The sequence below is a fragment of the Pandoraea bronchicola genome (assembly GCF_902459805.1).
Taxonomy (GTDB): domain Bacteria; phylum Pseudomonadota; class Gammaproteobacteria; order Burkholderiales; family Burkholderiaceae; genus Pandoraea; species Pandoraea bronchicola.
In genome coordinates this window covers 854585-912255 of sequence record NZ_CABPST010000001.1, presented here as the reverse complement: position 1 = coordinate 912255, position 57671 = coordinate 854585, and the positions used below count along the sequence as shown (strand labels likewise).

Below are 57671 nucleotides of genomic sequence, written 5' to 3'. Positions count from 1 at the left end.
TGCTGGCCGCCGTGATGCTCGGCAAGCACGCGGTAGTGCGGGCCGCGCGGTGTGCGCACGGAGTGCACGAGAACATAGCCATCGCAGTGCCAGATCAGCGGGCGCGGATGCGGATCCGAAGGCGCGCGACGCGCATGGCGCAGCAGTGTGACGTGCGGGCGAAACGACTGCGTCACCACGCGAGCCCCCGTCGCACACCATTGCGAGAGCAGCGTGTCGCGAGTGGCGATGAGTCCGTCGGGAACACTGGGCGCCCCAGCCCAGACGATTTTGCGATCGGACCAGTAGCCGAGATGATCGAAGGTCAGCGTGAGCGGCGCGAGCGGCGTGCGCTGCATGAGCGCAAGCAGCACCGGGAGACGGGCGGGATCGACCTCGTCGAGAAAGGCCAGCGTCAGATGAAGCGTCTGGGCGCGCAGCACGCGCCCGCCGCATTCCGCGTGAGCCGAGACGGCCCATGTGTGAAGCTGCTCGCGCACACCCGGCCCGGGCCACAAGGCAAGGAAAAGTCGCATGAGAACACCAGGGATTGGAGCCTGCTGATGATTCTCATAGTAGACGGGCAATCGGGCGAATTCCAGCCGGGCCTGGCGCGCTGACGGGCGGCACCCGCGCGCACGAACGCTACGCGGCGGGTGCCGTGCCGGTCGGGTCAGTTCGTCGAAATTCCGGGGGTGATGCCGCGCCGGCCGCGGCGCGGCGTCTCTGCCGGCTTGTCTTCCGACTTGGCCTGAACCGGCGGACGCATGATGCTGTTCCAGTTGTTCTGGATGGCCGCATCGGTGGTGTCGCGGGAGACCGCGCGCGAGATATCGGCGCTCGGATTGAAGGCGCTGGATCCCGTGGCTCCGGTGGCGCCTGCCGCATTGGCTGCGTTGGCCGAATTTGCCGGTACGGGGGTGTTTTGCGCGTGGGCATGCGGCGCGAGCACGAGCACGGCGGCGATGGCGCCGGGGAGCGTCATCCAGAGGGATTTGCGCAGCGCAGACGCGTAGGGAGCGGAGCGGGCAGTCGAATGGTGGGTCATCAGGTGTCTCGGGCGAAGCGACGCAACTTGGCCGACATTGCCCCCTCGCAGGGGCCATGCCGGCGTCACGTCTTATGTGTGGGCTCAGTAGGTGCCCGGAGGCGGCTTCCAGCCCGGGGGCGGCGGCGGCGGTGGCGCGTAGCGCTGCTGGGGGGCCGGCTGCGGCATCACCATGTCGCCGCGAACGGGGACACGATTGCCATACGCATACATGCACTGAACGTAGGCCTGATCATAGCGGCTTTGCGTCATATATGCAGATGACTGCGCGTTGCCCATGCCCACGGCGCTGCCCGTGAGCAGGCCGGCCCCGGCGCCGATGGCCGCGCCCGAGCCGCCACCGATGGCCGCACCGGCCGCGGCGCCGATGGCTGTGCCGATCACTGCACTGCCCAGCGCACTGGTGTTCGCAGCGGTGGCGGTGTCGAGGCCACCGTTTTGGCCAGAGGCGTATTGGCGGCAGTTGAAATCGTCCTGACGGAATTGGTCGAAGGATTTGTTGCTGCCGGGCAATGCCATGAGGCTTGGACCGGAGGGCACTACGGCGCAACCCGCGAGTGTGGCGGCGGCGATGACGATGGCCACGGGCACAGCGAGACGGCGGGGGGCACGCGAGGCACCGGCCGTGGCCCTCGACGGTTTGCGCGCTTGGGAGACGACGGGCGATTCAGATGACATGGCGCGTCTCCAGATCAGTTTGCCGGCTGCGCAGGGACTTCGCGCCATCCGGCCGGACACGTTTTCACGTAGGGATAGTAGGCGCCCGCCTTGTCGCAGTAGTACCAGGTGTCGCTGCCTGCGCCGGGCTGGCCGCCTTGGGCGCCGGGTTGCGGCTGTTCGATGTACTGCTGAGGCTGACTTGGCACGACCACCACGGGAGGCGCGTAATAATCGGCGGGCGGATAGTACGGGTAGGCGTAGGGATAGGGGTAGTAGCCGGGACCGACCCAGACACGTACGCCACCGCGCCAAGCGAAGGCGCTGCCGCTGACCAGGGCGGCAGCCACGGCAACGAAGCCGAGGACCACAGGAAGACGTTTCACGACACAGACCTCGAAGAACGAACTCCGGGCGCGGTGGATTCCGCCTCGCGTACGCGCGTCGCAACGAGGTGGATATCCCCCAAATGTGCCGCAACGCCGCCCTGGAGCTGACGCTTCCGAGTCTAGGCCCGTCCAACCCTCGGGGCAATTACAGCGCCTGTTAGATGTGTTTCAAAGCATTACGCTTGTTTGAGGGGCGTGCGCTGGCGATGTTCGAGTCAACGCTGGCGCGCATCGCCCGGGAAGCGGGCCTTTGACAATCGTTAACGTTCGATGCGTGTGGCGGAGGCGGATTTTGTGAGGTGCGCTCGCGCGACGCAATTCACCTCGGCGCATCTGGATAACTTGATACTGCTCGGAACGCCGCTTCACTTACCGATACAAAACCGGCTGAAAATCACCCCGAGCAAATCGTCGGAGGTGAACTCGCCGGTGATGGTGCTGAGCTGCGTTTGCGCGAGGCGCAACTCCTCGGCGAAGAGATCGAGTGCGCTCGCGTTCCGGCGCGCATGCGCTTCCGCCATCTCGATATGATCGCGGGCCGCGCGCAGTGCCGATAAATGCCGTTCGCGCGCGAGAAACACGCCTTCGTTGCCTGCCTGCCAACCGGCAATCTTGAGCAGCTCTGTACGCAGCAAATCGATGCCCTGCCCGCCTTTCGCCGACAATCGCACGCCAAGCGGCGAGGTGCCTTCTTCGGGCAGAATCGTCGCCGGTTCGCCCGCCAGATCCGTCTTGTTGTACACACGCACGATAGGCACATGTTTGGGCAACTGCTTCGCGATGTCCTCGTCTTCCGGCGTCATGCCCGAACGCGCGTCGAGCAGATGCAGCACGGCGTCGGCCTTGGCGATCTCGCTCCAGCTGCGCGCAATGCCGATGCGCTCGACTTCGTCTTCCGTTTCTCGCAGACCCGCCGTGTCGATGATGTGCAACGGGATACCGTCGATCTGAATCGTCTGCTGCACTTTGTCGCGCGTGGTCCCGGCGATGGGCGTGACGATCGCCAGCTCGGCGCCGGCCAGCGCGTTGAGCAACGACGATTTGCCCACGTTCGGCTGCCCCGCCAGCACGACATTGATCCCCTCGCGAAGCAAGGCACCCTGTTTCGCCTGTGACAGCACCTGCGCCAATTGCGTGCGAATTCGCGCGAGTTGCCCGAAGGCGTCGGCGGCCTCCAGAAAATCGATTTCCTCTTCGGGGAAGTCGAGCGTCGCTTCCACCAGCATGCGCAGATGAATGACCAGATCCACTAGCGAATGGATTTCGCGCGAGAACGAGCCGTCCAGCGAACGGCTCGCCGAGCGCGCCGCCGCCTCGGTGCTCGCCTCGATCAGATCGGCCACGGCCTCGGCTTGCGCCAGATCGAGCTTGTCGTTCAGAAACGCGCGATGGGTAAATTCGCCCGGTTCCGCCAGACGCACGCCCAGTTCCGCCCCTTCGTCGAGACAACGTTGCAGCAGCAGTTGCAGGACGATAGGCCCGCCGTGGCCCTGCAATTCGAGTACGTCTTCGCCCGTGTAGGAATTCGGCCCCGGGAAGTACAGCGCGATGCCGCGATCCAGTGCCTCACCGGTGGCGTCGAGAAACGGCAGATACGACGCGTGACGCGGCTTGAGCGGCTGCCCGACGAGACGCGCGATCACACGCTGCACGGCGTCGCCGCGATGCTTGCCGAAGGACACGCGCACCACGCCGATCCCGCCGCGTCCGGGGGCGGTGGCAATGGCAGCAATCGGAACAGTCGAGACGGTGGTGCTCATGGAACGATTCGTTGAAAAGCAGAGGCTTATTTTGACATGCACCAAACAAAACCGCCCGCGAGAGACTCGCGGGCGGCTGTGTCAATCAGACGGTCGGACGGAAAAACGTCAGGCCGCCTTCTTTTCCTTTTTGTTACCGAGCATCCGGTTGATCGACCATTGCTGGGCGATCGACAACGTGTTGTTGACCACGTAGTACAGCACCAGGCCTGAGGGCAGGAAGAGGAACATGACCGAGAAAATCAGCGGCATGAACATCATCATCTTGGCTTGCATCGGATCCGGCGGCGTCGGGTTCAGCTTGGTCTGGATGAACATCGACACGGCCATCAGCACCGGCAGGATGTAATACGGATCCTGCGTCGAGAGGTCATGAATCCAGCCCAGCCACGGCGCGCCGCGCATTTCCACCGACGAGAGCAACACCCAGTACAGGGCAATGAACACCGGAATCTGAATCACGATCGGAATACAGCCGCCGAACGGATTGACCTTCTCGGTCTTGTACAGCTCCATGAGTGCCGCGTTCATCTTCTGCGGATCGCTCTTGTAGCGCTCGCGCAGTGCCTGCATCCGCGGCGTGATTTCCTTCATGCGCGCCATCGACTTGTAGCTTGCGGCCGACAGCGGGAAGAACACCAGCTTGATGATCACGGTCACGGCGATGATCGCCCAACCCCAGTTGCCGATCAGCCCGTGCAGCTTCGAGAGCAACCAGAACAGCGGCTTGGCGAGGATCGTGAAGTAACCGTAGTCCTTCGTCAGTTCCAGGCCCGGCGCAATCTGCTCGAGCATGTGCTCTTCCTGCGGACCGGCGAACAGTCGCGCATCGACCGTCTCGCTGCCACCTGCCGGAATGCTCGCGAGCGGCTCTTTCACGCCCACGCGATACAGACCGTTATCCAGCTTGCCGATGTAGTTGTCGCGCGTCGCGCCTTCCTTCGGAATCCAGGCCGTGGCGAAGTAATGCTGCACCATGCCGATCCAGCCGTCGCTGGACTGCTTGATGTACTTCGCCTTGTCCTTGTCGATGTCGCTGAACGTGATCTTCTGGAATTTCTCGTCGCTGCTGTAGACCGTCGGGCCCGTGAACGTGTGCGAGAACTTCGCGCCGCTGATTTCACGGCCGTCACGCACCAGTTCCATGTACAGCGTCGGCTTGATGGCGGCGTCGGTCTTGTTGACGATCGTGTTCGACACGTCGATCACGTAGCTGCCGCGATGGAACGTGTAAGCACGCACCAACTGCAGGCCGCCCTTGACCGGCGATTCGAACTTCACGGTCAGCGTGTCGCCCGTCATCGTGGTCGGGCCCGGCACTTGCGTGAAGATGTCGTTGTGGTTCGGGTAGTCGCCGCCGATCAGACCCGTGCGAGCGAAGTACTGATGGCTCGGGGTGTTGTCGAACAGCACGACATGCTTGTCGGCTTCGTCGGCGTCTGGCCACTTGGTGAGCGCGAGGAACGACAGCGTGCCGCCTTGCGTGCTGATGTCGGCTTCGTAGACATCCGTCGTGATGCGCACCTTCTGCGCAGTGGCAGCGGCGGGCGCATTGCCCGGTGCACTACCCGCAGCGGCAGCGGCGTTGGCCGCTTGCGGCAGATCGTTGGCCGGCGTCTGGTTTCCGCCCGCGGCGGCCGGGGTCGAAACCTCCGGCGACGGGAAGAACAACGACGAATGGCCATTGCCGCGTTGCCAGTTGTCGAAAAGCATCACGACAGACAGCGCGAAAATGACCCAGAGTACGGTGCGTTTGATGTCCATGCGGTAACTCGTGGTGGACGAAACTCAGGAATGGCCCGGCGCGCGGCGCGTAACTGCCGATGCGGCCGCGGGCCCGGACGAGACCGTCTGCTTGACCCGCGACGCGTCGCTTCCGGCGGCCTTTTCGGCGCCATCGGCGATGTGATCGGGAGCGTTACAGACGTGTCGAGCCGGCGGTACGGGATCGAAACCGCCGGGATGAAACGGATGACAGCGACATAGACGCCGGGCCGCGAGATAAGTGCCGTAACCGGCGCCGTGCTCGACGATGGCCTCACGCGCGTAGTCGGAGCAGCTCGGATGAAAGCGGCAACGGTTCCCCAGCCAGGGACTGATCACCAGCTTGTAACCGCGCAGGAGCAACAACAGCACGCTTCGCATCTCGATTCCGCCTGTCAGTCCGGCCGAGGTGGCCGGGTGGGCGGCGCATGCCCGGGGTCGGGCGCTACCGTGTGGGACTCACTACCTTCCGTCTTGCCGTCGGTCGTGCGGCGCTTGCGTGCGGCTTTTTCAGCCGCGTCGAAGAGCTGCGCGAATTCGGCCTGAACCAGCGTGTTCAACACCGGCGCGGCCGCCGCAGTGTACGTCCCCTTGTCGAAGCGCCGGGTCAGTCGCAGTACGAAGTCCCAGCCGGCCAGGGCCGCGCGGCGCTGGCGGAACATCTCACGCGCCTGACGCTTGATCAGGTTGCGAGTGACCGCGCGAGGCGCGTGCTTCTTGCCGACGACAATGCCGATGCGGCCTTCATGAGGCGTGGCATCGACAGGGGTGTCCGGCGCAGTTTCGCGCCGGCGCATGTACAACACGAAGTGCGCGCTGCGCCGCAGGGGGCGCAAACTAAAAACGGATGAAAACTCATCCGTTTTGAGAAGTCGCGCAGCTTTGGGAAACCCCATTGCCGGGACTTCGCGCCTTGCGGATTTGACGCGCAAACCGCGGTACGACCGAGAACCGCGATTAAACGGCCAGGCGCTTACGGCCCTTGGCGCGACGAGCGGCGATGACCTTGCGGCCACCACGGGTCTTCATGCGAACCAGGAAGCCATGGGTGCGCTTGCGGCGCGTCACGGAAGGCTGAAAAGTACGTTTCATGATGCACTCACTGTGTGAAAAAATTCCCGCGCAGCAGCATCGTGAAACGCCACATGGACACCGTGAAAACCTGCAAATTCAAGGACTTTCACGCGCGGCCCAGCCGTCGGGAGTTGGATAAGAATCCGGTTATCTTTCTAACGAACCCGCTATTTAATCGGCTTTTCCGTTGTGTGTCAATAGGTTAGCCGTCGCCTATGATGCGCCCGCGCGCCAATGGCGTCGCCGATGTCCTGGATTCGCCACTCGGCGGCATTCCCGCTGTGGATAATGGCGGAAATTGCCTCTAGCTTCATTTTCTGTCGGTGGATAAATGCCCGTCGAGGAAGATATCCCGGCGCTCGCGGCAAAACGTCGCAATTGCCGGGCATTTGCGCAGCACTTGTGCAAAGTCAGGCGGGTTAACGCGGCGCGCCCGCCCGGAGACGCTGACGCTGTGGGCATTCCTGTGGATAACTCGCTTTGCCGACGCTTTGGCGTTAAAATCCCCCATCAATTTTTTTCCCTGCAGAGTACCGGTGACGCCGCCATGTGGATAGCGCGCCGGGTTTTGTCGTTTGCGCGCGCCGAAGCCGGCTGCACGCGCGAGGCAAAACCCGAACGCAGCGCCGTGGTTCGTGGGCTTCCGGACGTCTGCAATGCGCCGCCGGTCCGACTCGACCTTGGCCGGTGCCTGTCTGAACCCTACTTGGGAACGGGGGTACCCGCTTGGTATGTGACGTTCTGCCCCCATATCTGATGTAACGGATAGTGGACGGCAAGAGCGTCAACCAGAGCCGTCGGATGGGTTTGGCGCCACCTGGACACACGCTGCATGAACGATTTCTGGCAACACTGCGCGACCCGTCTCGAACAAGAGCTGACGCCCCAGCAATTCCGCACCTGGATCAAACCGCTGGCGCCGCTCGACTTTGATGAACAGGCGCGCACGCTCAAGATCGGCGCCCCCAACCGCTTCAAGCTGGATTGGGTGAAGAGCCAGTTCTCCGGGCGAATCCAGAGCATGGCGTCGGACTATTGGAATGCACCGGTCGAGGTGACATTCGTACTCGATCCGAAGGCTGGCACGCGCGTACCGTCATCGACCCCCGCTCCGCCCCCGGCACCTGCGCCGAGCGTCGCGCCTGCCGCGGCGCCCGCCAGTGTGGCGCGTGCGAATCCGGCGGCGGCCGGCGGACACGGCGCCGACGTGGCGTCGCTTGATGGCGAGCGTCCCGATCTGGAAGCCAGCGAAGCCGAAGCAGTGCGCCGCAATTGGCGTGTCACGCCGCAAGAGCCGGCGCACGTGGGGGAAGTCGAGTCGATCTATGAGCGCTCGAAGCTCAACCCCGTGCTGACCTTCGACAATTTCGTGACGGGTAAGTCGAACCAGTTGGCCCGTGCGGCGGCGATTCAGGTGGCGAACAATCCGGGCACGTCATACAACCCGTTGTTCCTGTATGGCGGCGTCGGTCTGGGTAAGACCCACTTGATTCATGCCATCGGTAACCAGTTGCTGGCGGAAAAGCAGAATCCGCGCATTCGCTACATCCACGCCGAGCAGTACGTATCCGACGTGGTCAAGGCATACCAGCGCAAGGCATTCGACGAATTCAAACGGTATTACCACTCGCTCGATCTGCTGTTGATCGACGATATTCAGTTCTTCTCGGGCAAGAGCCGCACGCAGGAAGAATTCTTCTATGCGTTCGAGGCGCTCATCGCGAACCGTGCGCAGGTGATCATCACGAGCGATACGTACCCGAAGGAGATCACCGGGATCGACGATCGTCTGATTTCGCGCTTCGATTCGGGGCTGACGGTGGCCATCGAGCCGCCGGAGCTGGAAATGCGGGTGGCGATTCTGATCAAGAAGGCGCAGGCCGAGGGGGTGGGGCTGTCGGAGGACGTGGCGTTCTTTGTTGGTAAGCATTTGCGCTCGAACGTGCGCGAGCTGGAAGGCGCGCTGCGCAAGATCCTCGCGTATTCGAAGTTCCATGGTCGCGAGATCACCATCGAACTGACGAAGGAAGCGCTGAAAGATCTGCTGACGGTTCAGAATCGTCAGATTTCTGTCGAGAACATCCAAAAGACGGTGGCCGATTTTTACAATATCAAGGTCGCCGACATGTATTCGAAAAAACGGCCTGCGAATATTGCACGGCCGCGGCAGATTGCGATGTATCTGGCAAAGGAGCTGACGCAGAAGAGCTTGCCGGAAATCGGCGAACTGTTCGGCGGACGCGACCATACGACAGTGCTGCACGCGGTACGCAAGATTGCGGAAGAGCGAGGCAAGGACGCGCAGCTCAATCACGAGTTGCATGTGCTGGAGCAGACGCTCAAGGGGTAAAAACCGGCAGATACGCGGGACGGCGGGCGGGGTTGCCTGCGTCCCTGTGGATAAGCTGGGTGCGGTTTGGGGGAAAGTGGCGTTTTCGGGCACAATAGCGGATCGGCGCACAATGCGTCCCCTGTTCGTCCACAGCGTTTTCCGCCCTGTTATCCCTTCCACAAGCGATTGATTGATAAGGGAATCTTCGGGTTTTCAGCATAGGCTGACACTCGTTAACAGTTACTACGAAGGATAAATATGCAATTGGTCAAAACTCAACGAGACAATCTGCTGCGGCCGCTGCAAATTGTGAGTGGCATCGTCGAGCGTCGCCATACGTTGCCGATTCTGGCCAATTTGCTCATTCGCAAGCACGGACAGGACATTTCCTTCCTGTCGACCGACCTTGAGTTGCAGATCACGACCACCGCTGATTGCGGTGCCGGCGCCGATGATGTGGCGACGACCGTGGCGGCGCGCAAGCTGCTCGACATTCTGCGGAACATGCCGGACGCTGAAGTGGCGCTGTCGCTGTCGGACAAGCGTTTGACGGTGCAGGCCGGCAAGAGCCGTTTCCAGTTGCTGACGTTGGCGGCCGAAGATTTCCCGACCGTGGCCGCAGCGAAGGACTATGCGGCGAGTTTCGAGCTGCCGCAGCGAGCGCTTCGTCAATTGCTGGGCATGGTGCATTTCGCGATGGCGCAGCAGGACATCCGTTACTACCTGAACGGCATGCTGCTCGTGGTCGAGGGCGAGAAGATCGAAGCGGTGGCAACGGACGGTCACCGTCTCGCGTACTGCAACACGACGATCACGGGTCAGGATTTTGCGCGTCAGGAAGTCATCATCCCGCGCAAGACGATTCTCGAGCTGCAGCGTCTGCTCGAGGACATCGACGATCCGGTGAAGATTGATGTGGCGCCGAGCCAGGTCAAGTTCTGCTTCGCGAATGTCGAGTTGGTCTCGAAGCTCGTCGAGGGCAAGTTCCCGGACTTCAACCGGGTGATCCCGAAGGGTTACAACAAGAGCTTCGTTATCAGTCGCGAAGAGTTGCATCGCTCGTTGCAGCGTGCGGCCATTGTGACGTCGGACAAGTTCAAGGGGGTGCGTTTCCTCGTGAGCGAGAATCTGTTGAAGATCAGCGCGAGCAACGCAGAAACCGAAGAAGCGCAGGAAGAACTCGAGATCGATTACACGGGCGAGTCGGTGGATATCGGCTTTAACGTGACTTACCTGCTCGACGTGCTGTCGAACCTCAAGGTCGAACAGGTCAAGGTGAGTCTGGGCGACGCGAATTCGAGCGCCCTGATCACCTTGCCGGACAACGACGAATTCAAATACGTCGTCATGCCGATGCGCATTTGAGCGGATATTCCGCCATACGCGCCGTCATATGCGCGAAGGGGCCGAGCGCCCCTTTGGCGTTTCTAGAGAATTATCCTTTTGCGGGATAAGCCTGCCTACGCGGCGCCAAAAGCGCGCGGAGGTGGCGGGTCATGAAGCAGTAATTCGTCAGTTAATGACGCAGTAACCGGAAGATTGTCATGAGCGAACAGCAAAAGCAGGCCGACAGCGGCTATGGTGCAGCCTCCATCCAGATCCTTGAAGGTCTGGAGGCTGTACGCAAGCGTCCCGGCATGTACATTGGCGACACGTCGGACGGCACGGGCCTGCATCACTTGGTATTCGAGGTGCTGGACAACTCGATCGACGAGGCGCTTGCCGGTTACTGCGATGACATCCACGTGATCATTCACGCGGACAATTCCATTTCCGTGACGGACAACGGCCGCGGCATTCCCACGGGCATCAAGTTCGACGACAAGCACGAGCCCAAGCGTAGCGCGGCGGAAATCGTGATGACCGAGCTGCATGCGGGCGGCAAGTTCGACCAGAACAGCTACAAGGTGTCGGGCGGTTTGCACGGCGTGGGCGTGTCGTGCGTGAACGCGCTCTCCACGTATCTGAAGCTCACCGTGCGCCGCGACGGCAAGAAGCACTTCATGGAGTTCCACCGTGGCGTGCCGCAGAACCGCGAGCTGGAAGTGGTTGACGGCGTCGAGACGTCGCCGCTGAAGCTTTTGGGCGACACCGACAAGCGCGGCACCGAGGTGCACTTCCTGGCTGACGAGACGATCTTCGGCAAGGTCGAATTCCACTATGACATTCTCGCCAAGCGCATGCGCGAGCTGTCCTTCCTGAACAACGGCGTTCGGATTCGTCTGACGGATCAACGCACGGGCAAGGAAGACGATTTCGCGTTTGGCGGTGGTGTGAAGGGCTTCGTCGAGTACATCAACAAGTCGAAGTCGGTGCTGCACCCGACGATCTTCCATGTCACGGGCGAGCGCGACGGTATCGGCGTGGAAGTGGCGATGCAGTGGAACGACAGCTACAACGAGACGGTGCTGTGCTTCACGAACAACATTCCGCAGCGTGACGGCGGCTCGCACTTGACGGGGCTGCGCGCGGCGATGACGCGCATTATCAACAAGTACATCGACGAGAACGAACTGGCGAAGAAGGCCAAGGTCGAGACGACCGGCGACGACATGCGCGAAGGTCTGACGTGCGTGTTGTCGGTGAAGGTGCCGGAGCCGAAGTTCTCGTCGCAGACGAAGGACAAGCTGGTGTCGTCGGAAGTGCGTGCGCCGGTGGAAGAGTACGTGGCGAAGGCACTGGAAGAGTTCCTGCAGGAAACGCCGAACGACGCGAAGATCATCTGCTCGAAGATCGTGGAAGCGGCGCGCGCGCGCGACGCGGCGCGCAAGGCGCGTGAAATGACGCGCCGTAAGGGCGTGCTCGATGGCGTGGGCTTGCCGGGCAAGCTGGCGGACTGCCAGGAGAAGGATCCGGCGCTGTGCGAGATCTACGTGGTCGAGGGCGACTCGGCAGGCGGCTCGGCGAAGCAGGGTCGCGACCGCAAGTTCCAGGCGATTCTGCCGCTGCGCGGCAAGGTGCTGAACGTTGAGAAGGCACGTTTCGACAAGCTGATTTCGAGCGAGCAGATCGTGACGCTGATTACCGCGCTGGGTTGCGGTATCGGCAAGGACGACTACAACATCGACAAGCTGCGTTATCACCGCATCATCATCATGACCGATGCTGACGTGGACGGCGCGCACATCCGGACGCTGCTGCTGACGTTCTTGTATCGTCAGGTGCCGGAGCTGATCGAGCGCGGCTATGTGTACATCGCACAGCCGCCGCTGTACAAGATCAAGCACAACAAGGACGAGCGTTACATCAAGGATGAGAGCGAGCTGGGCCAGTACATGCTGAAGCTTGCGCTGAACAATGCCGAGCTGACGCCGACGACGGGCGCTGCGCCGATTTCGGGTGATGCGCTGGGCGAGCTGACGCGCAGCTACCAGTTGTCTGATGGCGTGATCGAGCGTCTGAGCCGCATTTACGAGTCGTCGGTGCTCACGGCAGTGACCGAAGGTGTCGAGATCGATCTCGGTAGCGAAGCGTCGGCACAGGCCTCGGCCAAGGCGCTGGAGGCGGCGTTGAGCAACGATCCGCTTGCGCCGGAGATCACGATCACGGCGGTGATGGAAGACGTTGAGAATGCCGATCCGGTGCCGTCGTTGCGTGTGGAGCGTCGTCATCACGGCAACGTGAAGGTGACGGTGATCGATCAGGACTTCCTGCAGACGGCGGACTTTGCGCAGTTGCAGAAGACGGCCGAGACGTTCAAGGGGCTGATCGGCGAAGGTGCGACGATCAAGCGCGGCGAGCGTTCGCAACCGGTGACGAACTTCAAGTCGGCGATGAAGTGGCTGATGGCGGATGCGGAAAGCAAGGTCTCGAAGCAGCGCTACAAGGGGCTGGGCGAGATGAATGCGGAACAGTTGTGGGAAACCACGATGGATCCGGCGGTGCGCCGCCTGCTGCGCGTGCAGATCGAAGACGCGATTGCTGCGGATGGCATCTTCACCACGCTGATGGGCGATGATGTGGAACCGCGCCGCGCGTTCATCGAGTCGAATGCACTGCGTGCCGGGAATATTGATGTTTGATTGTGTATGTAGCCGTAGAGCGCCAGAGTAAGTGCGACTGGCGCCACAGTTTTGCGACTGTGGGACGGCGTTTGTGCGACTGACCTACGCGTCGAGCACCATGCTTTATGAGAGTGCGGCCGCGGAATGATAATCCGCAGGTCCGGGGTTCGAGTCCCTGATTTGCCACCAAATGCGAAAGCCCTGTAGATCTCTGATTTACAGGGCTTTTTCGCTAAGGGCTCTGCGGCTTTGCTTCGAGCTAATTTCTTTCACCTGCTTGGTTCTGGCGGTAGCTGACGAGAAACTTAACGCCGTGTCCGGAAAAGGTTGACCACTACAACCGGTTGATTTATTTGGGCCTACAGTTGCACAGACTGTGACGCCCTACGGTTTTCAAAGATAGTTAAGAAAAGGCCTTGAATTTCAAGGCCCTTTTCTCATTCCGGGTCGTTAGCCAAACGAACGGTCATAACGTCTTGCCAATGGTGAGCAGCCCGCTGATTTGCTATGCCCATGGCTCACGTTTCGAATCAAATAAGCCGGTGCGATTCAATCGCTGACTTCCACGGACGGTCGAGCAAGGAGACCCCACCGAAGTCGTTTCGGTAACGTCGCGTCAACGACATTCAACTCAACCGATCGAGCACGCGATACCAGTTAACCGCAGCTGAAAAATACAGGCGCTGCAAGCTATGGAAGGGAATCGGCCGGATGGGCGTGACCGGGAAGCGCAATGCCGAGCGCCCGGCCAGGTGTCCTGCCAGTTCACGCCCGAGCGTAGTCGCCATGGCGATACCGCGGCCGTTGTAGCCGAGTGAGATCGTCAGACCAGGGGCTGGCGTGTGAACGTGCGGCATCGCGTCCGGTGTCACCGCCACACGCCCCGCCCAGCGATACTCGATGGGCACGCCCTGCGTCTGCGGAAACAGACGAACCAGTGCGCGCTCGAGATGCTGCCATGCGCTCGGCGAGCTGGGGTCCGAGAACGAGCCGCGGCCGCCGAGCAGCAATCGGCCCGCTGCGTCCTTGCGAAAGTACAGCAACAGGCGCCGCGCATCGGAGGCAACTTCGCCGCCAGGCAGTACAGTGGCCGCAATGTGCTCCGGTAACGGTGCCGTAGCGACAATGAAGCTGTTTGCAGCGATTAAGGTACGGCGTAGCCCGGGCCATAGGTCGCCGGTATAACCGTTGGTCGCGATCAGCACACGCGCCGCGTCGAGCGTATGACCTGACGACGTGCTTACCTGCCAGCGCCCCGCCACCGCTCGCAGACCGGTCACCCGTGTGTTCCCGTGAATCGTCGCACCTTGCCCGGTCGCTGCGCGCACCAGGCCTCGCAGATAACTCAGCGGATGCAGGCTGCCCGCGCGCCGGTCGATCCAGCCACCCTGGTAGATGGGGCTACCGATGCGTGATGTCACGGCATCACGATCAAGCATCTCGACGGGCGCCCCGAGCGTGTGCCATTGCGCGACGCGGATGCGTTGGGCCGCCAGCATCGCGGCAGAATGCGCGGGCTGTATCCAGCCTTCGCGCCGTGCGTCGCAGTCGATGCCGTAGCGCGCAATCAGGTCGAAGACGACGTCGGCCGCCCCGCCAATCATGTCGACGAGCGCGACGCCCTGCTCCCCCGGAAAGCACTTCAAGAGCGCATCCGGATCATGCTTGAGCCCCGGAATCACCTGACCGCCATTTCGCCCCGACGCGCCCCATCCTGGCTCACCGGCGTCGAGCACACAAACGTCGACGCCAGCTTCAGCCAGATGAAGCGCAGCCGAAACCCCTGTGAACCCGCCGCCGATCACCGCCACGTCCACGCGTCGCGACGCGTGGAGCGGGGGCGTCTCCAACGCGGGCGTCGCGGTGGCCGACCAGAGTGACGGGAACGCGCCGGTCGGACCTGCGTCGCTACGCCGCGCGCCATTGTCGGCGGCATCGCTGCGCAGGCCGGTGTTGGCAGTCACCGCGTCATGGGCGGCCAGACGTGCATGCTCGCGTGCCGTCATGCGCTTTCTCCTGATTGCGAGGTGGGGGTGCCTGCCGCGAGACGCAGCGCTTCATGATTCGGATTCGGCGGCACTCGCGTGCGCACGCGCTGCCAGAGTGCGGCAACACTACCGACAACGCCGTCGCGCAGGAACAGTACCGTGACGATGAACAGCAGTCCGGTAACGATGGTGACGGATTCCCCCAGACGAGCGAATGCGTCGATATGGGTAAGTGATGCGAGCGCATCGCCGATGTCGCCGAGTTTCGTCTCCAGCCCCGTAATGATCACCGCGCCTACAGCGGGACCCCAGCGCGTGGCCATCCCACCGACCAATGTCATCAGGATGACGGCCCCGGACATCGACCAGTGCACGTCAGTCAGCGTCTCGAAGCCGAGCACCAGCACCTTGAGCGCCCCCGCCAGGCCGGCCAGCGCAGCCGACAGCACGAACGCCAGCAACTTGAAACGATCGACGTCGTAGCCGAGCGAGATGGCGCGCGGTTCGTTTTCCTTGATGGCCGTGAGTACGGCTCCGTAAGGCGACGCGACAATACGGCCGATCAGCAGGAACGCCGCCGTCACAATGGCGAGCACGACGTAGTACAGCGTGTGATCGTCATCGAGCGGCAACACCCCGAACAGTCGACCGCGCGGCACTGCCTGCAAGCCGTCTTCGCCGCCAGTGAACGGCGCCTGCAACAACACGAAATAGACGATTTGCGCCAGGGCGAGCGTGACCATCGCGAAATAGATGCCCTTGCGTCGAATCGCCAGCCCGCCCATGACGGCGCCCAGCCCTGCACCGGTCAATGCGCCGAGCAACAGGCCTGCCTCCGGCGATACGCCCCACGTCTTCATCGCATAGCCGGCCACGTAACCGGCGCCGCCGAACAGGGCGGCATGCCCGAACGACAGCAGCCCCGCATGCCCGAGCAGCAGATCGAACGCGCAGGCGAACAGCGCGAAGCAGAGGACTTTCATGACAAACACGGGGTACGCTCCCGTAAACGGCGCGGCCAGCAGGGCCAGGAGTACCAGCCAGGGTAACCATCGTTTTTCCATACCGAACTCCTACGATTCCTTGCCAAACAATCCCGCCGGGCGCACGAGCAGCACCAGCACCATGACCACGAAGACGACCGTCGACGACGCTTCGGGATAGACGACCTTGGTCAGCCCTTCGATCACGCCGAGCCCCAGCCCCGTGGCGACGGCCCCGAGAATCGATCCCATGCCGCCAATCACGACCACGGCGAACACGACGATGATCAGGTTCTGCCCCATGAGCGGCGACACCTGGATAACCGGTGCGGCGAGCACGCCTCCCAGCGCCGCAAGCGCCGCGCCGAAGGCATAGGTCAGCGTGATCATGAGCGGCACGTTGACGCCAAACGACGCGACGATCTTCGGGTTCTCCGTTCCGGCCCGCAAACGTGCGCCGAGCGGCGTCTTCTCTATCAGCAGCCAGGTCCCGAGACAGGTGGAAAGCGACGCCGCGACCACCCACGCGCGGTAGTTCGGCAAGACCATGAAACCGACGTCGGTCGCGCCGGTCAGCCCGTCGGGTGTCGCGTACGGCAATCCTGAAACGCCATACCCTGCGCGCAAAGTGCCTTCGAGCAGGAGCGTGATACCGAGCGTCAGCAGAAGTCCGTAGAGGTGATCGAGCTTGTATATCCAGCGCAGCAGTACAAGCTCCATCACGACACCGAGTCCGGCGACGATGAGCGGCGCGAGCAGCAGCATGGTCCAGTACCCCAGCCCCAGGTACTCCATACCCATCCACGCCAACACGGCGCCCAGCATGAACAGTGCACCGTGCGCAAAGTTGATCACGCCCAGCAATCCGAAGATGACTGCCAGACCCAGACTGAGCATCGCGTAGAACGAGCCGTTGACAAGTCCGAGCAATAGCTGGGACAGCAACGCAGGCAAGGGAATCTCGAACAGATGCATGGAAGACCTCAAACGCCGAGCAATTGGTGGAGGGCCTGCGCGCGCTGCGGCAACTCGCTGGCGACGAAGTGCTCGACGATGCGACCGTGCTCCATCACATAGAACCGGTCGGCCAGTGGCGCGGCGAAGCGGAAGTTTTGTTCGACCATGACGATCGTGTAACCCCTTTGCTTGAGCGCACGGATCATGCGCGCAAGGCTCTGCACGATCACAGGGGCGAGCCCTTCGGAAATCTCGTCGAGCAAAAGGAGATTCGCACCGGTGCGCAGAATTCGCGCCATCGCCAGCATCTGCTGTTCACCGCCCGAGAGTCGGGTGCCCTGGCTGTGACGTCGCTCCCAGAGATTTGGGAACAGTTCATAGATCTCGTCTTCACTCATGCCCGCGAGGGAATCGTTACCCCGTCTGGAGCCGAGTCGCGGTGGGAGTCGCAGATTCTCCTCACATGACAGGCTCGCGAAGATGGCGCGCTCCTCGGGGCAGTAGCCAACGCCGAATCCCGCGATATGGTGTGTCGGCAAACCGATCGTCTCGCTCCCGTCGATGCGGATCGAGCCGCGTCGCGCTCCGATCAGTCCCATGATGGCGCGCAACGTCGTCGTGCGCCCCGCTCCGTTGCGGCCCAGCAGCGTGACCACTTCTCCGCGATCCACGTGCAGATCGACGCCGTGCAGGATGTGCGATTCGCCGTACCACCCGTGTAGGCCTTCGATGTGCAGTGCAGGGGGAAAAAGCGTGGTTGTCATCGTGTTGTCGTTCCCATCAGTTGACGGCTTCCTGATCGGCCGTTCCCATGTACGCTTCCATCACCCGAGCGTCCTGCGAAACCTCGGCGTAGGTGCCCTGCGCGAGAATCGCCCCGCGTTGCAGCACCGTGACCCGATCGGCAATGGACGAAATCACGTTCATGTTGTGTTCGACCATCAGGACCGTGCGTCCAGCGCTGACTCGCAGGATCAATGCCGTGACGCTTGCAACGTCCTCGTGCCCCATGCCCTGCGTTGGCTCGTCGAGCAGCATCAACTCGGGTTCCATAGCGAGCGTGGTGGCGATTTCGAGTGCCCGCTTGCGGCCATACGGCAGATTCAACGTCAGCGTGTTAGCGAAATCGGACAGGCCGACCTGCCCCAGCAAGGCCAGCGCACGCGCATCGAGGGCGTCGAGGGCGCGTGCGCTGCGCCAGAACTGCCAACTCATGCCCGACTGCCGTTGCAACGCGACACGCACGTTCTGGCGCGCGGTGAGATGCGGAAAGACCGCTGAGATCTGGAATGAACGGATGACGCCCCGGCGCGCGATCTGGGCGGGCTTCTCGCGCGTGATATCGATGCCGTTGAAGACGATGCTGCCGGCGCTCGGCGTCAGGAACTTGGTCAGCAGATTGAAGCAGGTCGTCTTGCCGGCGCCGTTCGGGCCGATCAGCGCGTGGATGGAGCCGCGCCGGACTTCGAGGTTGACGTCGGTTACTGCTGAGAATCCCTTGAAGGATTTGGTCAGCGCGTGAGTTCGCAGAATCAGGTCTTCGTGAGGCATACCGCTCGCCGGAAAATGAATTGCGTGACAGTCGGTCGGCAAAACCCGGGCCGAGCGCGGGCCCCTCGCGCCAAACGCGCAAGGTGACCCGCGTCTGGCGCGCGGGGCTTATCCCTGACTGGAATCGATCAGCGCGACGCCGTGCTCTTCTTGAGCGCCCGGCACTGGCTTTGCGATGCCGGCAGGAACACCTGCTCGCCCGGAAGCACCTTTTGCAGGGTGTACAGATCCCACGGCCCTTTCGACTCCTTCGGCGACTTCACCTTGAAGTAGTAGTAGTCGTGGATCATGCGGCCATCGGCACGCAGGGTCGCGTTGCGCACCACGTCATCCTTAATGGGAAGCTCGTGCATTTTGCGCATGACGAGTGCCGGGTCCTTCGAGTCGGCGGCAACGACTGCCTTGAGATAGTGGTAGACGGACGAATACACGCCGGCGTGCGTGAGCGACGGCGGTCCCTTCTTGTACAGCTCCATGAAGCGTTTGCTGAAGCTGCGGGTGCCGTCGTCCAGGTCCCAATAGAAGCTCTCCGGAAACTGAAGACCCTGCGCCTGCGAAAGTCCGATGCCCTTGATTTCGTAGACGGTCGGGAAAAACGCGGCCAGTTGTTTCTTCGCGCCAAGCTGGAACTCGCTGGCGGTTTTGATCGCGTTGGCCGCGTCGGCGCCAGAGTTCGCGAACGCCACGACATCGGCCTTCGACTGCTGGGCTGCGATGATCTGCGAAGACATGTCGCTGGTATTGAGCGGATGCTTGGACTCGCCGACCGTTTGTGCGCCGATTGCGTCGAGCTGTTTGCGTGCCTCCGTCGTGGCGGCCAGGCCGTAGGCGTAATCGACCGTCACGAAGTACCAACCCTGTTTGGGCTTGGCCAGCCCCTTGATCGCTGCGGCAGTTTGCGAGTAGGTATCCCACATCCACTGCACCGCGTACTCGGGCTGACAGTTCTCGTTGGTGATGCTGAGCGGACCGCCGACAAACAGAGCGATCTTCTTCTTTTGCACCGCCAGATTTTCCATGGCCAGCGCAACTGCCGAGTTGACCATGTCGGCGTAGGCGTCCACGTGTTCGACGTCTGCCCACTCACGCGCCTTGGAGAGCGCAATATCGGTCTTGTTCTGGTGATCCGCCGTGAGGAGCTGGATCTTCAGGCCCTTGCATTCCTTGGCGAGGCAGTCGTCGATGGCCATTTGAGCGGCAACGACCGAGCCTTGCCCGGAGAACTGCGAGAAGGCCCCGCTCATGTCGGTGAGCAAGCCGATCTTGACGGTATTGCCCTCGATGCCGGCATGGGCGACGCCCGACGCGATCATAGCCGCCATGGCCGTCACCGTGGCGATGCACAGGCTGCTCAGGCGACGTCTCTCGGTCAAATGCTTTTTCATTGTCATGCCCTCCGTTGTGTGTGGACTCACTGAGTGACCATGCCGTCTTCGATATCGGCTTCGCGCAGCGAGCGCGGACGCTCCGCAGCATCGCCATAGCCGCCGCCACCGCCCATGTAGACCTTGACGCGGTCGCCGCGATTGAGCGTGACCATGGATTTCGACGCAATGCGCTCCGTCACGCCGTTGCGCGTGAGTTCGCAGTAGCCCCGCTCGCCGGCCTCGCCGCCGAATAGTCCCTGCGGTGCGTACCGGTGACGGTCGGCATAGATCGCAAAGACCACGCCGTCCTTGAGCACGCTGTACTCCCGGCTGAACCCCGCGCCGCCCCGATATTTCCCGATACCGAACGAGTCAGGCTCCAACGTGTAGCGCTCCAGGCGGAAGAAGTCGTATTCCATATCCAGCGCTTCGACTGGCGTATTGGCGCAGTTCGAGAGCGGCGAGTCGACCGCATCGCATCCATCGCCGTGTTGCGAGCCGCCGTAGCCGCCGCCGAAAATTTCCAGATACACGCTAAAACTTTCGTCACGCTGTAAGGAGAAACAGGCGGCGGTCAGCGTATCGAAGCCCGTTGCAATCACCTTCTCCGGTGCGACCGGCGCGAGCGCTCGCATGATGGCGTTATAGATCCGGTAGTTGGCCTCCAGCCGCGCACGCACCGGCGAAGGCGGCGCCGGATTCAGAATCGAGCCGTACGGCGCGCTGATTCGAACCGCCCGCAGAATGCCGTCGTTGAAGGGAATATCCGGTGACGTCAGAACCGATTTGACGCATGTGACTGCCGCCGACACCGTGCAGGAGAACGGCGAGTTCAAGTTGCGCCGCACCTGCGGGCTGCTACCGGTGAAGTCGATGTCGATGGCGTCCCCGCGCACTTCGACCTTGACCTTGATGAGCAGCGGCTCGTCGGTCACACCGTCGTCATCGATCACATCTTCCCCGTAGTACACGCCGTCAGGCAATTGCGTGATGGCAGCACGGAAACGTCGTTCCGAGTAGTTCACCATTTCGGCCATCACTTCGGTCACGGTGTCTGCGCCGTATTTGTCGCACAGCTGGGCGACGCGCGCGGCAGCGATCGCGTTAGCGGCGAACATGGCATTCATGTCGCCGATGGTCAGATCCGGCACGCGGATATTGGCCCGCACCAGTTGTTCCAGCGGTCCGCCGTTCCAATCGCGGCTTTGCGACCACTTGGTCGGCGGCAGGCGCAAGCCTTCCTGATAAATATCCGTGGCCCCGGGGTCGAGGCCGGGCGCACCGCCGCCGAAGTCGATCTGATGCGCGACGCTTGCCGAAAATCCAATCAGGCGCTCACCGTAGAAAATCGGGCAGAAGATGTAGACATCCGGAAGATGTTGGCCGCCAGAGTACGGATCGTTGGTGATCATGAAATCGTCCGGCGTAATCGTCTCCACGGGAAAACGCGCCAGACACTGTTTCAACGTGATGCCGATCGGGCCGAGCTGGATCGGAATCAATTCGGCTTGTGCAACGATATCGCCTTGCAGGTTGCTGATGGCGGCCGAGCCGTCGCTCGCTTCGCGCAGAATGGTCGAGTAAGCGGAACGGATCAGCTTCACGCCCATCTCACGGGCGGCGGCCAGCACGCTCTGACTGATGATGGCGTTGTCGAACGGATTGACAGGCATCGTCAAACCTCCTTGGAGAGAATCAGGTTGGATTGCGTGTCCACGCTGGCCTGCCAGCCCGCCGGCACGAGTACGGTGGTGGTGTAGTCCTCCAGCACCGCCGGGCCGGCCAACGCCGCGCCGTCTGCACCCAGCGCTGCGACCGTGCGACGGCGGCATGGCGTCCAGTTTCGGCCGTCGTAAAGTGCGGGTTCACCCGGTGCGGCGTCCAGACTGCCCGTGACACTTGCGGTTGCGCTGACGTGAGGCGTGACCAGCGTGGCGCCGACACGCAGCGCCACGACCTCGATCGGACGCCCCGTCTTGTCCGCATGGAAGTAGATTCGCTCGTGTGCTTCGGTGAAGTGCTCGCTCAGCGACTTACGCTCAAGTGCGGCGAGCGCCGCGGCGTCGAGTTCGAGCGGCACTTCGAAGGCCTGCCCGACGTAGCGCATTTCAAGCGTGAAGCTGAATTCCAGTGGCTGGTCGAACGCCATCTGCACGAATTGCGCTTGAAGATCCGCTTTCATCCTGGCGAAGCGCTCGCGCAACTGGTCGCAGGTGTCATCTGCAACCTGCACACGGTACGTCTGCGTTTCGTACTTGATGAAATCGGACGCCAGCAGGCCGTGGGCCGACGTCACCCCGGGGTTCGGCGGCGCCACTACCGTGCCGATGCCGAGATCTTCGGCAATCTGAGCGGCCTGCATCGGGCCCGCACCGCCGAACGGCACGAGCACGTAGTCACGCGGGTCGCGGCCTCGTTCGGTCGACACGAGCTGGATGGCGCGAACGATGTTGGCGTTGGCCAGGCGAACGGCATTGTGGGCAACTGCCTCGACCGACAGACCAAAGTGCGCTGCTAACTGATCGAAGGCGCGATGCGCGGCGGCCACATCGAGGGCCATCTGGCCGCCGAGAAATGCTTCTGCCCGCACCGTGCCAAGCACCACGTGAGCGTCCGTAATGGTCGGTTCGGTGCCGCCGCGGCCGTAACAGGCTGGTCCCGGCTGAGCGCCGGCGCTCTTCGGACCGACACGCAACATGCCGCCGTCGTCGATCCAGATCAAGCTGCCACCACCGGCGCCGACCGTGACGATGTCGAGGACAGGCGTACGCACCGGCAGGCCGTCGATCTCGGTTTCGGAAGCGAGCGTAGGCTTGCTGTCTTGCACGAGACATACATCCGAGCTGGTGCCGCCCATGTCGAAGGTGATGACGTTGCGATAACCGGAACGCACGACCTGGCGCACGGCGCCGACCACGCCAGCGGCCGGCCCCGAGAATAGTGCGCTGATGGCGTTTTCTCGCATGGCGTCGGCAGGCAAACGGCCGCCGTTCGACTGCATGACGGAGAAGCGGCCGCGAAAACCCTCGCGCTCCAGCGCCTGAGTCAGGCGACCCAGATAGCCGGCAATGACCGGCTGTACGAAAGCGGAGAGCGTGGCCGTGCTGGCACGCTCGTATTCGCGGAACTCGCAAGCCACCTGATGCGAGCAGGTCACCGTCACATTCGGCAACGCGGCGCGAATCAGTTCGGCCAGACGCAGCTCGTGGGCCGGATTGCGGTACGCGTTGAGCAGGCAGATGGCGACGGCGTCGTAGGCGCCCTGCTCCAGTTGCGGAAGCACTTCGCTGCGAAAGCGCGCTTCGTCGAGTGCCGTGTCGACGCTTCCGTCGGTCAGGATTCGCTCTTTGGCTTCAAAGCAGGCGCGACGCTGCACCGGCGGCGACGGCTTCTTGTAGAAAAGGTCGTAGATATGCTTTCGATCGTGACGTTGCAGGAACAGGATGTCGCGGAACCCCTGCGTCGCGACGAAGGCGACCTTGCCGCCCTTGCGCTCGAGCACGGCATTAGTGGCAACGGTCGAACCGTGCGCGAAGTCCTCGATCGTGGCGAAATCGATGCCCGCCATACGAAGGGCGTCGAGCACCCCGATATCCGGCGAGGCCGGGGTGCTGGGCACCTTGATGACGCGAATCCGGCCACCGTCATGTGCGACCAGATCCGTGAACGTCCCCCCCACTTCAACTCCGACTTTCATTGGCGTTCCCTTCGTCCCAACTTCGGGACGGCTTTCGATGGTGAACAACGTCCCCGTCAATCGATACGGGAAGACGCCGACTCGATGACCGCTGATGCGCGCATTGATAATCGATATGCGATACAATCAATCCATAAAGCGGTTGATTTCAGTGTATTCACACATCAAGATTCGGTAAACGCCTATCAATAATCGATAGGCGATTTATTTGTAACGAAAGGAGCCGCGCAATGGGCAAGGATTCACCGATGTTCAACCAGTCTGTAGACAAGGGATTGGCGATTCTGGCGGCGTTTGGCGCGCGCAATCGTCAGATGAGCCTCGCGCAAATCGCAGAGGCGGTGGGCATCACACGCAGCTCGGCACAGCGCATCGTGTTCACACTCGACACGCTGGGGTACGTGACCAAGGACCCGTACACGCGACGGTACGAACTGGCCAACAAGGTGATGGAGATCGGCTGCAATTACGTTGCTGCGAATCCGCTGATCGAGAGTGCCAATCCGTTTCTTTCCGCGATGAACAGCACGTGCGACGAAACCGTGGCGCTCACGGAGCCGTGCGGTACGAACATGGTCTACGTCGCGTCGTTTACGAGTCGCAAGCCCATCGTCGCGCACATGGCGATCGGCAGTCGCATGCCGATGTATTGCACCTCGGCAGGTCGGGCCTATCTCGCCGGTTTGCCCGATGAGGAAGCTCGCACATTGTTGCGCGAATCGGAAATCAAGCCGCTCACCCCGGCGACGCTGCTCGACCCGGAGACGATCTTCGCGCAGATTGTCGAAAGCCGTGCGCGCGGCTTCTCGATGAACTTCGAGGAGTACATGCTGGGGCATATGAACGTTGGCGCGCCTGTGTACAACAAGCACGGCCGAGCCATCGCCGCAGTACACATCGTGGCGCCCAGCAGTCGCTGGACGCGTGAGGAAGTGACAGGCAAGTTGGGGGCAATGGTGCGCGAATGTGCGGGCGCCATTACGAACGCCGTACGTGCGCATTGACCTGCGTGCGCGACTGCATGACCGAGCGCAACGACTCTGGCGCTGCTATCGGTCAGTCGCAAGAACTGTGGCGCCGTCGAATCCGCCTATTGGCGAGCAGGACGGCAACTCGTTGATCTGTCCGGGCCGACAGTTGCGTGAACTGCGACGCCCTACGAAGAGATAGTGAGGAAATTTTCACTGAAGTGAAAAATCGATTTCAGCGTAGATGACGATTTCCGATAAGCTGTAGTCAGACCGGTTGGTAGTGCGGGAAAGTAGAAATGGGCCTTGATTTTCAGGGCCCTTTTTTATTTTGAGTCTCACTGAAATGTCGTAAAACCTCGCCCATAGTGAGTACTGCTCCGATTCGCTATGCCCGTGCCCAGATTACGAATGGTAATGCCCCCGGAAATCCGGCGTCGGGAGACGTAGCATTTTCTCGTTAAGAGGGCGTTCTGCAGATGAAGAAGTCGAGATTCACTGACAGCCAGATCATGTAAGCGCTCGAGCGTGCGGAAGCCGGCGTGGCGGTGCCGGAGGCATCGAGTCAGGCAAGCCGCAGCAAAACGCGCATATCGAACGCTTCAACCGGACCGCGCACCGTGAATGGCTGTCGAAGTATCTGTGGGAAGACCTGGAGCAGGTTCGCGAAGCGGCGGCCGACTGGATGCGGACTTACAATCACGAGCGCCCGAATATGGCATTGGGCGGCTTTACCCCGAAACAGTGGCTGGCCATGGCCGCTTAGTTTCTACTTTTGCCGACCGTGGAAAACGGGGGCATTACCGCAGAACTCCGCCAACCCAAACGAATCAAGCCCGCGGCATCGTCACTTGCGCCACGAGTCCGCCTCCGGGCGAGTTGCGCAGCACGAGCCGTCCTCCGTGCCGACGCGCCACGTCGCTCGCGATCGTCAAACCCAAGCCCACCCCCCCCGTCCCCTTGCTGCGGGAATCCTCCAGCCGGAAAAACGGCTCCAGCACACGTGTGAGCTGTGCGTCCGGAATCCCAGGCCCTTCGTCCGTTACTTCAATCTTCAACTGCTCCGGACTGTCCGTCAGATGAATATGCGCCGTCTCACCATACCGAATCGCATTTGCGACAAGATTCGTCAAACAACGCTTTAACGCCAGCGGCTGCGCCATGATCGGCATTGTCGAGCCCGTCACCGTCACGCGTTCGTTGCGCTCCGCAGCGTCCTGTGCAATCGCATCCGCCAACGCATCGATATCCACCGGACAAAACCGCTCAACCACCTCTTCATTGCGCAAGAACGCCAACGTCGCATCCAGCAACTGCGTCATCTCGCGAATGTCGTCCGCCAACTGCTCGCGCAATTCCGGGTCCCGCGCCGCACGCAGGCGCAGCGTCATCCGCGTCAACGGCGTGCGCAAGTCATGCGACACTGCCGCCAGAAACCGACTCCGCTCGCTCACCTGACGACGAATCGCATCCTGCATCCGATTGAACACCCGCGCGGCCTGTCTCGCCTCCCTGGGGCCCGTCTCGGGAATCGGCGCCGCGTCAATGCTGCGCGATAAATCCTCCGCACCCGACGCAATCGAGCGGAACGGACGCGTCAGCATCTTCGCCCCCAACCATGACGAAATCAACGCCGGCCCAAACTGAATCAACAGCGCATACGCCCACATCGCGCCGTAACTCATCCCTTTCATGGGCACGAACGTATCAACCCCGTAAGCCTGACGGATCATGAACACGGCAATACTCTGCGTGCCGGCCACCAGCGCCACCATGACAAAAAACAGGCGATAAAACGCCGTATCGAGAATGCGTGCAGACATGATTTGAAGTGGCGCGAGGCCTTAGCGGTGATTGACGTCGAGCATGTAACCTTCGCCCCGAATCGTACGAATCAGCTTCGAGTCCTTGATGTCCTCTCGCAGCTTCTGACGCAACCGCGAAATCTGCACGTCGATGCTGCGATCGAAGGCGTTAATCGACTTGCCGCGTGCTGCATCCATCAAATACTCTCGACTCAGCACGCGCCCCGGTGCGGCGAGAAACGCGTTGAGCAGACGAAACTCGGCATTCGACAACGGAATCACGGTGTTGTCCGAAGCAATCAGATGTCGCCCCGTCTGATGCAACCGCCATCCCGCGAAACGACATTCGTCCGAGGCCCTCGGACGTCCGTTTGTCTGCGCACGCACTCGTCGCAAGATCGTCTGAATCCGCGCAACCAGCTCGCGAGGTTCGAACGGCTTGACGACGTAATCGTCCGCGCCAAGCTCCAGTCCGACGATCCGGTCCGTCATCTCGCCACGCGCCGTCAGGATGATGATCGGAAGCTCCGACGTCGCACGAATCTCGCGACAAAGATTCAGACCGTCGTTATCCGGCAGCATTAAATCCAGTACCACCAGATCGAAACCGCCCTCCGCCAACGCACGATGCATCTCGGCGCCACTGGCAGCCTGCGCCGTCGTCAGTCCGAAGTCGCCCAGACAGTCACACAGCAAGGTTCTGATCTGCACGTCGTCGTCGACAACGAGGATGCGGATGATCTTGTTCACGGCAACGCTTCTCCGATATTGCGGCGGCGAAGTGTCGCCCTCGCGCCTATTATCGCTCCCGAATATAAAGGGTTTTTGCACGAATTGTTGCAAGCTTGAAATAATCCGAAAGCGCCCCGCCACATATGGCTCGCAGCGATTCGCTTCCCATGAAATGCATCGAAATCTCGTGGAAAACCCGCGTCGGATTTCCCCGAAGTGACGACCCCGACCGTTACCCCAACCTCCCCGTCCCGACTTGCTCTCCCCGCTTGAAACGCCTCGAGTCGAATCAAAAATCGATTGTTTCACCGCCGATACAAAGACGAGATGAAACAGAAATGCGCGGGTTTTAACGTGACTCCCAACAAGTCCTATGAAGGCAGGAGACACGTGGCATATGAACTACGCCCATCCCAAACCGCCCGCTCGCCGAATGGCGGGCATCGCATTCGTCGTGGCACTGCACGCCGCGATCGTCTATGCGCTGCTCACCGGTCTGGCGACGAAAGTCGTAGAGGTCATCCAGGCGCCGATCGAAGCACGCATCATCGAAACGGTCAAACCGCCTGCGCCACCACCGCCACCGAAGGAGATCGCGCCGCCACCGCCCAAACGTCTGGCGCCTCCCCCGCCGTTCGTGCCGCCGCCCGAGGTGCATATCGCCACGCCGCCGTCGCAAAACGCCATTGCCGCGCAATCGACCGTGCCGACACCCTCGGCCCCCGTTGCACCGCCCGCGCCACCGGCCCCCGCAGCACCGGTCGCGGCGAACGTCGGTGTCGTCTGTCCTAACTCGACGCAAGTGCGCGCCGGCATCCGCTATCCGCGTGAAGCCCAACGCGACAACGTCACCGGCGATGTCGTCGTCGCGTTCACCGTCGGCATCGACGGCAACGTGAAAGATCTTCGCGTGACGACATCCGCCGCCCCTGTGCTCGACCGCGCCGCAGAAAACGCCGTGAAACAGTTCCACTGCGTCGCGCAAGGCCACGACGTGCGCGTGCAGGTGCCTTTCTCTTTCAAGCTCGATTGACGCTGTAACCGACAGCCAACGCCATTTCTTTGCCCACGTATTTCAGGAGACGTTCATGTCCATCCGCATCCGCTCGGCCGCCGTCACGGCTGCCCTGACCCTCGCGGCCACCGCCGCACACGCCGCCACCGATACGGTGACGAATCCCTATGGCCTCGAAGCACTCTGGAAAGGCGGAGATTTCATCGCGCGCGGCACGTTGCTCATCCTGATCATCATGTCGATGGGGAGCTGGTACATCATCGTTGCCAAGCTGCTCGAACAAGCCCGCGTGCTGCGTCGCGCGAAAGCCGCAGAAAACAGCTTCTGGAAAGCCGCCACGCTCACCGAAGGCGCTCGCCAACTCGACGAGGGCAGCCCGTTCCGTTTCATCGCGCAAAGCGGTTTGTCCGCGCGTGAGCATCACGACGGCGCACTGCTCGAACAGGTCGATCTCAACACCTGGGTCGCCGTCGCCGTCGAACGCGCCACGAACGCCATCTCCAATCGCTTGCAAGACGGCCTTGCCTTCCTCGGCACGGTCGGCTCGACCGCACCGTTCATCGGGCTGTTCGGCACGGTGTGGGGCATCTATCACGCACTGACCGCCATCGGCATCGCAGGGCAAGCGTCGATCGACAAGGTCGCGGGCCCGGTCGGCGAAGCGCTGATCATGACCGCCATTGGTCTGGCCGTCGCCGTGCCGGCAGTGCTTGGTTACAACTGGCTGGTGCGCCGCAACAAGGCCGTGATGGAGCGCGTGCGCAGCTTTTCGGCGGAACTGCACACGGTCATCCTCACAGGCAGGACCACCGCCGCCGCTGTGGTCTCGACGAAGTCCGCGTCCGTCGCTCGCGTGGGGTAAGTCATGGCCATGAACGTGGGAACCGGCGACAGCGGGGATCACGATGAGGTGATGTCGTCGATCAACACGACTCCCCTCGTCGATGTGATGCTCGTGCTGCTGATCATCTTTCTGATCACGATCCCGGTGGTGTCGCACACCGTGCCCGTCTCGCTGCCCAAAGAAGCCGTGCAGCCCCTGCAAACCACACCACAGAACGTGATCCTCGCCGTCACGAAAGACGGCGACGTGTTCTGGGATGAACGGCGCGTGCCCGACATCGACACGCTCGTGGAAAAGCTCAAGACGGTGGCGGTGCAGTCGCCGCAACCCGAGGTGCATATCCGTGGCGATCTCGACGCGCGCTACGCCGCCATCGGACGCGTCGTGCTTGCTTGCCAACGCGCCGGTATCACGAAGGTCGACTTCATTACGGAAGCACCGCCGCGTCAATAAGCCGTTCGACTCATCCGACTCATCCGATCAATTGAAAGAGACAAGGAGACCCGTCATGGCGATGACGATGCCCGGCGGCGCCGGGGACGAAGCCGAAGTGATGGTTGAGATCAACACGACACCGTTGATCGACGTGATGCTCGTGCTGCTCATCATGCTGATCCTCACCATCCCCATCCAGACGCACGCGGTCAAGCTCGATATGCCTACCGGCGCGCCACCCACGCAACTGGAAACGCCGCGCATCGTGCAGATCGACGTCGCCGCCGACGGCACTGTCGCCTGGAACGGCGAAGCGATGACCTCGCGCGCGCAGCTTGAGACGCGTCTGTCAGACGTGGCCGCTGATCCGGCACCAGCGGAGCTGCATCTGCGCCCCGACAAGGCGGCACCGTACCGCGTTGTCGCCATGGTCATGGCAAGCGCACAACGACTCGGCGCCACCCGTATCGGGCTCGTGGGTAACGAGCAATTCATGCCCTGAACGCAGCTAAACACCGAACCCGATATCCCACACGTATAACGACAGGCAAATCAGGAGGAGAGATGTTGACTTCGTACCCGCAGGCCAAACCGCCGTATCGCTTCAACCGGCTGTATGCACTGCTGTTCGTCGGACCCGCGATGCTGCTTGCCGCAACGCACGCGCATGCACAAGCGGCAGCACCGGTCGTCGCAAACCCATCGACGGATGCCCTACCCGCTGCCGCTCCCGCCGACGGCGCTCCGAACATCGCGCACGGCGCGACGCAAGGCGCACCGGAAACCGCGAAACAAAGCGCGGAAGGCGCAACGCTCAACACGGTGGTTGTCACGGCCACGCGTCGCCGCGAACCGGCCCGCGAAGTGCCGATGCAGGTCAACGTTCTCTCCACCGACGAACTCCAGAAAAGCGGCGCCAAGTCGATGGCCGATTACGTCGCCTCGCAACCAGGCGTCGATCTGAACAGCCGTGGCGGCGCAGGTTCGGGCCAGGTCAGTATCCGGGGTGTCACGACCGGCGTGCAAACCGGGCCCACCGTCGGCATGTATGTCGACGACGTCGCGTTCGGTTCATCCACGGCCTACGGGCAAGGGTCCGCCTTCGCGCTCGACATGAGCCTGCTCGACCTGAACCACATCGAAATCCTGCGCGGCCCGCAAGGCACGCTCTATGGCGCAGGGGCTATGGGGGGCCTCATCAAATATGTGACGAACGAGCCCGACCCGAGCGGCTTCTCGGGACAAGCCACCCTTGGCGGCAGTTTCACCAAAAACGGCGGGTTCAACAACACGCAAAGCGCGGTCCTGAACATTCCGCTCAAGACGGACATGGCCGCCGTGCGCGTGTCCGTCTTCAATCAGTACGATGCGGGCCACGTCGATGCCGTCGGTGCGCAAGCGGGCCAGCGCATCGATCGCGGCAACACCACGGGTGCGCGTGCCTCGTTCTTGCTCACGCCCACGGACAAGCTCACCTTCCGTCTTACAGCGACCACGCAAAACAGCAACCGCAACGGCGCGAACTACATCGACTACGGCCCCAACGGCCAGCCGCTATACGGCGACCTGACCCGCCGTCTCGACGCCCCCGAACCGTTCCATCAGAACATCCAGATGTACTCGGGGTCCGTTGAATATGATTTCGGATGGGCCCGTGCGAATTCGATTACGTCGTATCAACAGATCAATTCGAGTCTCCCGCAAGATTTGACGTCGATCTACGCTCCGATTTTCAGCAGGATGGGGTTCAACTTCGCGACGTACGTGGCGCCCAGCCAAGCCGCGACCAACAAGTTCACTCAGGAATTCCGTCTGACGTCCCCCGGCAATCGGTCGCTGGAATGGCTGGCGGGGTTGTTCTACACGCGCGAGAGCAGCACGCTGACTCAAGGCATCAATACCACCCTGACCGGCGGCGCGCCCGGGCCCGCACTGGAATCGTTGGTCGGTCCGAGCACGTACAAGGAATATGCAGCCTACGGCGACCTGACGTATCACTTCACGCCGCGCTTCTCGCTCACCGGCGGACTGCGTGTCGCGCACAACAACCAGACCTACGATCAATCGCTGTCCGGACCGATCGTCGGGCCGGCGCAGAACACGACGGCCAATTCGTCAGACACGAGCAAGACGTACATGCTCACCGCGCGCTATGGCCTCACGGCCAACAGCAACATTTATGCGCGCGCGGCCAGCGGGTATCGTCCCGGCGGCCCGAACGTGCGCCTGATCGACCCGATCACCGGCCAACCCGTCAACGGCAGTTCGGTGTTTCAGCCGGACACGCTGTGGACGTACGAAGCCGGCTACAAGGCCGATCTCTTCGACAAGCGCTTGTCGGTCGAAGCCGCCGCGTTCTATGTGCATTGGAAGAACATCCAGCAGTTCGGCTCGATCAACGGCGTGAGCCAACTGATCAACGCGGGTGATGCAACCATCAAGGGCCTGGAGTTTTCCGCAACGTGGCGTCCCACGCGCCATTGGAACATCGCCGCCGGCTTCTCGTACATCGACGCAGCCCTCACGGACAGCTCGCCCGGCAGCGATGCCCGCGCAGGCGATCCCTTGCCGAATTCGGCAAAGTACTCCGGCAACGTGTCCGCCACGTATCTGTTCAACGTTGCAGGACATCCTGCCTACGCCGGTGTCTCGCAACGCATCGTCGGTCAGCGCCATGCAGGCTTCAAGAGCAGCACAAGCCGTCCCGACTTCATTCTGCCGGGCTACGGCATCACCGACCTTCAAGCCGGTATCGACATGCGTGCCTACAGCGTCTCGTTCTATGTGCGCAACGTGTTCGACCGGCGCGCCCTGCTGTCCGCCAACACCGCCCTCGTGCCGATCGGCGGGTCGACGCTCGTGTCCGTCACGCAACCGCGCACGGTCGGCATGAACGTGACCGTGCCGTTCTGATCACGGAGTCCTCATGTTCGATGCAAAATTCGAATCGCCCACCACCACGGCGGGTCAAAACCCGCCGGCAGAATCGCACGCCGGGCCGCTTGCGTGGTTCGGGCTCGTCATCCTCATCGTCGTGGCGTTTTTTGCGTTCGTCGACCGTCAGATCCTGATTGTGCTGACGGAGCCCATCCGTCACGAATTCGGATTGACGGACACCGAGATCGGTCTGCTCCAGGGCGCCGGTATCGCACTCTTCGCAGGTATCGCCGCGTTGCCGATCGGGTGGGTCGCGGATCGCGTGGATCGTCGTGTGGTGTTGGCGGCGTGCGTGCTGGTATGGAGCGCCGCCACTGCCGCATGCGGGCTGACGAACAACTTCTGGCATCTGTTCCTTGCGACCGTGGGGTTGGGGATCGGTGAAGCGGGATTGATTCCGGTCATCTACGGCATGATTCCGGACCTCTTCGGGCCGCGCCAACGGGTGCTCGCCAACGCAATCTTCGCGCTGGCGAATCTACTCGGCACCGGTGCCGGAATGGCGCTTGGCGGGGCGCTGATGCACGGTATTGCCGCCATGCACGGTTCGTTGCCGGTCCCCCTGAGCGAGTTCGCACCGTGGCGGTTGGCGTTCTTTGCCGTGGCGCTCCCCGCGCCGGTGCTGATCTTGCTCATCGCGCTTATTAGAAGCGGGCACAAAGGCGGATCGAATCACACCGCCTCGCCTCACAAGGCTGCCAGGTCGATGCTCAGCGCATCCATGTACTTCCGACGGGAAGCGCCGATGATGTTGAAGTTCTTCGGCGCCATCGGGCTGGTGAACCTGGCGTTCGTGGGGGTGGCGACATGGATGCCGGTCGTCGCCGTGCGGACGTTCGGCGCAACCCCCGCCGACGCGGGCAGCGGCATGGGCCTGGCGGCGATGGCCGGCGGTATCGTAGGCTGTGTGATGGGCGGGCTGGTGGCGCGTCGTACGCGGGCGCGCTTCGGGGTGCTCGCGCCGTTGCGTGTCTGTGAGTTCGGTGCACTGGTGGCGGGCGCATTGTCGTTCGCCTATCTCGTCGCCGACTCCGTTACGGCGGTCTACACCTTGTTCGGCGTGCAGCTCGCCTGCATGGTTGCCGGACTGGTGCTGTTCCCGACCATCATGCAGGAGATCTGCCCGCCGTATCTGCGTTCGCGCGTTGCCGCCATCGGTGTGCTGACGTCGGTCGTCGTGCAGGCCGCTGCGCCGGTGTTCATTGGCTTCACGTCGGATCGACTGATCACACTGCATCAAGGGTTGCTCTGGTCGATCGTCGGTGTCGCCGCGTTCGGTTTCATCGGTGCCTGTCTTCTGTTGCGAGCTTCCGGTCGCGGCGTCAAGGAGGCGATTGAAACCTATGCGTGATGCCTTCTTGCCGCCAGCCGCCGTGTCGCCGGTTTCGTTGACGGTTCACATCGAAACCTGGCCGCTGGCGACACCGTTCCACATCAGCGGTCACGTCATCGACGCCGCCCGCCTGATCGCCGTGACGTTGATCGACGGAGAATACGTCGGCACCGGGGAAGCCTCCGGTGTCTTTTACCTCGGTGAGACGCCGGAGTCGATGGCGGTGCAGATCGAAGCGGTCCGTCCGGCGATCGAAGCAGGGGTATCGCGCGATCAACTGCTCGATCTGCTGCCCGCCGGCGGCGCCCGCAGCGCCGTGGATGCGGCGCTATGGTCCCTGGCGTCGCAGCGGCGTGAGGCGCCGGTATGGCAAGTTGCGGGGCTACTCGCACCGCAAGCCTTGCTCACCACGATGACGGTCGGCGCGGACACCCCGGATGCGATGGCGGCTGCGGCGCGCGCGCTGACGCAAGCGCGCGCCCTCAAGATCAAGCTGTTGGGCACCGAAGAAGACGCCGCACGCCTTCAGGCGATTCGCGACATGCGGCCGGACGTTTCGCTCGCCGTCGACGCGAACCAGGGTTGGTCGCGCACGCACTTCGACGCAATGATCCCTGTGCTGCAACGGCTCGGCGTCAACATGCTGGAACAGCCCTTCGCCATCGGTGCAGATGCCTGCCTTGAGACCATCGATTGCCCGATCCCGCTCGCCGCCGACGAATCGTTCCAGGATATCCATGATCTGGCCGACGTGTCACGGCGTTACGACGTCGTCAACATCAAGCTGGACAAATGCGGCGGCCTCACTCGTGCGCTCGACATTGCCAAGCGCGCAAGGACCGCCGGACTGTCGGTGATGGCCGGTTGCATGGCGGGCACGTCGTTGTCCATCGCGCCAGCCTTCCTGCTCGGGCAACTGTGCGATCACGTCGATCTCGATGGACCGATCTTCCTCGCCCGCGATCGCGAACCCGGCGTCACCTATTTCGACGGCCGACTCGACTGCCCGCCGTATCTCTGGGGCCATGCCGTGCCTCGTGACACTCATCTCTGATATCTCGCCATGACACAATCGGAAGCCCTCTCCCTGAATGCCCGGCTCGACGCGCTTTTCAGTCCCTTCCATTCACCTGATTCCCCCGGTCTCGTCGTCGGTGTCGCGTACCGCGGCAAACTGCTGTACCGGCGCGGCATCGGCATGGCGAGCCTTGAGCACAGCGTGGCGAACACCCCGGCGACGCGCATGCGCATCGGGTCTGTCAGCAAGCATTTCGCGTGTCTTGCCGCGATGCTGCTGGTGGAAGACGGTCGACTCGATATCGACGCGCCCGCGCGTGACTATCTTCCCGAACTGCCGAAGCGCGACGTTCAGCCAACGCTGCGGCAATTGATGACGCACACCGGCGGCGAGCGCTGCTTTCTCGATCTGTCGATGCTCACGCAAGGCATGGCGATGATCCCCGACGGCGCGCCGCTCGCCATGCAGGCGCGGCAGTCGGAGGCCAACTTCACGGCCGGATCGCGCATGATGTACACCAACGGCGGCTATCAGGTGCTTTCGGAAATCATCGAGCGCGTGTCCGGTCAGCCGTTCGAGACCTTCCTCGCGGAGCGCATCTTTGCGCCGCTGGAAATGAGGGACACCGCGTCCGTGCCAAACGACATGACGATCCAGCCCCGCGTGGCGACGCTGCATGTGCCCGATGCGGCTGGCGGTTGGCAACGCGGCTTGTTCCCCGTCATGCGCACGCGAGGCGAAGGCGCCATCGTCTCGACAGTCGACGACATGCTCCGTTGGACAGCGCATCTGCGTGGCGAGAAGTTTGTCGGCAACACGGCGACGTGGCGCGAGATGCTGACGCCGGCCCGCTTCACGAACGGAGCGTCGAGCACCTACTCGCTGGGCCTGATGCATACGCCGTATCGCGGGGTGTCGCTGCTGCACCACGCGGGCGGCGTCATCGGCGGCGCCTGCCAGATGCTGACGGTACCGACCCACGCGCTTGATGTCGTGATCATCACCAATGGTGCGTTGGTCAACCCGATCGATCTGTCCAAGCGCATCGTCGACATCGTGCTCGACGGACAACTCAAGGATACGGACGCCTCGGAAGCCGTGTTGCCGGCGAACGCCGCCGAGCGCGCCGCTTGGCTGGGCATCTTCCATTCGCGCGAGACAGGTGCGTACTACGAAATCATCGAACGTGATGGCGTGCTGCATCTGGTGCATTTCCATTTCGCGGGGTATCCGATGCCGTTGGCGGACTCGCCGTTGCACCCGGGCACATTGATGATCGATGACGGCCCCGAAGGACCGGTTCATCTCCGACTTCACAATGACGCGAATCGGTTGGACATGGTCAGTTGCGCAGGGCAGGAAACGCTCTCGCGCCTGATAACCCCACCGCCGTGCTTCACCGATGCAGCGCCCGGTATGCCCGGCGTGTATATCAGTCAGGATGCAGGCGCGCGTGCGGTCATCGCACGCGAAGGCGAGGCACTGACGATGCATATCCAGGGCGAATTCGGCGTGGCGCGTTATCGGCTCGACCCTCGCGCGAACGATCTGTTCGTCTTCACGCCACAGGAGCCGCGCAGCATGACGTTCGGTGCCATGCGCGTGTCGCGCCATACCGACGGACGGGCCGCCAGTTTCCTTCTCGATACCTGGCGTACGCGCCGTCTGCTGTTTGCTCGCGCATCGTGAGCGTTCGACATCCCATGAAAGCGATCCCCACGGCGGACCTGTTGTCCGCAGACCAACACGCCGCGTTGACGGCCCTGTTCGCCCCGTACGCCCGCACTGACGCGCCAGGCGTGGTGATCGGCATCGCACGCCATGGCGAGGTTTGCTATCGTCGCGCTTTCGGCATGGCGAGCCTTGAGCATGGGCGCGCATTGACTGCGGCGACCCGGCTGCGCATAGGCTCCACCAGCAAGCATTTCACCTGCCTGGCTGCATTGCTGTTGTGTGAAGACGGACGTCTCGACGCGGACATGTCTGTCGGCGCCTATCTTCCCGAGTTGCCGCCATCCGCCGGGGCACCGACACTGCGGCAACTGATGACGCATCGCGGCGGCCAACGATGTTCGCTCGATCTGGCGTTGCTCACGCAGGGGCTCGCCGTATCGCTGGCGGGGGCGTCGTTGGCGGCGCAGCAACGCCAACGTGATGAGAACTTCCCGCCGGGCGAGCGCATGATCTATTCGAACGGCGGCTACCATTTGCTTTCGCTCGCCATTGAGCGCGCGTGCGGCATGCCGTTCGGCGCGTTCCTGAAGGCTCGCATCTTCACCCCGATGGGTATGCGAGACACGGATTGCGTTGCCAACGACATGGCGATTGTGCCGGGCATGGCGACCCAGCATGTGCCCGACGGGCAAGGCGGTTTTCAACGCGGCGTATTCCCCTCATGGGATGTTCTCGGCGAAGGCTCGATTGTCTCGACCGTTGACGACATGTTGCGATGGACCGCGCATCTGCGTGGCGCCAAACGCATCGGCAACGCCCGCACCTGGGCGCAGATGCTCGACATGCCGGTATTCTCCAGCGGGCAACGAAGCCAGTACGCGCTGGGCCTGAAACGCAATGATTATCGCGGCGTCGAGTTGACGCATCACGCGGGAGGCGTGATCGGCGGAACCAGCCAGATGGTCTTTTCTGCGGCCTATGGAATCGACATCGTGCTGTTGAGCAACGGTGCGGTAGGCGCACCGGTCGAGCTTGCCAAACGCGTCATCGATATCGTGCTGGCGGATGTCCTCAGCGGTACCGGCGCGCCGGTACCGCTGCTTGCTGCCGGACACGCCGCAAGACTCGGCGGCTACCGGTCGCCGCAAACCAACGCCGTGTACGCGTTGGAAGACCGCAATGGCGCGCTCGCGCTAACGGCCTTCCATTGCACTATGCTGCCGATGCCGCTATTCGCCACGGGCGATGGGGCCGAGATCGAGACCGGATCGGAAGGCGCACTCGCGGTGCTCTGGGGAACGCCGGACGCGCCGCAAGATCCGTCGACGCTTCGCATCGCCCACTGCGGTCATGTCGACACCTTCCGCCGCCTGAACGAGCCGCCCGAACTGACACCGGAAGCCATCGCGTCGATAGGCGGCTGCTTCGAGAGCCACGACGCCAACGCTCGCGCCACCATCGACGCCGACGACACTGGACTCGTGCTCCACATGCACGGCCCGGGGGGGGCTTGCGACTACCGTCTCGCAGCGCTCGAAAACGACGTCTTCGGCTTCACGCCCGCCCGCTTGACGGACATCATGACCGGCATCCTCACACTGGTTCGTGACGCGCCCGGCGGGATCGTCACAGGCTTTCACATCGACACGCAACGCTCCCGCCATCTCGCATTCACACGTGTGTGCGCGGGCGCGTGCCGCTATCCGAATCCGCTCATCTGAAGAATCACGCAAATGTCCAACTCGAAAGATGTCGCACAAGAGGCCGCGAAATCATCGCGCGCAAGTATCAGCGAGTTCTCCGTCAAACGGTTCGTATCACCGGGCGGCATCGCCCGAGAAGGTGCGGACTGTCTCGTCGTCGGCGTATTTTCCGACGGGCCGCAATCTGAAGCGGTACGTGCGCTCGACCGCGCCACACGCGGTGTCATTGGCCGACATCTCGCGCGTGGCGACCTTCCGGCCGAGCCCGGCGCAACGCTCATGCTTCACAATCTGATGGGGATCAGCGCGCCTCGCGCACTGCTCGTTTCGCTTGGCGCTGGCGCACCGTTGAGCGAACGCCTTCTCGGCACGGTAGTGACGGCGGCGTGGAAATGCGTCTGTCGCGCGTCGATCACGCAAGTCGTTTGGGCATTGGTACCCACTGGCGTTTGGCCCGCGGGCGACGCCGATATCGTTCGGCGTACCGTGATCGCGCTTCGTTCGCTCGCTTATCGTTTCGACGGATACGCGTGCATTTCACCGCCGGCGCCGCCAGCCCCGGCGCGCATCATCTTCGCGCTCACGGACGGCGTCGCGGCAGCGGCCATCGACGCGGTACGCGAAGGCGTGGCGATTGCCGACGGCATGGCGCTCGCTCGCGACCTCGGCAACGCGGCCGCGAACGTCTGCACCCCGGCATATCTCGCCGACCGTGCGAAGGCGCTGCGGTTGCTGCCGAATGTCGACGTCCAGATCCTTTCCCACAGTGAGATGGCACGCCTCGGCATGGGCGGGATTCTGGCGGTGGCGCGGGGCTCGTCTCAATTGCCGAAGTTCATCGTCGTGCACTATCGCGGCAAGCCGATCTCACCGCCGACGCGCAAACGAAAACGCGCAGGCGACGGCGACGCGGCGACAGCCGCCGATGACATCGTCGGCGAAAGCACCCGCCCCGTCGTTCTGATCGGCAAGGGCGTCACCTTCGACTCGGGAGGCATTTCGCTCAAGCCTGGCGAAGCGATGGACGAGATGAAGTTCGACATGTGCGGCGCGGCGGCGGTGCTCGGCGCATTGCATTCAGCGGCCACGCTCGCGCTGCCGATCGATGTGATTGCGCTCGTGCCGGCAGCGGAGAATATGCCGAGCGGTACCGCCTACAAACCCGGCGACGTCGTCACAACGCTGTCGGGCAAGACCGTCGAAGTGCTGAACACGGACGCGGAAGGGCGCTTACTGCTATGCGACGCACTTACTTACGCGGAGCGCTTCCAACCGAGTGCGGTCGTCGACGTGGCGACATTGACGGGCGCGTGCGTAATGACGCTCGGTCATCATCGCAGCGGCCTGTTCTCGTCGAACGACGTGTTAGCGCAAGCGCTCGAAAAAGCTGGTGACGCCACCGGCGACGTGGTGTGGCGCTTGCCGTTGGACGCGCCTTACGACGAGATGCTCAAGTCCTCCGTTGCCGACATGACTAATCTTGGCGGACGGCTGGCCGGCGCCATCACGGCGGCGTGTTTTCTCGGACGGTTTGCGACCGGCTTTCCGTGGGCGCATCTCGACGTTGCCGGCACGGCGTCGAAGGGGGGGCCGGAGAAGGGCGCGACAGGACGGCCGGTGCCTTTGCTCGTGGCGTTCCTCTTGTCGCGCTGCGGCGATTCATTGACGCCGGAACCGGACAGACGCAGTCGTCGGCGCTGACCGATAACCGCTGTGGCACACGCGGCGATCCAGCCACACTCGGGCTATCTGTAGTGGTCAACCCATCCCGGACACAGCGTTAAGTTTGTCTTCTGCTGCCGCCGGGGCCAGCCCGTCATTAGATTGATGCGGGCGTAGCCAGTTGTACCGTTGCATCAGGTAATGGCTGATATCCCGGTGAGCTTGTGGCGCCGTCAAGTATCCCGCGTTCGGCACCCATTTCGTTTTCAAGCTTCGGAACAAGCGCTCCATTGGCGAGTTCGGAGACGTACGCTCCGATTAATGCAATCTGGGTGAGTTCACCGCCACTCGGCGAGCTTGGCCCCATAGTCGCACCAACCGTGACGCCTTCCCCCCTGCCCTGACGCCGCCTCGCAACGAATTGTTCCAATTGCGCACCGCGCCGGGACAGACCTACGCAGGTACAGTGACAAGGTTTAGTAAAAGAAGAGAACAGGCCGATAGTGCCTGAAACGAAGAACCCGGCCTAGGCCGGCTTCTTCTTATACGGGGTTCTCCAACCGATGCATCATGGGATGGTTGGCGCGCCGGCGACAATATGACGATGGCAGGGCTAAATGATGATCTTGTTGAGCATACTGTCGATTGGACGGCTTCCCGTTCGACGCTCACTTCCGATCTAGATGCCGGCCGAGTGCGACGACTCCGGCGCTGCTATAGGTTAGTCGCAAGAAAGGTGGTGTTACCATATGCGCCTATTGGCGATAACAGCGGTAACTCGTTGATTTGTCTGAGCCTTCAGATGCATGGACTCTGGCGCCACCGTTTTTGCGACCGGACGATAAAGCGGGTGCGACCGGCCTACGGTCGAATCGAAGCTGCAATACCGAAGCGTGACGGAACCTGAAAAAAGGCCTTGATGTTTAAGGCCTTTTTCTTTTACCCGCGCCTTTTTCACTTAAGGAACACAACCTTGGCACTACCGGAACACGTCCCGCACCGCGAAGGCGGCAAGTTGGAGGCCTCCGCCCCGACCGAATTGCGTCGCACCTTGTCGGCGCGCCACCTGACGATGATCGCGGTGGGCGGGTCCATCGGCACGGGTTTGTTCGTGGCGTCCGGCGCCACCATTGCCCAGGCCGGACCGGGCGGGGCGCTACTCGGTTATGTGCTGATCGGTGTCATGGTCTATTTCCTGATGACCAGTCTTGGCGAACTGGCCGCCGCCATGCCAGTGTCCGGCTCGTTCTCGACTTACGGCGCGCGCTACGTCGAAGAGGGTTTCGGTTTCGCGTTGGGTTGGAACTACTGGTACAACTGGGCCGTCACGGTGGCGGTAGACCTGGTGGCGGCGCAACTGGTGATGGCGTACTGGTTCCCTGACATACCGGGCGTGTACTGGAGCGCCCTGTTCCTCGCCATTACCTTCGGACTCAACGCATTATCGGCGCGCGGCTTTGGCGAAGCCGAATTCTGGTTCGCGCTGATCAAGGTGATCGCGGTGCTGGCCTTCGTGGCGATGGGCGTGATGATGCTGCTGGACATCATTCGCGGTGGCGAGAGCGGCGGCGTGGCCAACTGGACGGTGGGCGACGCGCCTTTCGCCGGCGGCTTCGCAGCGCTGATCGGCGTGGCGATGGTGGTGGGCTTTTCGTTCCAGGGGACCGAACTCATCGGTATCGCCGCAGGCGAATCCAAGGACCCTGCCCGCAACCTGCCGCGCGCCGTGCGCCAGGTGTTCTGGCGCATCCTGCTGTTCTACGTGACGGCGATTCTCGTGATCGGCCTGTTGATCCCTTACACCGATCCGCACCTGCTGCGCAATGACGTTACCGACGTCAGTGTCAGCCCGTTCGCCCTGATCTTCGAGCGCGCCGGGTTGTTAGGGGCGGCATCGATCATGAACGCGGTCGTGCTGACCTCGGTGCTGTCGGCGGGCAACTCGGGCATGTACGCGGCCACGCGCATGCTCTACAGTTTGGCCCGCGACGGCAAGGCGCCCCGGATCTTCGGCCATGTCTCGCGCAATGGCGTGCCGCTGTGGGCGCTGCTGGCCACGGCCGGTGTTGCGGCCCTGTGCTTCTTCACCTTCGTGTTCAGCCCCAACGCCGTCTACATCTGGCTGCTCAATACTTCCGGGATGACCGGCTTCATCGCGTGGCTGGGTATCGCCATCAGCCACTATCGGTTCCGCCGCGGCTATCTGAAACAAGGCCACGATCTTGCCGATCTGCCCTACGTGTCGCCGTTCTTTCCGTTAGGTCCGTTCTTTGCCTTCGTGTTGTGCCTGATCATCACCCTTGGCCAGAACTACGAAGCCTTCCTGCAGGACAAGATCGATTGGGGCGGAGTGGTCGCGACTTACATCGGCATTCCGCTGTTCCTGCTGATCTGGGCCGGCTACCGGCTGGCGCGCGGGTCGCGCTTCGTGAGCTATCGCGACATGCGTTTCCCGACGGCGCAGAAGCGCACCCCGGAGGAAAGTTCTCCCACCTCCGGAGCGGCTACCGGGATTGCGCAGAGCCTGCGATAAGCGCCTCTTGACCCGGGCGACTCGTGCCCCGGCCTCTCGTTGATCAATGATTGCCCGTCAGCGAGACGAACCAGACCTTCTTCACAAAGGCGTCCACTTCCCAGTGACCCTTGTAGCCTTCGGGCATGACGAACGGATCGCCGGTGCGCAGGACGTGCACCGTGCCGTCCGGATCGACCACGCGGCACTCGCCTTCCAGGATGTAGCCGAACTCGATGTATCCGGTGGTATCCGCACGGAACTTGCCCGCCGTGCTCTCCCAGATGCCCGACGACGCACGGCCGTCGTTGCCCTCGAAACCGGTCATGCTGCGAAACACGGTATCGCCTTCCATCGGACGGCGCGGCTTGCCGATCTCGGGGTTCTGCAAGGGACCGGCGCTAAAGCGCACCAGACGCGAATGACTTTCGGCCACAACTCACCTCTATATCGGTTGGAATTGACTGCAAAATGAAGGCGCAATGCGGGGGGGGGACGTCGCACGTGTGCCGCCGCCCCGACCCTGCACGAACCGCGCAAGATTCAAGGCCTGGCGTACTTCGACAGGCGGAAGGCATATGGATCGACCCTTGGCGTGTTGCCCTGCACGAGATCTGCCATCAGTGCGCCGGCAGCGGGACCGATGCCGAAGCCGTGACCCGAGAAGCCGGAGGCAAGGAAGAAGCCGGGCACATCGTCGACGCCAGAGATCACAGGCACGGCGTCGGGCGTCACGTCGATGAAGCCAGCCCACGCGTGTGCGATCTGTGCCGGCGCAAACGCCGGGAATGCTTGCTTGAGCTTGTCGAGGGCTACGCCAATCGATTTCATCCCCGGCGCCGGATCGAGTGTGCGATGCGCCTCAAACGGCGTCGGGTCGTCGGCACCGAAGCGCGTGGGCATCATCAATTCGTCGAGAAATCGCTTGCCGACGCGCAGCTTCAGATACTTCTTTTCCGACAGCCACGCCGGAAAGAACTGGCGGCACAGGCGAATGCTGTCCGGCGTGAGATCGGCCACCGACGCGCCTAGCTGCGACACCGAATATCCGCCGTCCGCACGTTTGCGGCATGTGAAGTCTTTGCCGTTGATGGCGAGATCCAGCCCGGCGTCCATTGGGGTGGTCCGGAGTACCGACGCGTGCACTTTCAACTGTGGGAAGTTCACCCCGGTGTTGCCGCAGAACAGGCGCGACCACGCGCCGCCGGCCAAGACGACGGCATCGGCTGCTACGCGTCCCCGCTCGGTGACGATGCCGCCTGCTCGCCCACCCTGCCGATCGAGACAACGCACGGCGGTCTGCTCGAACACCTGCGCACCGGCTGCGACGGCCAGCTTCGCAATGGCCTTGGTGGCAAGATCGGGTTCGGCCACGCCGTCCACCGGACAATGCAGCGCGCCGATCCAGCCTCGCGCCGAATGCGTTCCGAACAGGTCCGGCAGTTGCTCGCGGTTCAGCAACTGTGCGGGCACACCCAGCGGCAAGGCCTTATCCAGCCACTTGCGATAGCCGGCCATATCTGCCTCGGATTCGGCCAGATACGCCACGCCGGTCTGGCGGTAGCCCACATCGTGCTGCGCCTGAATCTCTTGCCAGAGGTCGATGGCTTGCAGCGCCAGCGGCAGCTCCTTGTGATCGCGCCCGACGGTGCGAATCCAGCCCCAGTTGCGCGACGATTGCTCGCCCCCGATCACGCCCTTCTCGAACACTGCCACGCGCAAGCCGGCTTTTGCCAACGCCCACGCGGTACTCATCCCGATGATGCCCGCGCCGATGATCGCGACATCGACCTGCCTGGGGAGAACGCTAGCCATAAATCACCAATCGACAATAGAAAAATGAAGCGGGGGAAATCTGTGGGGCAGTGACTACGCTCACACGTAAAAGTGGTTGCTGTTCACGACCATGAATACGGTGGGCTCGTCCCACGCGTTCTCCCAGCGGTATGGCCGGTTGCCCGTGAAGCCATAGGTGTCGCCTGGACCGAGTACCAGCGTGGTGTCGTCGATGAACACGCGCAACTTGCCAGCAAGGACATACCCGACCTTGTCGCCGGCCTGCACCAGCAGATTCGAGTCGGACGCCGCGCCCGGCTCAAGTTCCATCATGAATGCCTCGAGCGACGCGCAGTTCGACGGCGTGATGCGTGACTTGGTCACCCCCGAACCGGCCAGCCGCAGAGGTTTTCGCTGGTTGGCCCACACCACGAACTCACTGGGTTCGGTCGTGCTCGGAACGTCTTCCGCTACCCCCGGGGACGATGTGAACAGTGCCGCCCCATCCACGCCCAGCGCATGGCAAAGCTGACGCAGCGAGCGCATCGAGGGCGAACTCACGCCTCGCTCAATCTGGCTCAACATGCCGATCGACATGTTGGTACGTGCTGCCAGGTCCTTGAGCGTGAACTTGCGCTCGGTGCGCATGGCGCGCAGGCGCATGCCCAGTTCCTTGTCGCTGGCGTGTACGGCGCGATCGCCGGTCAGGCCGACGCTTTCGTCGGGCTCGTTCTCGGAGACTGCGGTCGGGGGCTGGGCGGTGACGGCTTTCGGCTTCGATGGCATGGCAAAAGGAATCGGGGATGCAACAGGGGCGCGTGAAACACACGTTCGTCGAATTTCAATGTGGCTTCAAAAATCTTAGAGTGATTCCGACATAGCGTCAATTCGGAAACGCCCCTCTGAACCGGCTGCCGGGCCGCGCTTTTCAGCAGCGGGCCCGGCGTCAGGCCATCACTTCACATGCTTGCGGCTGACGTGCAGCCCGATCAACGCAAACACGGCGATGATCACGATGTAGTACGCGGGCGCCATCACGCTGCCTGTTGTCTTGACCATAAAGCCGACCACCAGCGGGGTGATACCGCCAAAGAACGTCTGCGCAATCACATAGGCGATCGACACCCCCGTCGTGCGGCACGACGTTGGGAACAACTGCGAGAGCAGCGAGCCGATCGGCGAGAAATAGAAGCTGTAGAACACGAATGACAACGTGCACTGGAAGACTGCGAGTGTCAGCAGCGACGGCGAGCGCGTGAGCATCTGGAATAGCGGGAAGACCAGAACCACGCCGATGATCAGTGCCGTACGCATGACCCTGATGGTGCCGAGGCGGTCGGCGACGATCCCGCCAAGCATCGGCACCAGCGTGCATACGACGCCGCTGCAAATCGAGGCGATGAACGCGTCGTCCTTGGTGAGGCCCAGATTGTTGATCGCAAACGTCGGCATGTAGAGGTTCAGGAAGCTGGCCACGACACCTGCGGCCGTCACCACGGCGCCGACCAGCACGAAGCGCTTGTGCGACCTGAATGTCTCGGCGAGCGGATTCTGCACCGTGGCGCCCGCATGCTTGACCTTCTCGAAATCGGCCGTTTCTTCGATCTTCGAGCGGATGTACAGACCGACCGGACCGATCAGACAGCCAAACAGGAACGGCAGACGCCAACCCCACGAGTTGATCTGCTCCTGCGTGAGCGAATGGTTGCAAAAGTAGGCGAATAGCGAGGCAGCCAGCACCGCGAGACCCGACGCGGAGAACTGCAAGCTCGCAAAGAACGCCTTACGCGACGCACTTTGCTCAGTGAGGTACGAGTTCGCCGTGCCAAACTCGCCACCGACCGAGAAGCCTTGCAGCAGACGACCCGTGACGAGGATCACCGGGGCCCAGACCCCAATCGAGTCGTAGGTCGGCGACACGGCGATCAAAACCGTGCCGGCGAGCATCAGCATTGCCGCGAAGCTCAACGTGGCGCGGCGGCCTGCCTTGTCGGCCATGATGCCGAGTACCACGGCCCCGACCGGCCGGATCAGGAAGGAACTTGCGAACGTCATCAGGCTGAACAGCAACGCCGACTGAGGATCGCCCTGCGGGAAGAACAGCTTGGAGATGGTGATCGCGAACATCGCGTACACCAGAAGATCGAACCACTCGAAAAACGTGCCGAAGTTCGCCGCGATCACATCGCGGGTCCGGCTGCCCTTGCGGGCCTGCGGTGCCGAGAAACTGCCGATTTTGGTGGTGTCCATATACGACCTTCCAGAGCGAGACGTCACTGTGACCTGAGCCTGCATTCTGAGCAGCCGAATTCGGTGTCGATATTAGAGATTTCACCTATGTGAAATTATTGAGCAATTTTTGATGAAATTGCTTTCTCATTGAAATTGCCTGGGGCGGGCCATCAGACGGGCGTCACCGGGCCACTGGCGCTGGGGCGCCTGGATGCCTTTCTGTGTTGCAGGGTCTGCCAGCTGGCGGGCCAATCACCCGGCATATTTCGGAAGCGGGTGGCGAGCAGGTGCCCGGCGCCACCCCAGATGCCGGCAAGAAAGCGGCGCATCCCCGGCGTTTTTCTTTTTTAAACATCTCGTGGTCCTAAATGGTGCAAAATGCGCTTCCTGCACAAGAATAAGCACCATTGATGGGCATCCGAGATGAAATATCAATCACTTGACGATTTCCTGCGCTCCACTGCCGAGCGCAACCCTGGCCAACCGGAATTCCTGCAAGCCGTCACGGAGGTGATGGAAAGTCTGTGGCCATTCATATCGCAGCACCCGAAATATGCCGAGCATGGTTTGCTCGACCGTCTGGTCGAACCCGAACGCATCGTCATGTTCCGGGTGTCGTGGGTCAACGATCACGGCGACGTCCAGGTCAATCGCGGCTATCGCATCCAACATAGCTCCGCTATCGGACCGTACAAGGGCGGCCTGCGTTTCCACCCGTCGGTCAACCTCTCCATTCTCAAATTCCTCGCCTTTGAGCAGACTTTCAAGAACGCGCTGACGACCCTGCCGATGGGCGGTGGCAAAGGCGGCTCCGATTTCGACCCGAAGGGCAAGAGCCCCGGCGAAGTGATGCGGTTCTGTCAGGCGTTCGTGAGCGAGCTGTTCCGCCATGTCGGCAGCGACACGGATGTGCCCGCCGGCGACATCGGCGTGGGTGGCCGCGAAGTCGGCTTCATGGCCGGCATGATGAAGAAGCTCTCGAACCGTGCCGACTGCGTGTTCACGGGCAAGGGGCTGGCGTTTGGCGGCTCGCTGATTCGGCCCGAAGCCACCGGTTACGGCACGGTGTACTTTGCAGAGGAAATGCTCAAGCAGACCGGCCGCAGCTTCGATGGTTTGCGTGTGAGCGTGTCGGGCTCGGGCAACGTGGCGCAGTACGCGGTGGAGAAGGCGATGGCGTTCGGCGCCAAGGTCGTCACCGTCTCCGACTCCAGCGGCACGGTCGTCGACGAAGCGGGCTTCACCCCGGAAAAGCTTGCCGAATTGATGGACGTAAAGAACCATCACTACGGCCGCGTCAGCGATTACGCGAAGCGCCTTGGCCTCGAATTCCTGCCGGGCCGGCGCCCGTGGCATGTCCCGGTCGACGTCGCGCTGCCGTGCGCCACGCAGAACGAACTGGACGCCGACGACGCCGCAACGCTGATCAGCAACGGTGTGCTTTGTGTCGCGGAAGGGGCCAACATGCCGTCGACCAACGAGGCCGCGAAACGCTTCGAAGGTCACGGCATCCTTTACGCGCCGGGGAAGGCGAGCAACGCGGGTGGCGTTGCGACCTCGGGACTGGAAATGAGCCAGAACGCCATGCGTATCTCGTGGCCGCGCGAGGAAGTCGATGCGCGTCTGCACGACATCATGCGCAGTATCCATGAGGTCTGTCTGCACCATGGGCGCCGCGCGGACGGCTCGGTGAGCTACGTGAACGGTGCGAACGTCGCCGGGTTCGTGAAGGTTGCCGATGCGATGCTCGCCCAAGGCGTGATCTAAGCGATAGGCGCCCTTCTGCCCGCGCGGGACGCAGACGATAAGCGCAGCACAAACAAAGAGCGCTGTCCCTCGGGGCAGCGCTTTTTGCTTTCAACGTCGGATCGCCAGGCCGCGACGAAGGGCGAGTGGTCGCGTCCTGTCAGCGCGCAAGTCATTGCGCCGGCACGTCGTGGCGACTGGATGGTGCATCTCACGCTGACGACGATTCAAGGTGACATGCGCGACCTCTCGGTGTTCGCCGACGCGTCATTCGACTGCATCTTCCATCCGATTTCCAATCTGTACGTGCCGGATATTCGTCCCGTTTGGCAGGAGTGCTTTCGGGTATTGCGCCCCGGCTGCGAAGCTGCAAACGAGTGGCGAGGCGATGGTCTTCGGTCATAGATCGGCGGGCAGCCAGACGCCGGGTTCGTCCTGAAAGGCTTCTACGACGACGAACAACCGAATCCGCGACTCGCGATCGATCGCTTCCTGCCGACATTTCTGGCCACCTACGCAATGAAACTGTGACGGTCCTGCGACAACCCTTGTGTCATGACAATCGGCCTCACCCGCTGACCGGCACCCAGATCTCCAACGTCCCCGTGCCGGCGGCGGGATCGAAGTCGGCGCTGTATCGCTCGAAGTCGGGGGCGTCGGCGGGTTGCAGGCCGGACGACGGGAACCAGCGATGCCAGATTGTGTAGACGGTCTGGTGCAACGTCGAGATGTGTTCGCGGTGCTCGAACACCGCGTAGCGCGCAGCGGGAATCTCCACGCATCGGAATGTCTCCGGCAGACGGTCTTTGCGGCGCACTGCCACGCCCGCAATGTACTCAAATCCGCCGTCCCCATCCGGGTGACAGCACACACCGTAGGTCATGTCGCCGACCTGATCGGGAAGATTACCGATGTAAGGATCGAACACCTGCCAAAGCGCGGGAATGCCTTCATTCGTGGCGAACGTGAACCGGTCGCTCAGTCCCGCAATGAGTACCGGCGACGACGTCTCGAAGCGAGGCGGCGTGAGTTCGACAAACTTGACTTCTTTCATACGCAGCGGCTCCACAAGCGTCAGACCAGCAAGACTGCAGCGCGCGCGCAGTTGCTCCGGCGTCAGACCGAAGGCGTCGGTGAATGCGCGCGTGAACGCTTCGTGAGACCCATACCCCGCGTCGAGCGCGACACCGAGAATCGCCGGCGCACCTGTCACTAGCGCATGCGCGGCTCGCGTCAGCCGCCTCGCCCGCACATATCGCATCGCTGGCCATCCCGTGGTGACGGAGAAAAGGCGTGAGAGCGAGAAGCGCGTCATCTCGCAGGCGTTTGCGATGTCATCGAGCGTAAGTTCGTCGCCTAATTTGGCCTCAATGATCCAAAGGGCTCTTGCAACGGGAGTCATGGCATTTCCGAGAACGTGTCGACGTGACTATAGGGCATCGTGCCGACACCCATTTGATCGTTCTTGCGCGAACCCCGATTCGTCCCCACTCGCCCGTGAGCATTGCGTTTGTCGGTGTGCCGTCGCAGATCATCGGCGCCACGCGTGAGGAAGCACGGCGTCGTAGATTTCGCGCAGCCGGCCATGGACGGGCGTCGTCATCACAAAGGCCATCATTTCGTCGGACAGGGTTGCAGTACAGGTGGCCATTTCCTTGCTGTCACCGACAAGGCGGGCGCGCCAATCGGTCAGCGTCGCATGCGCAACCATGTCCGGAGCGTCCAGGAAGGCCTCATTGAGCAATGCGCACGCGAGATAGCGCAATGTGACAGGCGACTCAGTTTCGGTACCGAACAATAGGCTTGACGCCAGTTGTGTCTGCTTGATCGCTTCAATAAGTTCGAACGCTGCCTGATTCCGCAGCGTGTCTTCAAGGTCCGGCATTTCGGATAAGCAAGCACGCCAGAGCGCCGCTTTCACTTCAGGATGCAAGCGCATTGCGGCGTGTGCATCGGCGGGCTGTTCGAGCGGCGATTCAGGCATACGGATGGTAAGTGCAAACAGGCGCTGCAAGCGTATCTGCCAATCGATCGTTGTCAGCTTATGTTCCGGATGATTGGACGAGATTCGCGCAGGCATATCAAGCGCGAGCCGCCGGTAGCACTCGCGATCCGCGAGTCGCGACGTGTCGTCTACAGGCTCGCCCGCGCTCGTCTCGCCTGTCTCCCAATATGCACGCAACAGACGGGCAAAGCGGCGCGTTTCGATTCCCGACGCAGTTTGATATCTCGCATGCAGAAGCGGTATCGGACGGAGTGCGGATTCGGGTGACACGGCGAGTTCGATGGCGTAGTGGGCTTCGGGTGTTGCCCTTCTGAGCACATAGAACGAATGCCAGGGGATGTCGTCTTCCTTGTCGATGACCGCCTTCAAGAGGTCGGGCGTGCATGCAACGGCGCTCAACGTATCGTCCGACAGGAAGATGCAGGTATCGCGTGACGTACCCGGCAACATATCGTCGAGAATGCGCGCCGCCGACGCGATGCTGGGATGCCGGAGAAAGTGCTCGAACAGTTCGTCGGCCAATGCGTCGAGCTGCGACGTGGCGCGGGCTCTGAGCACCAACTGATGAACGGCACCCTGATGGAGGAACGGCCACTGCGGATGGTCCGACGTCTCCAGCAGGTATTCGATGTGAAACCGCAATCGCTCGACGCAGAGCTCTCGTGGCACGGGTTCCCGGTTCCACGTCGCCTGAACACCGACGGGCAGATAAGCGTTGATGAACGCAGTGATCAGCGGACTCTCCCAGAACACCGGGTCGGAGAGTGCCGATACCCACGACGAGATGAAACGCCATACCGTCGCGTCGGAAACCGAAAGCGTTTCCAGCGACTCGATCAACTGGCACATCAACGCACGTTTCAGGTCGCTGTGCCGGTTATCGATCGACGCAATGCTTGCGAGGAATTCCCAGCCGTTGTCCTCTCTCAACAGGGTGTCGATGCGGGCAGTCGCCTCATCGGCCGTCTCTGGGGTGCCGATCAACCAATCGGTATCCAGTGACACGGTGGCGTGGGTGAGGTCCGCGCCGGTGAAATCCACATGCAGGCATCGCAGGTTTTCGAATTGCGCGTCCCGCAGAGAGGTGTTCACGAAAGAGATTCCATGCAGGCTGGCGCCTGTCAGGTTGACGCCGGTGAAGTCCGCGTCGCTGGCATCGACATCGCGCCAGTGTGTGCCGCTCAGAATGCCGGACCGAAAGTCCACGTGCCTCAGATCGATGTCACTCAGCCTGAGGGCACAGAGGTCCGAGACGCTCGCGTCGGTGAATGTCAGCAGATTGCTCTGCAATGCTGGTGGCAGCCGGGCGAACTCGCTGACGTCGGTCATCGAAAATCCCAACTGCTGCCAGGCATCGTCTGAAGCGTTGTCGAACGAGGTGGTCAATTGCGCCACATAGGCCGGAATCATGTCAGCCCTGATTTGCGGGCTGGCTTCGAGTTCCTTGCGCAAGCGCGCCTCGAGCACGTCACGCCGTCGGTTGTCTCGAAAGAACACCAGCCTGACGTCTCCCCATTGCTTGAACGGGTGTTGGCCGGCGCACGCATAGGCAAAGCCGATCGCCCCGATTCGCTGGATCGCCGAGGGCTCCAGATGTCCGATGGTCGATACTGCGCTCGCACCGGCTTTCGAGGCATTGTCTTGTGGAGAGCGATGCGGACGTCGAGGGCTGTTGGCCCAATAGAAGTTCGCTGAATCGGCAGAACCGGATTTGCCAGCTGAGTACACGTTGGAGTCCTCGGGAGATCTCGACAATGAGATGGCAGGTGTCTTCCCGTTGAGTCAACCTGCCTCGAACGCCATGGGGCAATCAGCGGTCCGGAACGGGCCGCACTGGCGAAGACCGCCATCGTATGTCTGGATCGACGCGACTCGGATATCCGGAGGCCGGATTAGGAGAATGCAAGAATTCGCGCGCCGGCGAGCCGTGCCGTCGACGCGGTGACGGGTCACCGGATGACGGCGCCTGTGTTCGTGGCGGGGCCTACCGATGGTCCGTCAACGCTTCGCTTTCGCTTTCGCTTTCGCTTTCGCTTTCGCTTTCGCTTTCGCTTTCGCTATCCGTCCGGTTGGGGATCATGGCGGCGGCGACGGGCGCCTCCCACGCCATCGTCTCGCCCGGTGCCGACACAAAGTTGTCGCGAATCGTCCTGGCGCGTTCAGCACCGCGCTCCGGGCTGGGGTGAAGCGCACGGGTCGCCAGATGTTGAACCTCCTCGGCGTATACATGCCCGATACGCTCGCCTGAGCGATGCAGAATGAAGCGGTAGGCGCCATTGTCACGCGCGAACACGCCGCCTTCGCCGTCCGCCTGCATGGCAAGTTCGACTTCCGCGCACACAGCACAAGCGACAAACTTGCCCGCCATCGGCACAATGACGGCGTCTGACTTCGACAATCCCAGCTCGGCGATCGCCTGCGCAAAGTGGGCCTCGGCGTTCATCGCCAGATCGTCTTCGATGTTCTGCTCGGCGTGACGCGTTTCCGTGACATTGGGAGGCAGCGCGTTGTCCGGGCCGCGCTCGAATGCCGGGGGCGCGTGAATGACGAGGCTGGGGAAGCCTTTGCCGGCTTCTTCCGTCAATATTCGGGAGATGGTTTCGAGCGCTTGTGCGCCCTGTTTGACGATGACATCCCGAGAGATGTCTTCGGTGCCCGATGGAACCCCCATGCCAAGGTTGATTTCCTTCGCGAGCCGCATTTGAGCGGTCTTCAACTGCACCGGTTTCGCGCTGGTCAGGTCATGAAGTTTGCGGAAATGACGCAAGCAGGTGGCAGCGCGCACGGCATGCTTGTCCAGCGTCGACGTGCGTTCAAGTTCCCTGGGATGGTCGGGAGCCTCGGCGTCAAGGGCGATACGCAATGCCCTCGCGAGCTTGTCGCTGTGGAAGTTCGAGGACACGTGCAGCTTGTCGCCGATCACTGCCAGTTGAATTTCGATGGGGTTGATCGCACCGCGCTCGCGCGCGTCCCACTTGTCTGCGAACGCCTTGTTGGTCATCACGTGGTACAGGCTCGTCGCGATATGTGAGAGCTGCTGCGAGACCCGGTTGTATCCGACGTAGCGCTTCCGGTCCGGTACAGGAATTTCCTGGCGCGGAATCGCACGGACTTGCTCCTTGTTCAGAAAGTACGAACTCGCTCCTGCGAATGAGCGAGCTTTGAGCGCAGACATGACTTCCGTATTGCCGAGCTTTGCCCGCAGGACGTTCATATCGGGGCCTGTGACCTGCTGATGATTGAAGTCGAGAAACCTCGCGGATGCCGTCGCCTTCTTCAGTGCGTGCGAGTTCCCCCGGCGACAGAGCGTTCCTGTGGTTGCGCTCTTCTGATGCGGCGAATTGGCCGCGGCATCTGACGAGAAGGTGTAGGGGCTTTGTTGCGAAACGCGATTGTCAAAGGGCATGGATATTCTCTAGTTAGCCTGCATTGAGCATTTCGGGCAGAACGTCGATCGTCGTGCCCGAGCGGATGTCGTCCAACGCTGATAGCGACGCGGTCAACGCGGCGCGCCATGGTTGTCGGAGGGGTTAGCGCAGTGCGAGCCTGTGCACCGGGCCACTGTGTTGCGCGCCGGGGCCCGCGTGAAGAGAGGTCGGTGCGTCGAGCTGGATCGCGCCGCGCCAGTGGGTGCACCATTCGAGGAATTCGACGATCGTAGCGGCCAGTTGCTCGGCGCTCGCCAGATGTCGCGACAACGTGGCGAGCGCCACGGGGCGAGAAGACTGCGGATGCCACGCGATCAACGGTTTATCGCCGCGTAACGTGTCGACCGTCATCGGTGGAAACATCGACAGCAGATGCTTCGCCGGCATGTCCATGACGGGCTCGGGAAGGCTTATCGGAAGCGTCAGTGCCAACCTCTCTCCGGTGTGCAGAATCGCCAGCTCGTGCTCGTCGTCGACGAGGAAGCAACAGATGCCGTAATCGTCGAAGGAGAGAGAAGGAATACCAATCAACTCACCAAACTCACGCAAAATTTCGCCTTCAAACGTCTCGGACACATCGCTCCTTCCGGGTATCGGATTGTCATGCTGACGGACCGCATCGGCGCGTTGCCGCAGCCCGTCCAGATGAAAGATGAGGACTGAGAGGGGGCGCTCGCGAATTGGGTCCCCATGCATGGCCGTTTCATCCATTCCCTATAAAGATTGACGGGTCACGACGCATTTACCGGTTCTCGCCATCGATGTCAGGAACTTCGGTGTCCACGACATACCGTCTTTCGTGACGACCCAGGGAGGGCAGTGCAATCAGCCGGCCGACTTCATCAATCGCCAGAACGTTGTGCGGCTGATCCCGAGCGCCCGGCTCGCTGCCGCACGATTACCCCCCGCGGCTTGCAGCGCGGCGAGCGCAGTCGCATGCGTGACGGGTGCCGTGGTTGTGGCCTCGCCGGTGCTGCTTTGCTGAGGAGGTGGCTTCCGGGCGGACAACCGCTGCAACTCCGGAAACACTTCATGCAGTGTCTGGGCATGACGAGCGACATCGTGATCGAGATAAATCGCCGCGCGCACCAGCAGGTTCTCCAGCTCACGCACATTGCCCGGCCAGTCGTAATGATCGAACAGCGGCGAGAGCACTTCGAGAATCGGCTTCGATGCACGAGCATCCAGCCCGTACTGCGCCGCGCTTCTCGACAACAGCGTTTGCGCGAGCAGATGAATATCCTCGCGGCGCTCGCGCAAAGCGGGCAACGTCACCTGCAACAGGTTCAACCGGAAATAGAGATCTGCGCGGAACCGGCCTTGCGCGACCAGCGCATTCAGGTCGCGATGCGTCGCGGCGATCACCCGAACATCGATAGGCACCGGACGCCCCGATCCCAGCCGCATCACCTCGCGCTCCTGCAACACTCGCAGTAAGCGGCTCTGTAATGCAGCGGGCATCTCGCCGATCTCGTCGAGGAAAATGGTGCCCGTGTGGGCGATCTCGAACAGCCCCGCCTTGCCGCCGCGCCGCGCGCCGGTAAAAGCGCCTTCGTCATGGCCGAACAGCTCGCTCTCGATCAGTCCCTCCGGCAGCGCCGCACAGTTGAAGGCGACGAACGGATTGCCGCGCCGCGCACTCGCGTTGTGGATGCCCTGCGCGACAAGTTCCTTGCCTGTCCCGCTCTCGCCGGTCAGCAACACTGTCGCGTCGTGCGAGGCTGCCGTGCTTGCCAGCCGTCTCACCTTCTCGATCTGTGGCGAATCGCCGACCAATTCGGCCAACTCGTGCTTCGCAACAAGATGTCTGGGCCGCTGCGTCGTGCGCAGCGATCGGTCGATGCGCTGCGCCATCTGGGCGTCCTGCACCGTGACCACTGCGCCCGAGCGCATGCCGTGCTCAAAGATCGGCACGCAGCTCACGATGAAGGCGCGCGCGTCGATATGCGCCAGACGCTCCTCGATAGCGACACCGCCCTCTGACACTTCCCGCAACATCGGCCCGAGTTTTCGCGTCAGCTCGAATTGCCGCGCACCGTGTGTTGCGACTCGCTCCGCGTCGATGTCCAGCAGCGAGAACATGGCCGGATTCACCGCTTCCAGTTGACCGTTTTCGTCGAACGCCGCGACCCCATCGCGCATGTGCGCCACGATGGTGTTCAGGCGCATGCGCTTTGCTTCCTTCTCGCGGCTCACGCGCGCCAGTTCGACCGATCGCTCGAAGGCTTCTTCCACAGCGCCGAGCGAGTAGAGGAAGACGTGTTCGAGTCCCGCCTCCTGCGCCAGATCGCACGCCATGCCCGGACCGATGATGACCTTGCACCCTTGCGCTGCCAGCGTATCGACGGCTGTGCGCACCTCGTCGGCGGAACGGTAAGCACGTTGCCGAAGCTGAATCTTGAGTAGCTGGCCGAGATCGTCCAGCTCGCGCGACACGGTCTCGTGAAGCACCAGACCAAGCGGCTGGTCCGGCCAGGTCGTGGTGGCTCGCGTGATGGCACTCAGCACGTCGAAGCCATTGACCTTGACGGTCACGACCGGCACAGACAGGTTCTCGCGCAGATACGCACCGTTCGATCCGGCCGCAAGCACGACGTCAACGGCGCCCGACTCCACATAAGACTGCAACGCCGCGACGGCCGCGCCGTAGCCTTCGCGCACGGAATAGAAGCGTGCGCGGTCGGTGTAGCGCGGCGCGACGGTCTCGCAAAGGGTCTGCAACCGGCTGATGCTCACGAGGGCGATGCCCGGACGGCGAGCACGGGGATCGGACGGTGCGGACGCGGCAGGGCGCGGCGGCTCGACGCCGGAAAGGCTGGGGGGCATGACGATGTCTCTGTATGGCGCTGACAAAACGGTTTGCTCACCGTTTCATGAGTGTTTCAAAGGCGTTTCGTGAAACGTTTCATTTTCTGTTCGCCGATTCTGCCACATCCGCAGGAAACGGGCTGCCCAGCGCAAGTCCATGATTTGATGGCGGTTTGCGCGATGTTCTCAAGTGGCGCGGCGGCTGGCACGCAGATTGCGAACGGTAAGACCATTTACCGATACGGAGACACACGTCATGACCACCGCGACTGCGCAACGCCGCACCGAATTTCGCCGCAAGGTCGAAGCCCGCCAGGGGCTGCTCGTCCCCGGCGCCTTCAATGCCCTTTCGGCTCGCGTTATCGAAGACGCCGGTTTCGAGGCGCTGTACCTCACCGGCGCGGGCGTCACCAACATGTCGCTCGGCTTGCCCGACCTCGCATTCGTGGGGCTCGCCGAGATGGCCGAGCACACCGCTCGCGTGCGCGATGCGGTTTCGCTGCCGATCATCGTCGATGCCGATACGGGCTTCGGCAACGCGCTCAATGTGCGTCATACGGTGCGCGTGCTCGAGCGCAGCGGCGCCGACGCCATCCAGTTCGAAGATCAGGTGTTGCCCAAGAAGTGTGGTCACTTCAACGGCAAGGCCGTGATCGGGGCCGACGAGATGGCCGGCAAGATCCGCGCCGCCGTCGATGCGCGCGAAGACGGCAATCTGCAAATCATCGCCCGTACCGATGCTGCTGCCGTTGAGGGCATGGAAGCCGCCATTGAGCGCGGCCACCGCTTCATCGAAGCCGGTGCCGACATTCTGTTCATCGAAGCGACGGAGACGCTGGCTGATATCGAACGGTTGCCTGCGTTGTTCGATCGTCCGCAGTTGATCAACATCGTCATCGGCGGGAAGACGCCGACGCAATCGCAGCCGCGTCTGGCCGAGTTGGGTTACGGCATCGTGCTCTACGCGAACGCCGCGCTGCAAAGCGCCGTGCTCGGCATGCAAAAGGCGCTGGGCACGCTGCGCGATACCGGACGTCTCGATGAAGATCCGTCGCTCGTGGTGCCCTTCGCGGAACGCCAGCGTTTGGTGAACAAGCCGTTCTACGACGCGCTCGACAAGCAGTACGCCGCCGACTGAGCGCACGGCCTGCGCGCTTATCCCCCGAACACGCATGACAGTGACGCCGGTCGTTCCCGGCGTCGCTCGCATTTCCAGCAGCACGGCATCACTGCACGACTGCAGCAGACAATAAGTTACGGAGACAGATTGTGACGCCCCCCTCGGATTCCCTTGCCGCCCGCCCTTCGCAAACGTTGCACACTTCTCATGCGGGCGTGGGCGCGCGTGAGCCGGTCAAGATCGGTTCCATCGTCGGCGGCCTCGCGGGCAACCTGATCGAGTGGTACGACTTCCTCGCGTACAGCATCTTCTCGATCTATTTCGCAAAGGCGTTTTTTCCCGGCGATAACCCGACCGTCCAACTCATG

46 protein-coding genes and 3 pseudogenes (2 of these 49 running past the window's edge) are annotated in these 57671 nt (G+C 62.3%); 20 read left to right on the top strand and 29 right to left on the bottom strand.

The genetic code is table 11. The annotated features are described in order from the left end of the window. From thpR to rpmH, 9 genes are all read right to left on the bottom strand, one after another. Window positions 1-515: the 5' portion of an RNA 2',3'-cyclic phosphodiesterase gene (gene thpR, locus PBR20603_RS24055; protein ID WP_174977765.1), read on the bottom strand. It extends 70 nt beyond the left edge of the window; 515 of the gene's 585 nt are visible here — the first part of the coding sequence; it begins with the start codon at window positions 513-515; its stop codon lies off the left edge, out of view. A 137-nt stretch (window positions 516-652) separates the two neighbouring features. Further along, complete coding sequence (locus PBR20603_RS24050; protein ID WP_174977764.1) at window positions 653-1027, bottom strand: hypothetical protein; 375 nt, start codon at window positions 1025-1027, stop codon at window positions 653-655. 84 nt (window positions 1028-1111) lie between these two features. Further along, a complete protein-coding gene (locus tag PBR20603_RS04065) occupies window positions 1112-1705 on the bottom strand; it encodes a YMGG-like glycine zipper-containing protein (RefSeq protein ID WP_246174361.1) in 594 nt (197 codons plus the stop codon). A 14-nt stretch (window positions 1706-1719) separates the two neighbouring features. Next, window positions 1720-2070, bottom strand: a complete 351-nt coding sequence (locus tag PBR20603_RS04060) for a hypothetical protein (RefSeq protein ID WP_150558210.1) — start codon at window positions 2068-2070, stop codon at window positions 1720-1722. Between the two features lie 368 nt (window positions 2071-2438). Beyond that, on the bottom strand, window positions 2439-3833 hold the full coding sequence (mnmE, locus tag PBR20603_RS04055; RefSeq protein WP_150558209.1) for a tRNA uridine-5-carboxymethylaminomethyl(34) synthesis GTPase MnmE: 1395 nt from the start codon (window positions 3831-3833) through the stop codon (window positions 2439-2441). A gap of 108 nt (window positions 3834-3941) precedes the next feature. Beyond that, window positions 3942-5597 carry a membrane protein insertase YidC gene (gene yidC, locus PBR20603_RS04050; RefSeq protein WP_150558208.1) on the bottom strand — a complete coding sequence of 552 codons (1656 nt, stop codon included), beginning with the start codon at window positions 5595-5597 and terminating at the stop codon, window positions 3942-3944. Between the two features lie 24 nt (window positions 5598-5621). Next, a complete protein-coding gene (gene yidD, locus PBR20603_RS04045) occupies window positions 5622-5978 on the bottom strand; it encodes a membrane protein insertion efficiency factor YidD (protein WP_150558207.1) in 357 nt (118 codons plus the stop codon). A gap of 14 nt (window positions 5979-5992) precedes the next feature. After that, complete coding sequence (gene rnpA / locus PBR20603_RS04040; RefSeq protein ID WP_150558206.1) at window positions 5993-6493, bottom strand: ribonuclease P protein component; 501 nt, start codon at window positions 6491-6493, stop codon at window positions 5993-5995. A gap of 61 nt (window positions 6494-6554) precedes the next feature. After that, window positions 6555-6689 carry a 50S ribosomal protein L34 gene (gene rpmH, locus PBR20603_RS04035; RefSeq protein ID WP_010806664.1) on the bottom strand — a complete coding sequence of 45 codons (135 nt, stop codon included), beginning with the start codon at window positions 6687-6689 and terminating at the stop codon, window positions 6555-6557. An 814-nt stretch (window positions 6690-7503) separates the two neighbouring features. Here rpmH and dnaA point away from each other — a divergent pair. From dnaA to gyrB, 3 genes are all read left to right on the top strand, one after another. After that, window positions 7504-9021 (top strand): chromosomal replication initiator protein DnaA, encoded by a 1518-nt coding sequence (dnaA, locus tag PBR20603_RS04030; RefSeq protein ID WP_150558205.1) that lies wholly within the window; start codon window positions 7504-7506, stop codon window positions 9019-9021. 240 nt (window positions 9022-9261) lie between these two features. Further along, entirely contained in the window at window positions 9262-10368 is a 1107-nt protein-coding gene (gene dnaN / locus PBR20603_RS04025) for a DNA polymerase III subunit beta (protein WP_150558204.1), read from the top strand. Between the two features lie 179 nt (window positions 10369-10547). Beyond that, complete coding sequence (gyrB, locus tag PBR20603_RS04020; RefSeq protein ID WP_150558203.1) at window positions 10548-13025, top strand: DNA topoisomerase (ATP-hydrolyzing) subunit B; 2478 nt, start codon at window positions 10548-10550, stop codon at window positions 13023-13025. Window positions 13026-13633: 608 nt separating this feature from the next. On the opposite strand, the gene PBR20603_RS04015 is transcribed toward gyrB, so the two are convergent. The 8 genes from PBR20603_RS04015 to PBR20603_RS03980 form a co-directional block, all read right to left on the bottom strand. Next, window positions 13634-15013, bottom strand: a complete 1380-nt coding sequence (locus tag PBR20603_RS04015; RefSeq protein WP_150558202.1) for an NAD(P)/FAD-dependent oxidoreductase — start codon at window positions 15011-15013, stop codon at window positions 13634-13636. Continuing rightward, window positions 15010-16059 (bottom strand): branched-chain amino acid ABC transporter permease, encoded by a 1050-nt coding sequence (locus PBR20603_RS04010; RefSeq protein ID WP_150558201.1) that lies wholly within the window; start codon window positions 16057-16059, stop codon window positions 15010-15012. The genes PBR20603_RS04015 and PBR20603_RS04010 overlap by 4 nt, the downstream gene beginning before the upstream one ends. 9 nt (window positions 16060-16068) lie before the next feature. Beyond that, the gene (locus tag PBR20603_RS04005) at window positions 16069-16953 is read right to left on the bottom strand and encodes a branched-chain amino acid ABC transporter permease (RefSeq protein ID WP_150558200.1); all 885 of its coding nucleotides are present in this window, start codon (window positions 16951-16953) and stop codon (window positions 16069-16071) included. 8 nt (window positions 16954-16961) lie between these two features. Next, window positions 16962-17699, bottom strand: coding sequence for an ABC transporter ATP-binding protein (locus PBR20603_RS04000; RefSeq protein ID WP_150558199.1), 738 nt, complete (start codon window positions 17697-17699; stop codon window positions 16962-16964). 16 nt (window positions 17700-17715) lie between these two features. Continuing rightward, the gene (locus tag PBR20603_RS03995; protein ID WP_150558198.1) at window positions 17716-18486 is read right to left on the bottom strand and encodes an ABC transporter ATP-binding protein; all 771 of its coding nucleotides are present in this window, start codon (window positions 18484-18486) and stop codon (window positions 17716-17718) included. 128 nt (window positions 18487-18614) lie between these two features. Beyond that, the gene (locus PBR20603_RS03990; protein WP_246174359.1) at window positions 18615-19859 is read right to left on the bottom strand and encodes an ABC transporter substrate-binding protein; all 1245 of its coding nucleotides are present in this window, start codon (window positions 19857-19859) and stop codon (window positions 18615-18617) included. Between the two features lie 38 nt (window positions 19860-19897). Next, on the bottom strand, window positions 19898-21526 hold the full coding sequence (locus PBR20603_RS03985; protein WP_150558196.1) for a hydantoinase B/oxoprolinase family protein: 1629 nt from the start codon (window positions 21524-21526) through the stop codon (window positions 19898-19900). Window positions 21527-21528: 2 nt separating this feature from the next. Further along, window positions 21529-23550 (bottom strand): hydantoinase/oxoprolinase family protein, encoded by a 2022-nt coding sequence (locus PBR20603_RS03980; protein ID WP_150558195.1) that lies wholly within the window; start codon window positions 23548-23550, stop codon window positions 21529-21531. A 230-nt stretch (window positions 23551-23780) separates the two neighbouring features. Here PBR20603_RS03980 and PBR20603_RS03975 point away from each other — a divergent pair, with 230 nt between their 5' ends. Together PBR20603_RS03975 and PBR20603_RS03970 are read left to right on the top strand one after the other, a co-directional pair. After that, the gene (locus PBR20603_RS03975; RefSeq protein ID WP_042113714.1) at window positions 23781-24554 is read left to right on the top strand and encodes an IclR family transcriptional regulator; all 774 of its coding nucleotides are present in this window, start codon (window positions 23781-23783) and stop codon (window positions 24552-24554) included. Between the two features lie 517 nt (window positions 24555-25071). After that, window positions 25072-25284, top strand: a pseudogene (locus tag PBR20603_RS03970) (integrase core domain-containing protein); the annotation flags it as partial. A 64-nt stretch (window positions 25285-25348) separates the two neighbouring features. Here PBR20603_RS03970 and PBR20603_RS03965 read toward each other — a convergent pair. Continuing rightward, entirely contained in the window at window positions 25349-26341 is a 993-nt protein-coding gene (locus PBR20603_RS03965) for an ATP-binding protein (protein WP_150558194.1), read from the bottom strand. A gap of 21 nt (window positions 26342-26362) precedes the next feature. Further along, window positions 26363-27073 carry a response regulator gene (locus tag PBR20603_RS03960; RefSeq protein WP_217425937.1) on the bottom strand — a complete coding sequence of 237 codons (711 nt, stop codon included), beginning with the start codon at window positions 27071-27073 and terminating at the stop codon, window positions 26363-26365. A 379-nt stretch (window positions 27074-27452) separates the two neighbouring features. On the opposite strand from PBR20603_RS03960, the gene PBR20603_RS03955 reads away from it, so the two are divergent. From PBR20603_RS03955 to PBR20603_RS03910, 10 genes are all read left to right on the top strand, one after another. Further along, window positions 27453-28088, top strand: coding sequence for an energy transducer TonB (locus PBR20603_RS03955; RefSeq protein ID WP_150558193.1), 636 nt, complete (start codon window positions 27453-27455; stop codon window positions 28086-28088). Between the two features lie 55 nt (window positions 28089-28143). Further along, a complete protein-coding gene (locus PBR20603_RS03950; protein ID WP_150558192.1) occupies window positions 28144-28932 on the top strand; it encodes a MotA/TolQ/ExbB proton channel family protein in 789 nt (262 codons plus the stop codon). Window positions 28933-28935: 3 nt separating this feature from the next. After that, window positions 28936-29367 carry an ExbD/TolR family protein gene (locus PBR20603_RS03945; protein ID WP_150558191.1) on the top strand — a complete coding sequence of 144 codons (432 nt, stop codon included), beginning with the start codon at window positions 28936-28938 and terminating at the stop codon, window positions 29365-29367. A 55-nt stretch (window positions 29368-29422) separates the two neighbouring features. Further along, on the top strand, window positions 29423-29851 hold the full coding sequence (locus PBR20603_RS03940) for an ExbD/TolR family protein (protein ID WP_150558190.1): 429 nt from the start codon (window positions 29423-29425) through the stop codon (window positions 29849-29851). A 62-nt stretch (window positions 29852-29913) separates the two neighbouring features. Continuing rightward, entirely contained in the window at window positions 29914-32262 is a 2349-nt protein-coding gene (locus PBR20603_RS03935) for a TonB-dependent receptor (RefSeq protein WP_150558189.1), read from the top strand. A gap of 13 nt (window positions 32263-32275) precedes the next feature. Next, complete coding sequence (locus tag PBR20603_RS03930; RefSeq protein ID WP_150558188.1) at window positions 32276-33637, top strand: MFS transporter; 1362 nt, start codon at window positions 32276-32278, stop codon at window positions 33635-33637. Beyond that, the gene (locus PBR20603_RS03925; RefSeq protein WP_150558187.1) at window positions 33630-34673 is read left to right on the top strand and encodes a dipeptide epimerase; all 1044 of its coding nucleotides are present in this window, start codon (window positions 33630-33632) and stop codon (window positions 34671-34673) included. Before PBR20603_RS03930 ends, PBR20603_RS03925 begins: the two co-directional genes overlap by 8 nt. Window positions 34674-34682: 9 nt before the next feature. After that, window positions 34683-36326, top strand: coding sequence for a serine hydrolase domain-containing protein (locus tag PBR20603_RS03920; protein WP_150558186.1), 1644 nt, complete (start codon window positions 34683-34685; stop codon window positions 36324-36326). 14 nt (window positions 36327-36340) lie between these two features. Continuing rightward, window positions 36341-38032, top strand: coding sequence for a serine hydrolase domain-containing protein (locus tag PBR20603_RS03915; protein ID WP_150558185.1), 1692 nt, complete (start codon window positions 36341-36343; stop codon window positions 38030-38032). A 12-nt stretch (window positions 38033-38044) separates the two neighbouring features. Next, on the top strand, window positions 38045-39715 hold the full coding sequence (locus tag PBR20603_RS03910) for a leucyl aminopeptidase (protein WP_150558184.1): 1671 nt from the start codon (window positions 38045-38047) through the stop codon (window positions 39713-39715). 57 nt (window positions 39716-39772) lie between these two features. Here PBR20603_RS03910 and PBR20603_RS03905 read toward each other — a convergent pair. Beyond that, window positions 39773-39976 (bottom strand): annotated as a pseudogene (locus tag PBR20603_RS03905) (IS3 family transposase); the annotation flags it as partial. Window positions 39977-40649: 673 nt separating this feature from the next. On the opposite strand from PBR20603_RS03905, the gene PBR20603_RS03900 reads away from it, so the two are divergent. Beyond that, complete coding sequence (locus PBR20603_RS03900; RefSeq protein ID WP_281355980.1) at window positions 40650-42209, top strand: amino acid permease; 1560 nt, start codon at window positions 40650-40652, stop codon at window positions 42207-42209. A 43-nt stretch (window positions 42210-42252) separates the two neighbouring features. Here PBR20603_RS03900 and PBR20603_RS03895 read toward each other — a convergent pair whose 3' ends face one another. From PBR20603_RS03895 to PBR20603_RS03880, 4 genes are all read right to left on the bottom strand, one after another. After that, entirely contained in the window at window positions 42253-42624 is a 372-nt protein-coding gene (locus PBR20603_RS03895; protein WP_246174358.1) for a cupin domain-containing protein, read from the bottom strand. 107 nt (window positions 42625-42731) lie between these two features. Continuing rightward, window positions 42732-44003 (bottom strand): NAD(P)/FAD-dependent oxidoreductase, encoded by a 1272-nt coding sequence (locus tag PBR20603_RS03890; RefSeq protein WP_150558183.1) that lies wholly within the window; start codon window positions 44001-44003, stop codon window positions 42732-42734. A gap of 60 nt (window positions 44004-44063) precedes the next feature. After that, window positions 44064-44750, bottom strand: a complete 687-nt coding sequence (locus PBR20603_RS03885; protein ID WP_150558182.1) for a helix-turn-helix domain-containing protein — start codon at window positions 44748-44750, stop codon at window positions 44064-44066. A gap of 168 nt (window positions 44751-44918) precedes the next feature. Then, window positions 44919-46214: an MFS transporter gene (locus PBR20603_RS03880; protein ID WP_150558181.1), complete on the bottom strand. Its 1296-nt coding sequence runs from the start codon at window positions 46212-46214 to the stop codon at window positions 44919-44921. Window positions 46215-46619: 405 nt separating this feature from the next. Here PBR20603_RS03880 and gdhA point away from each other — a divergent pair, with 405 nt between their 5' ends. Together gdhA and PBR20603_RS03870 are read left to right on the top strand one after the other, a co-directional pair. Continuing rightward, a complete protein-coding gene (gdhA, locus tag PBR20603_RS03875; RefSeq protein WP_150558180.1) occupies window positions 46620-47963 on the top strand; it encodes an NADP-specific glutamate dehydrogenase in 1344 nt (447 codons plus the stop codon). Window positions 47964-48047: 84 nt separating this feature from the next. Then, window positions 48048-48473: pseudogene (locus PBR20603_RS03870) on the top strand (class I SAM-dependent methyltransferase). A 37-nt stretch (window positions 48474-48510) separates the two neighbouring features. Here PBR20603_RS03870 and PBR20603_RS03865 read toward each other — a convergent pair. The 5 genes from PBR20603_RS03865 to prpR all read right to left on the bottom strand — a co-directional run bounded on the left by PBR20603_RS03865 (window position 48511) and on the right by prpR (window position 56201). After that, entirely contained in the window at window positions 48511-49344 is an 834-nt protein-coding gene (locus tag PBR20603_RS03865) for an AraC family transcriptional regulator (protein ID WP_150558179.1), read from the bottom strand. A 129-nt stretch (window positions 49345-49473) separates the two neighbouring features. Continuing rightward, window positions 49474-51675, bottom strand: a complete 2202-nt coding sequence (locus PBR20603_RS03860) for a pentapeptide repeat-containing protein (protein WP_150558178.1) — start codon at window positions 51673-51675, stop codon at window positions 49474-49476. 256 nt (window positions 51676-51931) lie between these two features. Beyond that, complete coding sequence (locus PBR20603_RS03855) at window positions 51932-53161, bottom strand: hypothetical protein (RefSeq protein ID WP_150558177.1); 1230 nt, start codon at window positions 53159-53161, stop codon at window positions 51932-51934. A gap of 316 nt (window positions 53162-53477) precedes the next feature. After that, the gene (locus PBR20603_RS03850; protein WP_174977763.1) at window positions 53478-54071 is read right to left on the bottom strand and encodes a CesT family type III secretion system chaperone; all 594 of its coding nucleotides are present in this window, start codon (window positions 54069-54071) and stop codon (window positions 53478-53480) included. A 129-nt stretch (window positions 54072-54200) separates the two neighbouring features. After that, window positions 54201-56201, bottom strand: coding sequence for a propionate catabolism operon regulatory protein PrpR (gene prpR / locus PBR20603_RS03845; protein ID WP_150558175.1), 2001 nt, complete (start codon window positions 56199-56201; stop codon window positions 54201-54203). Between the two features lie 238 nt (window positions 56202-56439). Between prpR and PBR20603_RS03840 the strand changes: the two genes are divergently transcribed. Next, entirely contained in the window at window positions 56440-57321 is an 882-nt protein-coding gene (locus PBR20603_RS03840) for an isocitrate lyase/PEP mutase family protein (RefSeq protein ID WP_150558174.1), read from the top strand. A gap of 131 nt (window positions 57322-57452) precedes the next feature. Next, window positions 57453-57671, top strand: the start of a protein-coding gene (locus tag PBR20603_RS03835) for an MFS transporter (RefSeq protein WP_246174357.1). The gene runs 1116 nt beyond the window's last position; only the first 219 of its 1335 coding nucleotides appear in the window; it begins with the start codon at window positions 57453-57455; the stop codon falls past the right edge of the window.

Excerpts from the sequence above, each read along its gene's own strand:
- dnaN (WP_150558204.1), top strand. The coding sequence starts at position 9,262 with ATGCAATTGGTCAAAACTCAACGAGACAATCTGCTGCGGCCGCTGCAA.
- PBR20603_RS04015 (WP_150558202.1), bottom strand. The coding sequence starts at position 15,013 with ATGACGGCACGCGAGCATGCACGTCTGGCCGCCCATGACGCGGTGACT.
- PBR20603_RS04065 (WP_246174361.1), bottom strand. The coding sequence starts at position 1,705 with ATGTCATCTGAATCGCCCGTCGTCTCCCAAGCGCGCAAACCGTCGAGG.
- PBR20603_RS03910 (WP_150558184.1), top strand. The coding sequence starts at position 38,045 with ATGTCCAACTCGAAAGATGTCGCACAAGAGGCCGCGAAATCATCGCGC.
- PBR20603_RS03945 (WP_150558191.1), top strand. The coding sequence starts at position 28,936 with ATGGCCATGAACGTGGGAACCGGCGACAGCGGGGATCACGATGAGGTG.
- PBR20603_RS04010 (WP_150558201.1), bottom strand. The coding sequence starts at position 16,059 with ATGGAAAAACGATGGTTACCCTGGCTGGTACTCCTGGCCCTGCTGGCC.
- rnpA (WP_150558206.1), bottom strand. The coding sequence starts at position 6,493 with ATGGGGTTTCCCAAAGCTGCGCGACTTCTCAAAACGGATGAGTTTTCA.
- yidD (WP_150558207.1), bottom strand. The coding sequence starts at position 5,978 with ATGCGAAGCGTGCTGTTGTTGCTCCTGCGCGGTTACAAGCTGGTGATC.
- dnaA (WP_150558205.1), top strand. The coding sequence starts at position 7,504 with ATGAACGATTTCTGGCAACACTGCGCGACCCGTCTCGAACAAGAGCTG.
- PBR20603_RS03930 (WP_150558188.1), top strand. The coding sequence starts at position 32,276 with ATGTTCGATGCAAAATTCGAATCGCCCACCACCACGGCGGGTCAAAAC.
- PBR20603_RS03950 (WP_150558192.1), top strand. The coding sequence starts at position 28,144 with ATGTCCATCCGCATCCGCTCGGCCGCCGTCACGGCTGCCCTGACCCTC.
- yidC (WP_150558208.1), bottom strand. The coding sequence starts at position 5,597 with ATGGACATCAAACGCACCGTACTCTGGGTCATTTTCGCGCTGTCTGTC.
- gyrB (WP_150558203.1), top strand. The coding sequence starts at position 10,548 with ATGAGCGAACAGCAAAAGCAGGCCGACAGCGGCTATGGTGCAGCCTCC.
- PBR20603_RS03935 (WP_150558189.1), top strand. The coding sequence starts at position 29,914 with ATGTTGACTTCGTACCCGCAGGCCAAACCGCCGTATCGCTTCAACCGG.
- PBR20603_RS03855 (WP_150558177.1), bottom strand. The coding sequence starts at position 53,161 with ATGAACGTCCTGCGGGCAAAGCTCGGCAATACGGAAGTCATGTCTGCG.
- PBR20603_RS03915 (WP_150558185.1), top strand. The coding sequence starts at position 36,341 with ATGAAAGCGATCCCCACGGCGGACCTGTTGTCCGCAGACCAACACGCC.
- rpmH (WP_010806664.1), bottom strand. The coding sequence starts at position 6,689 with ATGAAACGTACTTTTCAGCCTTCCGTGACGCGCCGCAAGCGCACCCAT.
- PBR20603_RS03840 (WP_150558174.1), top strand. The coding sequence starts at position 56,440 with ATGACCACCGCGACTGCGCAACGCCGCACCGAATTTCGCCGCAAGGTC.
- PBR20603_RS03925 (WP_150558187.1), top strand. The coding sequence starts at position 33,630 with ATGCGTGATGCCTTCTTGCCGCCAGCCGCCGTGTCGCCGGTTTCGTTG.
- mnmE (WP_150558209.1), bottom strand. The coding sequence starts at position 3,833 with ATGAGCACCACCGTCTCGACTGTTCCGATTGCTGCCATTGCCACCGCC.
- PBR20603_RS03965 (WP_150558194.1), bottom strand. The coding sequence starts at position 26,341 with ATGTCTGCACGCATTCTCGATACGGCGTTTTATCGCCTGTTTTTTGTC.
- PBR20603_RS04000 (WP_150558199.1), bottom strand. The coding sequence starts at position 17,699 with ATGACAACCACGCTTTTTCCCCCTGCACTGCACATCGAAGGCCTACAC.
- PBR20603_RS04005 (WP_150558200.1), bottom strand. The coding sequence starts at position 16,953 with ATGCATCTGTTCGAGATTCCCTTGCCTGCGTTGCTGTCCCAGCTATTG.
- PBR20603_RS03985 (WP_150558196.1), bottom strand. The coding sequence starts at position 21,526 with ATGCCTGTCAATCCGTTCGACAACGCCATCATCAGTCAGAGCGTGCTG.
- PBR20603_RS03975 (WP_042113714.1), top strand. The coding sequence starts at position 23,781 with ATGGGCAAGGATTCACCGATGTTCAACCAGTCTGTAGACAAGGGATTG.
- PBR20603_RS03880 (WP_150558181.1), bottom strand. The coding sequence starts at position 46,214 with ATGGACACCACCAAAATCGGCAGTTTCTCGGCACCGCAGGCCCGCAAG.
- PBR20603_RS03850 (WP_174977763.1), bottom strand. The coding sequence starts at position 54,071 with ATGCATGGGGACCCAATTCGCGAGCGCCCCCTCTCAGTCCTCATCTTT.
- PBR20603_RS03940 (WP_150558190.1), top strand. The coding sequence starts at position 29,423 with ATGGCGATGACGATGCCCGGCGGCGCCGGGGACGAAGCCGAAGTGATG.
- PBR20603_RS03995 (WP_150558198.1), bottom strand. The coding sequence starts at position 18,486 with ATGCCTCACGAAGACCTGATTCTGCGAACTCACGCGCTGACCAAATCC.
- PBR20603_RS03920 (WP_150558186.1), top strand. The coding sequence starts at position 34,683 with ATGACACAATCGGAAGCCCTCTCCCTGAATGCCCGGCTCGACGCGCTT.
- PBR20603_RS24050 (WP_174977764.1), bottom strand. The coding sequence starts at position 1,027 with ATGACCCACCATTCGACTGCCCGCTCCGCTCCCTACGCGTCTGCGCTG.
- PBR20603_RS03885 (WP_150558182.1), bottom strand. The coding sequence starts at position 44,750 with ATGCCATCGAAGCCGAAAGCCGTCACCGCCCAGCCCCCGACCGCAGTC.
- prpR (WP_150558175.1), bottom strand. The coding sequence starts at position 56,201 with ATGCCCCCCAGCCTTTCCGGCGTCGAGCCGCCGCGCCCTGCCGCGTCC.
- gdhA (WP_150558180.1), top strand. The coding sequence starts at position 46,620 with ATGAAATATCAATCACTTGACGATTTCCTGCGCTCCACTGCCGAGCGC.
- PBR20603_RS03865 (WP_150558179.1), bottom strand. The coding sequence starts at position 49,344 with ATGACTCCCGTTGCAAGAGCCCTTTGGATCATTGAGGCCAAATTAGGC.
- PBR20603_RS03890 (WP_150558183.1), bottom strand. The coding sequence starts at position 44,003 with ATGGCTAGCGTTCTCCCCAGGCAGGTCGATGTCGCGATCATCGGCGCG.
- PBR20603_RS03980 (WP_150558195.1), bottom strand. The coding sequence starts at position 23,550 with ATGAAAGTCGGAGTTGAAGTGGGGGGGACGTTCACGGATCTGGTCGCA.
- PBR20603_RS03955 (WP_150558193.1), top strand. The coding sequence starts at position 27,453 with ATGAACTACGCCCATCCCAAACCGCCCGCTCGCCGAATGGCGGGCATC.